Below are 57,671 nucleotides of genomic sequence, written 5' to 3'. Positions count from 1 at the left end.
TTTAGAAAATGGAGTATTTAAAGAGGATATCGTAGCAAAAGAAAAACGTGCTTTAAAACAGCGTATTCAAGCTGTTTTTGATGATAAAATGCGCTATGCTAATCTGCGCCTTGTAGAAGAAATGTGCAAAAATGAACCATATCATCTTCATGTAAACGGCCGACTTGAAGATATTGAGGGAATTACGGCTCAAAGTCTTTACGACTACTATAAAAACATGCTAACTGAAAATAGTGCTGATCTTTATGTGATTGGAGATATTCAGGAAGACGAAGTTGTTCAGTATACAAAAGATATTTTTTCGTTTGAAAAAAGAGGCGCGCGTAAAATCTCACCTCCAGCTCAAATGTCTGTAGAGAAAGAAAATGTTGTAGAAGAGAAGCAGCCTGTTAAACAAGGGAAATTAAACATGGGGTATCGAACAAATATCGTTTATGGAGACGATGACTATTTTGCGCTGCAAGTATACAACGGTATTTACGGTGGCTTTTCTCATTCCAAACTTTTTGCAAACGTAAGGGAAAAAGAAAGTCTTGCTTATTATGCAGCGTCTCGTGTTGAAAGTCATAAAGGACTTTTAATGGTCATGTCAGGAATTGATATGAAAAACTATGACAAAGCGGTTTCCATTATTAAAGAGCAAAGTGACGCAATGAAAAATGGCGACTTTGATGAAAACACATTAAGTCAAACAAAAGCTGTAATACGCAACCAACTCTTAGAAACAGTTGACACAGCAAGAGGCCTTGTTGAAGTTATGTATCATAATGAGCTGACGGAAAATAAGGTTAGTATTGATGAATATTTAAAAAGAATTGAAGCTGTCACTAAAGAGGAAGTTGTTGCTGTTGCCCAAAAAGTTCAGCTTGATACAATTTATTTCTTAAAAGGAGAGGGTGGTGAATAAAATGAAGGAAATTACATTCGAAAATTTAAATGAAAAACTTTACTACGAAAAAATGGATAGTGGATTAGATGTGTATGTTCTCCCAAAAGAAGGGTTCAATAAAACATTTGCAACGTTTACAACAAAATACGGCTCAGTTGATAATACGTTTGTACCGCTAGGAGAGCGCGAAAAAATTACGGTGCCGGACGGAATTGCTCATTTTCTAGAGCACAAACTTTTTGAAAAAGAAGATGGCGACGTTTTCCAAAACTTTAGTAAACAAGGAGCTTCAGCGAATGCATTTACATCATTCACAAGAACAGCTTATTTGTTTTCAAGCACAAATAATTTCGAAGAAAATTTTGAAACATTAATTGATTTTGTGCAAGAACCATACTTTACGGAAAAAACGGTTGAGAAAGAAAAAGGAATCATTGGACAAGAAATTACAATGTATGACGACAATCCAGACTGGCGTGCATATTTCGGTGTTATCCAAAACATGTATCATAACCATCCTGTGAAAATTGATATCGCAGGAACAATTGAATCGATTAGCCACATAACAAAGGATGACCTTTATACGTGCTACAATACGTTCTATCACCCAAGCAACATGCTTCTTTTTGTTGTAGGTCCACAAAATCCGGAGAAAGTGATGGAGTTTGTTCGGGAAAATCAAGCAAAAAAAGATTATCAAGATCAAGATGAAATCAAACGTTATTTTGACAATGAGCCAGAAGAGGTAGCAGAGAAGAAACAAGTGTTAAAAATGTCTGTTCAGTCTTCTAAATGTCTCGTTGGAATCAAAGCGAAAAATCCGCATAGAAGTGGAGAAGAGCTTTTAAAATATGAACTAAGCGTAAATGTGCTTCTTGATTATCTTTTTGGAAAGAGCTCTTCACACTATGAGAAAATGTATGATGAAGGTCTTATCGATGAAACTTTCTCATATGACTACACAGAAGAGGGCGGATTTGGGTTTGCGATTATTGGCGGAGATACAGAAGATCCTGATCGCTTGACTGAAGAAATCCAAAGTGTTTTGCTTTCCTTTAAAGATGAAGAAATAGAGAAAAAACAGTTTGAGCGCATTTGTAAGAAAAAGATTGGTGGATTTCTTCAAGCACTCAATTCACCTGAATTTATTGCAAATCAGTTCACACGCTATGCTTTTAACGATATGGATTTATTCCGTGTTGTGGAGACGCTTGAAGCATTAACAACAGAAGATATGACAAAGGTAGCGGAAGATTTAATTGATGAAAAGTGCTTTACCGTTTGTCAAGTTGTTCCGTCATAAAAACGGCCCCCATTGATACTCAATGGGGGCTTTCATAGGTCAAACAGAAAGGAAGAGGAGAAAAGTGAAAACAGTACTTATCACAGGAGCAAGTGGAGGAATAGGGAAAGAAATAGCGCGTACGCTCTCTAATCATTATCGGCTTGTTCTTCACTATCATCGTAATGAAGAAAGCGTACGAGCCTTAGCTTTAGAACTTGAAGATCAAACAGAAGTGTTCGTTGTAAGTGGAGACTTAAGTAAAGAAGATGGCGTAACAGAGATTTTACAACAAATTGTTGTTCCAATCGATGCGCTTGTCTACAACTGCGGGAAAAGTCAGTATGGTTTGTTAACAGACGTTAGTAATGAAGAACTAAGCGATATGCTTATGCTTCACGTTCAATCTCCCCTTCGTCTTGTGCGAGAGCTTCTACCTTCTATGGTTCGTAAGCGTGAAGGATCCATTGTGCTTGTTTCATCGATTTGGGGATTAACAGGTGCTTCATGTGAAACCGTTTATTCAACTGTAAAAGGAGCTCAAAATGCATTTGTAAAGGCGCTGGCAAAAGAAGTAGGACTAAGCGGCATTCGCGTTAATGCGATCGCTCCTGGTGTGATCGATACACCAATGGTTGCTGACTTTAACGAAGAAGAAAAAAGAATGATGGAAGAAGAAATTCCTCTTGGCAGAATGGGCCGTCCAGATGAAGTGGCAAATGTTGCTGAGTTTTTATTGTCAGAGAAAGCGTCCTATATTACAGGACAAATTATTTCGGCAAATGGTGGATGGTATACATAAAAGCCAAGAAAACAGACAAACTAAGGAACGAAACTACAAACAAGGAGGGTTCCTCATGTCTGTTTTAGAAAACTGGGATACGTGGAAAAACTTTTTAGGAGATCGTCTTCACCATGCTCAAAATCAAGGTATGGATAATGAAGTTGTCTCAGAATTTGCTTATAAAATTGGCGATTACTTAGCAAACCAAGTAGAAGCAAAAACAGAGCAAGAAAAGATTTTAGCAGATCTTTGGAGCGTTGCTTCTAAAGATGAGCAACACGCAATTGCTAACATGATGGTAAAACTTGTACAAAATAACGGGTCACAAAAATAAGAGAGGAGTAATCCTCTCTTTTTTTGTGTATTTTTGAAAATATTGTTCATAAATTCATACTCATGGTTTATTATTTCCACAAAATCATTTATATTAGAATACATAAACGTAGAAAAGAAACAGGCAGGAATGGAAAGAATTAATGGAGATAGGAGCACGGACAATGGAAAAGATTGAATGGTATTTAGAATATCAGATCCAAAAGAACCGTCCTGGTTTACTCGGAGACATTTCCTCTCTTTTAGGGATGTTAGCGATAAATATCGTGACGATAAACGGAGTAGACGATCAGCGCCGTGGTCTTTTGCTTCGCTGTGATTCTAACGACCAAATTAAAAGACTTGAATCTATTTTAAAGACGATGGATAATATAGTGGTAACAAAGCTTCGTGAGCCAAAACTTCGCGATAGACTTGCTGTCCGTCATGGTCGCTATATTCAGCGCGATGCGGACGATAAGAAAACGTTTCGGTTTGTGCGTGATGAGCTTGGTTTGCTTGTTGATTTTATGGCAGAGCTTTTTAAAAAAGAAGGTCATAAGCTTATTGGGATTAGAGGCATGCCTAGGGTAGGGAAAACAGAATCTATTGTAGCTGCAAGTGTTTGTGCGAACAAGAGATGGCTTTTTGTTTCCTCGACGCTTTTAAAACAAACGATTCGAAGTCAGCTTATTGAAGATGAATATAGTCCAAATAACTTGTTTATTCTAGACGGTATTGTTTCAACAAAACGGGCAAGTGAAAAACATTGGCAGCTTGTGCGAGAAGTGATGAGACTTGATGCGACAAAAATTATCGAACATCCAGATATTTTTGTGCAAAATAGTGAGTATACACTCGATGATTTTTCCTATATTATTGAATTACGCAACTCTCCAGAAGAGGAAATTACATACGAACCCGTTGAAGGTCCATCCCTCATTGATGGGAATGGTTTTTCTATGTTTGATTTTTAGCATAATTGGTAGGTGTTAGCATTGACAGAGTTAGGAAAAAGGTTAAAAGAAGCACGTATTGAAAAAGGCTTATCGCTTGAAGATTTACAAAAGGAAACAAAAATCCAAAAGCGTTACTTGGCAGGAATTGAAGAAGGAAATTATGATTTAATGCCGGGGAAATTTTACGTGCGCGCGTTTATTAAGCAGTATTGTGAAGCTGTTGGGTTAAACGTTGAACAGACGTTTGAACAGTATCAGGCTGACATACCGTCCGCACAGCACCAAGTCGCTCCAGAAGAGCTTTCTCGTGTAAAAACAAGAACAAAGGAAGTAGCTCCTAAAAATTCAAAAGTGCTTGATGCCTTGCCAAAAGCCATCATTGCGGCTGTTGTAGTTGGTGTCCTTGTCTTAGGATGGGTGATTGCTCTTTACATCAACAAAGACGATAAAGAGCAGGCAAACAGCACTGATTCGCAAGTCGAATCACAGTCAGAGCAGTCATCAGATGCACAAAAAGAAGATAGTAACGATGACAGTGAGCAAACATCAACAAAAACGGATGATAATAAGGAAGCAGAAAAGAAAGAAGATGCTAAAAAAGAAGAGGAAAAAGAGTCGGATAAAGATGAATCTAAATCCAAGCTTACAGCTGTAGAAGGTGCAGCAAATGCAGGCACATACAAGCTTGAAGGAGCAGACGAGTTTAAGCTTGAATTAACGGCTACGGCTACAACTCCTTCATGGGTAGGCGTAACAAATGGCAAAGGCAACTCTTTCTTTAGCAGTATGCTTCAAAAGGGCAAAACAGAAACCATTGATTTAACGAATGAGCAAGAGGTGAAAATCCGAGTTGGTTTTGCTCCTGGCGTTGAAGTGAAAGTAAATGGTGAAGTTGTTCAATATCCAAGCGATCCGAAGCAAAACGTAACGCAGAACGTTTTCATTCAATATGATGGATCTGAAGCGAATAGCGAATCATAATCGTTTCTATACGAGCTTGGTATGTACCGAATAACTGGAGGAATCAACTGTGAATTTACCAAATAAGATTACTGTAGCACGAATATTTTTAATCCCTATTTTTCTTATTATTATGTTAGTGGGCTTTGATTGGGGCACGCTACATGTTGGGGAGACAAGCTTACCTGTTGTAGATCTTGTTGGAGCCATTATTTTTATCATTGCTTCAACAACGGATTGGATTGACGGCTACTATGCCCGTAAGCTTAACATGGTCACAAACTTAGGGAAATTTCTAGATCCGTTAGCAGATAAACTCCTCGTTTCAGCAGCTCTTATTGTTCTTGTAGATATTGAGCTTGCTCCAGCGTGGATGGTTATTGTTATCATTAGCCGAGAATTTGCTGTAACAGGTCTTCGTCTTTTACTAGCAGGTGAAGGAGAAGTATCTGCTGCTGGACAGCTTGGCAAAATTAAAACATGGGCTCAAATTGTAGCAATTGCTGCGCTCCTTCTACACAATGTACCGTTTTCTCTTCTTTCTATTCCGTTTGGAGAGATTGCCCTTTGGATAGCGGTTATTTTCACCGTTATTTCAGGGTGGGACTACTTTGTAAAAGGAAAGCACGTGTTTATTAACTCGAAATAAGAGGAAAAGGGATTTTAGACAATTTGTTTAAAATCCCTTTTACGTATATTTAAAGGAGACGATTTTGATGAATGCAGAAATTATTGGTGTAGGGTCTGAGCTTTTGCTTGGACAAATCGCAAACACAAACGCCCAATTTTTATCAAAACAGCTTGCATCACTAGGTGTAAATGTGTATTATCACACAGTTGTAGGAGATAATCCGAAACGTCTAGAAACCGCGATTGAAGCAGCTAAGGAACGCGCAGATCTTCTTATTTTCACAGGAGGATTAGGGCCTACAAAAGACGACTTAACAAAAGAAACCGTTGCAAAATCACTAGGAAGATCGCTTGTATCACACGAGGAGTCACTTGCCTCTATCAAAGACTATTTTGTAAAAACAAAGCGAGTGATGACACCGAATAATGAAAAGCAGGCACTTGTTGTAGAAGGCTCAGATGTGTTATTAAATGATCACGGCATGGCGCCTGGAATGTACATTGAAGCTGACGGTAAAACGTACATTATGCTTCCAGGACCACCAAAAGAAATGAAGCCAATGTTTGAAAATTATGCAAAACCTCACATCTTAGACCGCCTTGGTGTAAAAGATCAAATTATTTCTCGCGTGCTGCGCTTTTTTGCGATTGGCGAATCACAGCTCGAGACGGAAATTGAAGATCTTTTAGAAGCTCAAAGCAATCCAACAATTGCACCGCTTGCAGGAGATGGGGAAGTTACGCTTCGCTTAACAGCTAAGCATGAGACAGAAGAAGGGGCATTAGCTTTACTAAAAGAAATTGAAGGTAAAATTCAAGAGCGCGTTGGCGAATACTTCTATGGATATGACCAAACAACATTGTTTTCTGAAGCGCTCAAAAAGCTTGGTGAAAAGAACTGGACATTAGCAAGTGCTGAAAGCTTAACAGGTGGCTTGTTTAGTGAAAGAATGACAAGTATCTCAGGTTCTGGTGAGCATATGAGAGGTAGCATTGTCACATATCATGATAATATTAAAGAACATGTTTTAGGAGTGGACACTGACGTTCTTCAAAAACATGGCGCAATTAGTGAACAATGTGCGCGCCAAATGGCTGAGAAAATAAAAGAAAAGTTTAATACATCAGTAGGAATTAGTTTCACAGGAGTTGCGGGTCCAAACACAGCGGAAGGGCATCCTGTTGGACATGTTTTTGTTGGACTTGCCATCGAAGGGAAAGAAACGGTTGTTCACGAACTGAACCTTCAAGGAACAAGAGAAGGGATTCGCAAAAGAACCGTCAACTATGGAGCATATTACTTATTAAAAGAAGGCAGTGAGCTATAAAAGCTCGCTGTTTTTTATAGAGAAAAAATCGAATGAATGTTCGACTTTTTCCTTGGCAAATGACTTAAAAAGATGTATAGTAGTAATAGAAGCTCCCACTGAAAAATAACGTGTGGGAGAGGAGATACTCGCTTTTAAAACAGACTATTATACTAGCAATAGTTTTAATACATTGTGCTTTCAAAGCGCTAAAGGAGGAAATCAATTGAGCGATCGTCAAGCTGCATTAGATATGGCTTTAAAGCAAATTGAGAAACAGTTTGGTAAAGGTTCTATTATGAAATTAGGAGAAGACACTGAACGTAAGATTTCCAGCGTTCCAAGTGGTTCACTTGCACTGGATGTGGCACTTGGAATAGGTGGATACCCACGTGGACGTATTGTAGAAGTATACGGCCCAGAAAGCTCTGGTAAAACAACGTTTGCTCTACATGCAATTGCAGAAGTGCAAGCGGAAGGTGGACAAGCTGCTTTTATCGATGCAGAGCATGCTCTTGATCCAGTTTATGCAAGAAACTTAGGTGTAAAAGTAGATGAACTTCTTTTATCACAGCCAGATACAGGTGAGCAAGCGTTAGAAATCGCAGAAGCTCTTGTACGAAGTGGTGCTGTTGATATTGTTGTTGTCGACTCTGTTGCAGCTCTTGTACCAAAAGCAGAGATTGAAGGGGAAATGGGTGACTCACATGTTGGTTTACAAGCTCGTCTTATGTCACAAGCTCTTCGTAAGCTTTCAGGTGCAATCAACAAGTCTAACACAATTGCTTTGTTCATCAACCAAATTCGTGAAAAAGTGGGCGTAATGTTCGGTAACCCAGAAACAACTCCTGGTGGACGCGCGCTTAAATTCTATTCTTCTGTTCGTCTTGAAATTCGTCGTGCAGAACAGCTTAAACAAGGTAACGACGTTGTCGGAAACAAAACAAGAGTTAAAGTTGTAAAAAATAAAGTAGCGCCACCATTCCGTACAGCTGAAGTAGATATCATGTATGGAGAAGGTGTGTCAAGAGAAGGTGAACTTTTAGATATCGGTTCTGAACTTGATATCGTTCAAAAAAGCGGTGCTTGGTACTCTTACAACGAAGAACGTCTTGGACAAGGTCGCGAGAATGCGAAACAGTTCTTGAAAGAAAATAAAGAGATTGCTGCTGAGATTCGTAACCAAATTCGTCTTCATCATGGTTTAGATGAAGAGATGGTCCAACAGGCAGAAGAGCAAGAAAGAGTAGAAGTTCCAGAATAAAAGGCTGATTTTTTCAGCCTTTTTTTTATAATAAAATATTGATATACATAGAGTAGAAAAGCTTTTAAGCATAAAAAGAGAGAGTAATGGAGAAAATGGAACTAGGTGGAAAATCACTCTCATCCCTTCAAAGAAAAGAATTTGAACAAATTGGAAGGCTTGACAATAAATTTTGCCACCTTTACAATTAATATGTATATCTTATATTAATGTAATGAATCAGTTGCTATGTAAAAAAGCGAATTGATGTTACAATGGAATAGGAGAACGGACACGTGCTCAATGAGCATGTGTTAACATGAGTCAAAAGCTTTGCTTACCGTTCGGCTCGCTTTGATATAAGACTCAAAAATCGGGTCGCTTTTTTTATAGCGACGGCTTTTTTTTACAAGCCTTTGTATGTATATGGAAACATGAAAAATGTACATGCCGACAAGACAATTTACTTATAGCAAGAGGAGGTGAAAAGGATGGAAACTATTACAATCATCTCCGCTTTGCTTACCTTAATCGTCGGTATTGTTGTTGGGTATTTTATTCGCAGATCTATTGCAGAGGCGAAGATCGCAGGCGCGAAAAGTGCTGCGGAACAGATTGTGGACGAAGGAAAACGCGAAGCAGAATCCTTGAAAAAAGAAGCATTGCTAGAAGCGAAAGACGAAATTCACAAGCTTCGTACAGAAGCTGAGCAAGAAATTCGAACTCGCCGAACAGAGCTTCAAAAACAAGATAATCGCTTAATGCAAAAAGAAGAGAACCTTGACCGAAAAGACGAGACGCTAGACAAGCGTGAAACGGCACTTGAAGGGAAAGAACATTCTCTTACACAGAGACAACAACAAATAGAAGAAATGGAAAGCAAAGCGGAAGAAATGCTAGCCGCTCACCAAACAGAGCTTGAACGAATTTCAGGCTTAACGCGTGAAGAAGCGAAGCAAATTATTCTTGACCGCGTAGAGAATGAACTCTCACATGATGCGGCCGTGATGATTAAAGAAAGTGAACATCGAGCAAAAGAAGAAGCGGACAAGAAAGCAAAAGAAATCCTGTCGCTTGCTCTCCAAAGATGTGCAGCAGACCACGTTGCTGAAACAACAGTATCAGTTGTTAACTTGCCAAACGACGAAATGAAAGGACGAATTATCGGACGTGAAGGCCGAAACATTCGAACACTAGAAACATTAACAGGTATTGATCTTATTATTGATGATACACCAGAAGCAGTCATTTTATCAGGTTTTGATCCTATTCGTCGTGAAACAGCAAGAATTGCACTTGATAAACTTGTTCAAGATGGACGTATCCATCCAGCTCGTATTGAGGAAATGGTCGAAAAATCTCGTCGTGAGGTTGATGAGTACATTCGAGAAGTTGGAGAACAAACAACATTTGAAGTTGGTGTTCACGGGCTCCATCCAGATTTAATTAAAATTTTAGGACGCTTGAAGTTCCGTACAAGCTATGGTCAAAACGTCTTAAAACACTCCATGGAAGTGGCTTTCCTAGCAGGCCTTATGGCAGCAGAGCTTGGGGAAGATGCCGTTCTTGCACGCCGTGCAGGGTTGCTTCATGATATTGGAAAAGCGATTGATCATGAAGTAGAAGGAAGCCACGTTGAGATTGGGGTTGAGCTCGCAACAAAATATAAAGAGCACCCTGTTGTCATTAATGCCATCGCTTCTCACCACGGTGACGCTGAACCAACATCAATTATCGCTGTGCTTGTAGCAGCTGCTGATGCGCTTTCGGCTGCACGCCCTGGAGCAAGAAGTGAAACGCTTGAAAACTATATTCGTCGCTTAGAAAGACTTGAAGAGATTTCAGAAGGTTACGAAGGCGTCGAAAAATCATTTGCAATTCAAGCAGGTCGTGAAGTTCGAATCATGGTGAAACCAGATACGATTGATGACCTACAGGCGCATCGTTTAGCTCGAGATATTCGCAAGCGAATTGAAGAGGAGCTCGATTACCCTGGCCACATTAAAGTCACGGTTATTCGTGAAACAAGAGCCGTTGAATATGCAAAATAAATAACGCCAGATAGTCTCGGAAACATCGTTTCCGAGACTATCTTATTTCTATCAGCTTAAAATGAGAATTTGAACGTAGAAGGGATTTAATTATGAAGATTTTATTTGTCGGAGATGTTGTAGGCTCTCCAGGAAGAGAAATGATAGAAGACTATTTGCCACGCCTAAAGCAAAAGTTTTCTCCAAATATGATTATTGTAAACGGAGAAAATGCCGCACATGGTAAAGGAATTACAGAGAAAATTTACCGAGGATTTCTAAATAGTGGAGCACACGTTGTTACACTAGGAAACCATGCATGGGATAAGCGCGAGATTTTTGATTTCATTGACAATGCAAAACAGCTTGTTCGTCCTGCAAACTTTCCAGAAGGAACGCCAGGAAAAGGGCTTGTTTTCTATCCATATCGAAATACAGAAGTCGCGGTTATTAACTTGCAAGGTCGCGCGTTCTTGCCTCCAATTGATTGTCCATTTAAAAAAATCGATGAACTTATCGAAGAAGCTCGCAAGCGTACGTCCCTTATTTTTGTTGATTTTCATGGAGAAGCAACAAGTGAAAAGCAAGCGCTTGGTTGGTACGTAGATGGCCGTGTTTCAGCTGTTGTTGGTACACATACACACGTTCAAACAGCAGATAACCGTGTTCTTCCAAAAGGAACGGCTTATATTTCAGATGTTGGAATGACAGGTCCATATGACGGAATTTTAGGAATGAGCCGTGAAGCTGTTCTACGCCGTTTTCAAACAGCTTTACCAGTTCGCTTTGAAGTAGAGGAAGGTCGCAAACAGCTTAGTGCCGTTCTAATTGATCTTGAAGATAAAACAGGTAAAGCAAAAAAGATTGAGCGCATTTTAATTAACGACGATCATCCGTTTTTCGTATAAAAGAAGAGTCGCAGAATTTCTGTGACTTTTTCACATTAAATGTTTTCGGAATTTTTAGAAAAGATAAAGAAACAGGCAGGAATATGTATGCGCTACCGTGAATATAGTATCAATGAAATTAAAGTTTTTCTACTAAACCTTCAATATACACTGTAAAAGATGAGGAGGATTCAAAGATGGAAATCTTAAAAGTATCAGCAAAATCAAATCCAAACTCAGTGGCAGGAGCACTTGCTGGCGTTTTGCGTGAACGAGGCGGAGCCGAGATTCAAGCAATTGGTGCAGGAGCGCTCAATCAAGCTGTAAAAGCCGTGGCGATTGCGAGAGGATTTGTAGCACCAAGTGGCGTTGATCTCATCTGTATTCCGGCATTCACTGACATTCAAATCGATGGCGAAGAACGGACAGCCATTAAGCTTATTGTGGAACCTCGCTAAAACAATGGATTTTTTTCATAAACGTTCATTCCATAACATAGATAGTGGAATATAAAATAACCTGTTGAATATTCAACAGGTTATTCTAGTTGAAAAAGGAAGTGATCAAATGCTCGTTTTTGACGCACATTGCGACGCTTTATTAAAACTATGGAGCGACGAAAAAATTTCTTTTTTCCAAGATGAAAAAAGTCTGCACGTTACAGTAAAAGATCTGTGGCAAGGTGGAGTAAAAGTGCAACTTTTTGCAATTTACATTCCTGAACGGGTCGCGCCGTCTGCTCGCTTCACAGTAGCCCTTAAGATGGTCGAAATCTTTCATGAGCGAGTTTTGGCTCAGGAAAAGATGAAGCATGTGCGAAACAAGAGGGATATTGAAGCTTTAAAAGAAGGTGAAATAGGAGCAATGCTAACGCTTGAAGGATGTGATTCAATTGGAGTAGAAGAAACACATCTAAAAACATTGTTGCGGCTCGGCGTTTCTTCTGTTGGCTTAACGTGGAACCATTCAAATGCCGTTGCAGACGGCGTTCTAGAAGATCGTGGCGCAGGTTTGTCATCATTTGGTCGCCGTATTGTGAATCTTCTTGACGAAAATAAAGTATGGACAGACGTATCACATCTTTCTAAAAAAGGATTTTGGGACGTGATGGAGTTTTCTTCATATCCAATTGCTTCTCATTCTAATGCTTATTCGCTTTGTAGACATCCGCGAAATTTAGATGATAGTCAAATTAGAGCGCTTATTTCAAAAAACAGCATGATTGGCATCACTTTTGTTCCCGATTTTTTGCGCCAGGGAGGAAGGGCAACAGTAAGCGATGTGCTCCGTCATCTTGATTATGTGTGCAGTTTAGGAGGAGAACGAAATGTGGGATTTGGTTCTGACTTTGACGGTATTGATGAAACGGTAGAAGGTCTCGACAGAGCAGGAAAGTATGATCATCTCGCAAACACGCTTTTGCGTTATTATAAAGAAGAACATGTTCATCGCTTTTTGTATCAAAATTTCTTCGATCATCTTCCGTATTAAGAGAACGGAAATTGCCTTTTCTAAGAAAGAAATTTTGTAAACACCTATGAAATATGGTATCTTTTTTAATAGCATGTTAGGAATTTAACCACTTTTTCATGTTTCTTAAAAGAGAGGGAAGCCTCTCTTTTTCGCGTGTCTATAAGGGATGCGTGCTTTATCTTGAAAGGAGAATACTTATGAACGAACAACTTGAAGGAAAACAAGCGACGCCAGCGGACAAAAAATCCGTAAAGGAAAAAACGTCGGCAGACTTTGCAAAATACTTTGAATCTGTTTATGCTCCGCCATCTTTAAAAGATGCAAAAAAACGCGGAAAAGAAGAAATTAAATATGAGAACGATTTTAAAATTGAAGAAGAATTTAGAGGCATGGGTGAGGGACGTAAATTTTACATCCGCACGTACGGCTGTCAAATGAACGAACATGATACAGAAGTGATGGCTGGGATTTTCATGGCTTTAGGTTATGAGCCGACAGAAGAACAAGGAGATGCAGACGTTATTTTACTGAACACCTGTGCAATTCGTGAAAACGCAGAAAACAAAGTGTTCGGTGAAATCGGTCATTTGAAGCATCTGAAGCGCCAAAATCCAGATCTTATTCTTGGAGTTTGTGGCTGTATGTCACAAGAAGAATCTGTTGTAAATAAAATTCTAAAAACGTTCCCACATATGGACCTTATTTTCGGAACGCACAACATTCACCGCCTTCCACAGCTTTTAAAAGAAGCATATATGTCAAAAGCAATGGTTGTTGAAGTATGGTCAAAAGAAGGAGATGTAATTGAAAACCTTCCACGCGTACGTAAAGGCCAAATTAAAGGTTGGGTAAACATCATGTACGGCTGTGATAAGTTCTGTACGTACTGTATTGTGCCATATACACGAGGAAAAGAGCGCAGTCGTCGTCCAGAAGAAATTATTGCAGAAGTACGTCAGTTAGCAGCTCAAGGATATAAAGAAATTACGCTTCTTGGTCAAAATGTAAATGCGTATGGAAAAGACTTTGAAGATATGGAATATGGCTTAGGACACTTAATGGATGAGCTTCGCAAAATTGATATTCCACGTATTCGTTTTACAACAAGTCATCCTCGTGACTTTGATGATTATTTAATTGAAGTACTTGCCAAAGGTGGTAACCTTCTAGATCATATTCACCTTCCTGTACAGTCTGGAAGCAGTGCCGTATTGAAACTAATGGCACGTAAATACGACCGAGAGCGCTATTTGGAGCTTGTTCGCAAAATTAAAGAAGCAATGCCAAACGCATCGCTTACAACAGACATTATCGTTGGCTTCCCAAATGAAACAGACGAGCAGTTTGAAGAAACAATGTCTCTTTATCGTGAAGTAGGCTTTGATAGTGCTTATACATTTATCTACTCACCACGTGAAGGTACGCCAGCAGCGAAAATGAAAGATAACGTACCAATGCGTGTGAAAAAGGAGCGTTTACAACGTCTAAATGCGCTTGTAAATGAAACTTCTGCAGCGAAAATGAAGGAATATGAAGGCAAGGTTGTCGAAGTATTAGTAGAAGGGGAAAGTAAAAATAACCCTGAAATTCTGGCTGGTTACACAGAGAAAAGTAAGCTTGTTAACTTTAAAGGACCAAAGTCAACGATTGGCAGCATTGTAAAAGTAGAAATTACAAAAGCGAAAACTTGGTCTCTTGACGGTGTGATGGCAGAGGAGATTGTTGAGGTGAAATAAGATGAAAAAGTATTCAAAAGAAGACATTCTTTTGCGTGCGCGCGAGCTTGCTGGAATGATTTCCGAAACGGAAGAAGTAGATTTTTTCAAGCGGGCGGAAGCGAAACTCAATGAAAATGAGAAAGTTCGTCTTACCATTAACGAAATTAAGCAGCTTCAAAAGCAGGCTGTCAATTTCCAACACTACGGAAAAACAGAAGCATTGCGCAAAACAGAAGCTAAAATTGATGCACTTCAAGAAGAACTTGATAACTTGCCGATCATTCAGCAGTTTAAAGATTCTCAAGGAGATGTAAACGATCTTCTTCAACTTGTTGCGACGACAATTTCTAAAAAGGTAACAGACGAAATCATTATTTCTACAGACGGCAATTTACTTAGCGGTGAAACAGGTTCACAAGTGAAATCTTCAAAAGGAACGTGTCATTAAAATAGAAGGACTCAAGCCTTTATAGGTCTTGAGTCCTTTGTTTTTGTCAAAAAGAATCAAAAAATGTGTAAGAGTATCTTGCAAAAATAGAGAAATAGATGTAAAAAAGAGATAATCTTAAAAAGTATTTTTCAGAAAATTATAGACTTTTCCCAAAAAATATTTTAAAATCTACTCAGACCTATCCATTGGGATAGGTGAAATAAAAGGAGTCAGAATTTACAGAAAATATAGAATAATTAGAATTCATCATTTGTAGAGAACAGAAGGGGGAAAAAAGATGAGCGATGGTTTAGCAAGAAAAAAGAATATAGAAGATATGATTGCTGCATCGAGTAATGGAAAAGGATTAAAGCGTGAGCTTGGCGCATTTGACCTTACGATGCTTGGAATCGGAGCTATTATTGGAACAGGAATTTTTGTTTTAACAGGAACAGGAGCTCTTACAGCAGGACCAGGACTTATGCTTTCGTTCGTTATTGCGGGACTTGCATGTTTGTTTGCTGCTTTAGCATATGCAGAATTTGCATCAACAGTGCCTGTATCAGGGTCTGTATACACATACACTTATGCAACACTAGGCGAATTTTTAGCCTTTATTATCGGTTGGGATTTAATTTTGGAATATTTGCTTGCGGTTAGTGCCGTTTCTGTTGGTTGGTCAGGCTACTTTCAATCGTTTTTAAGTGGAATTGGGATTAATTTACCGACTGCTTTAACAGCAGCACCTGGCTCTGTTGAAGGAGCAACAACATTTTTTAATCTTCCTGCTTTTATTATCATTATGGCCATTACTTTGTTAATTTCACTTGGTGTAAAAGAATCAAAACGTGTTAACAACATTATGGTAATTCTGAAAGTGTTAGTTGTTGTCTTATTTATTGCAGTTGCTTGCTTCTATGTAAGGCCATCAAACTGGGCGCCATTTGCGCCATTTGGTTTTAGCGGTATTTTCCAAGCAGCAGCACTTGTTTTCTTCGCCTTTATTGGATTTGATGCCGTAGCATCTGCAGCAGAAGAAACAAAGAACCCAAAGAAAAACTTACCACGAGGCATTATGGCTTCACTTTTCGTTTGTACAATCCTTTACGTTATCGTAACCGCGATTATGACAGGCGTTGTACCGTTTATGAGATTTGAAGGTGCAATTGATCATCCTATCTCACTTGTACTACAAATATCAGGACAAAACTGGGTAGCAGGGATTATCGACGTTGGAGCTGTTCTTGGAATGACAACGGTTATGCTTGTTATGCTTTATGGTCAAACACGCGTTATGTTTTCAATGTCAAGAGATGGCCTTATGCCAGCCAAATTATCTAAAGTTCATCCGAAATATAAAACACCATTTTTCGGAACTTGGTTCTTCGGAACAGTTGCTGCTTTAGTTGGTGCTCTTATTCCACTTGATGAGCTTGCAAAACTTGTAAATATCGGAACGTTAGCAGCCTTTATCCTAATTTCTATCGCTGTTCTTGTATTACGCAAAACACGTTCAGATATGCCAAGAGGATTCCGTTGCCCTGCAGTTCCTTTAGTACCAATTTTAGCTATCTTATTCTGTGGATTTTTAATCTCTCAGCTTGGATCTCAAACGTTCATTCGTTTCTTAATCTGGCTTGCAATCGGCGTTGTCATTTACTTTTCATATTCACGCCGTAACTCAAAATTAAATGAAAAATAAGACACAAAAAAGAAGAGGAGAGCATTTCCTCTTCTTTTTTTATTCATAAAAAAAGGAATAAAAAACATATTAAGAAAGAACGAAAGAATAAGAATGGCTAATTAAGAGAAAAAAGTTTAAAAAAGTTGAAATATCCCGAATTTAGTATGGCGAAATGAGTCGATATTAGTTACTATTAGAAGGTATGTGAAATATGGCGCGTCTCAGCGTTAGGAAATAGGTAGGAGTGAAAAACATGTATGTTCTTATTAATATCATTGGGATTCTAGTTGTACTTGCACTTGCTTACATTAGTTCCCTTGATCGTAAAAAGATTAAACTATGGCCAATTGCCGTTATGGTTGTACTACAGTTCATCGTAACATGGCTTATGCTTACAACAACAATTGGAGGAACAATCATTAAAGGAGTTGCAGCTTTCTTTGTTTTCCTTATTGACTCCGCATTAGAAGGCGTAGCTTTCATCGTCCCTGATCTTGTGCCACAAGATGGTTCAGGAACAATGTTCTTTATTGGTGTATTGCTTCCTATTATCTTTATTGTTGCATTTTTCGATATTCTAACGTATTTCGGAATTATGCCGCTTCTTATTAATGTTATTGGTTGGATTCTATCTAAGCTAACAGGAACGCCTCGTTTTGAAAGCTTTTTCGCTGCACAAGTTATGTTCTTGGGCAACAATGAAGCGCTTGCTGTTACACGTGACCAAATTAGCAAAATGAGTGACAAGCGTCTCCTATCTATGTGTATGATGGGAATGTCTTGTGTTAGTGCAAGTGTTCTTGGAGCGTACATGACGCTTCTTGATCCAAAATATGTATTAACTGCAATCCCGCTTAACGCGCTTGGTGCTCTTATCATGTCATCCTTAATTGTACCATATACGGTTTCAAAAGAAGAAGACGTTGTGTACAAGCCTTCAAAAGCAGAACGCAAAAACTTCTTTGATGTGATCTCAACTAGTATGCTAACAGGTGGAAAGATGGCATTAATCATTGCAGCAATGCTCGTTGGTTTTACAGCTCTTATTGCCTGCATCAACGGAATTTTAGGTATTTTCAATGATAGTCTTACACTTGAATATTTATTCTCACTTATCTTTGCTCCACTTGCTTTCTTAATGGGAGTAGAATGGACAGAAGCGTTGAAAATCGCTCGCTTTATGGGAGAGAAACTAGCAACAAACGAATTTGTAGCAATGACAAACTTAAAAGAAGTATTAGGTACATTAAAACCGCATTCACAAGCCGTTATTTCAACGTTCCTTGTGTCATTCTGTAACTTCTCAACAATCGGAATCATTCTAGGAAGCGTACAAGCTTTATTTGGTTCTGAAAAATCAGCATATGTTGCGAAATATACATGGCGTTTACTTTTAGCAGGTATTCTTGTTTCTTGTCTTACAGCAATGGTTGTTGGTTTATTTGTACATTAAAAACCAGAGAAATTGACAGTAATAGAGTACGATAAAAAGCAGTGGCGTGAATTTACGCCACTGCTTTGTTTTTTATGTACTTTTAGTTCGAACTGCTAGATTTTTTCGTTCACCCATTTTTTTCAATGCAATACGATGTATGTGAAGGAGTGATGACAATGCCATGGCAACAAAAAATTAGGTATTTAATTGGGCAGCCTGTTGGGATTTCATTAACAAATGGGCAAGGGACTTCAGGTGTTTTGTGCGGTACATCTGGAAGAAATCTTCTTGTAATTGAATATTTGTATCAAGCACAATTTGCCTTAAAGCAATACGATTTTTATATGATTCAGGATGTAAATGGATTTCCACCTTGTCAGAACCAACACCCATTATATTAAAGACAAGTCCCTCTATAGAGGAACTTGTCTTTGGTTTACGTCGTATTATGTGCCTACTATGTTTTTTATTTCTATTTGTATTATACTTCGCCATTTAGATTAGTGATAAAAATTTAGAAGTCTTTAAGAAATTTAAAGGAACATTACTAACACAATTAGTAATTGAATTAAGACTGGTTTTGAACACATTACAATATTTAGTGTGACTCCGTTAAATCCTCTGCGATTTGATCTTCTAACTTTATTTATTGTTTACTCTCTTTCAACAGAACTTGTTAGCATTATATAGGCTGATTTTTTTTGATAAGTTTATGATCTTCAGAATAACTTACAAGAAAATCAATGAGCTTTCGATTAGCAAACGAAATGTAGCTGTTCTTTTTTACAGCAAAACCAAGTTCCCATAGTGGAGTGGGGTTAACAAGTGGAACCATCGTGATTTTGTCATGATTCATCTTACTGTAAATAGACTGCGGAAGAATGGCAATTCCAAACTCTTCTGCTACAAGTTCGCTAATTAAATCCCACTGTGAGCTTTCATATGGAACACTTGGTGTAAAACCTGCATTCACACATTCCCATATGATGCGGTCATGAAGCGTAAACTGTTTGCTGAACAAAATAAATTTTTCTTCTGATAGCTCCTTTAAAGAGAGGGATGTTCTATTGGCGAATTTGTGCGTTTTAGCACAAAAGAAAGCAAACTCTTCTTGGATAAAAGGATGAATTTCAAATTTTGGGTTGTTTACAGGCAGTACAATGATGGCAATATCCACTTTCTCTTCTTCTACAAATTCGACAAGTTTTTTTGCCCCAAATTCGACAAGTTCAAGTGAAATCTTCGGATATTGGTTATGAAAGCTCCTTGCGATTGATGGAAAGAAAAGAGTGCCAATCAAAGGAGGAATACCGATGCGGATTGTGCCTGTTGGGGAATTCATGAGGTTATCAAGACGAAGCGTTAAATCTGTGAGGGAAGCTGTTAGTTTGAGCGCTTCTTGATAGACAATTTCTCCTGCATCTGTAAGTTTAAGCTTGCGGGTCGAGCGATCAAAAAGCTCGACTTTGAGCTCTTCTTCAAGGTTTTTAACAATTTTACTTAAAGCAGGCTGTGAAAGGTGTACGTTTGCAGCAGCTTTTGTGAAACTTTCCTGCTCAGCAACCGCTACAAAATACTCCAGCTGGCGGATATCCACGGCCATCATCCTTTCTATTCTTTATTTTCATACTATTCATTCCATTTATTTATTTTACTTATTAATCGGAAAATTGTAAACTCTTACATAAGGAAAGGTAGAATTGCCTATATTGGACAAAGAAGAAGTTGAGAGTTCTCTTCCATAAAAAATAAATATGTATGCGCTACCAAAATGCTGAATATGAAAAGATTATAGAAAGGAACGATGGCGATGAAAACGATTTACTCATCCTTTATAGAAGCCGTTTCTGACATCAAAGATGGAGATACTCTGATGGTGGGCGGATTTGGATTATGTGGTATTCCCGAAAATCTAATATTAGCTCTTGCTGAAACAGGAGCAAAAGATTTGACAGTGATTTCAAATAACTGTGGTGTTGATGACTATGGTCTTGGAGTTCTTTTAAAAAATAAACAAATTAAAAAGATGATTAGTTCATATGTTGGAGAAAACAAAGAATTTGAGCGCCAAGTTCTTCAAGGAGAGCTTGAAGTAGAGTTAACGCCGCAAGGAACGCTTGCTGAAAAGATTCGGGCAGGTGGGGCAGGTATTCCAGCTTTCTTCACACCAGCTGGCGTTGGTACCCCAATTGCAGAAGGAAAAGAAATACGTGAGTTTAACGGCAAAAAGTACGTGCTTGAAGAAGCGCTCACAGCAGATTTTACTTTAGTCAGAGCAGAGCAAGGCGACAAGTGGGGAAATCTTGTGTATAACAAAACAGCTCAAAACTTTAGTCCAATAATGGCAGCAGCAGGAAAAGTTACTATTGCTGAAGTTGAGAAATTAAGCGAAGTGGGCTCTTTAAATCCAAACTTTATTCATACACCGAGCATTTATGTTCAAGGACTTATTCAAGGTAAGCAAGAAAAACGAATTGAACGCTTAACAAAACGAGAAGCGGGGGTGAACTAAATGAGCAAAGGAATTCAAGATAAAAAAGCAGTCCGTGAGAAGATTGCGAGACGCGCTGAAAAAGAAATTGCAGATGGTTCTTACGTAAACCTTGGAATTGGTATGCCAACGCTCGTAGCAAATTATATTAGCAATAACAAACAAGTTGTGCTTCAGTCTGAAAACGGCCTTTTAGGTATTGGACCATATCCTTTAGAAGAAGAAGTTGATGCAGATTTGATTAATGCTGGTAAAGAAACAGTTACAGCTATACCAGGTTCTTCTTATTTTAACAGCGCTGAATCGTTTGCTATGATTCGCGGTGGTCATATTGACGTAGCGATCCTGGGAGGTATGGAAGTATCTGAAAAAGGAGATCTTGCCAACTGGATGATTCCAGGGAAAATGATTAAAGGCATGGGAGGCGCGATGGATCTTGTGCACGGTGCCCGTAAAACAATTGTCATTATGGATCACGTCAATAAAGCCGGCGAATCAAAACTTTTGTCTCAATGTGAGCTACCGCTAACGGGGGAAGGCGTTGTAGATCGCATTATCACAGAAAGAGCCGTTATTGATGTTGTAGACTCTGGGCTTTTACTTGTTGAAGTAGCAAAAGGCTACACAGTTGAAGAGGTTGTGAATTCCACAGAAGGCCGCTTAACAGTTAGTGATGAAGTAAAACTTGATGCTTATTAAAACAAGAGAATTTTAAAGGGAAGTTCTTTTGTTGATATATAAGGGGGATGAAAGCATGAGTTATTCAAAGGGGTTAGAAGGCGTAGTAGCAGCTGAAACGTATGTTGGTCATGTTGATGGAGAAAATGGCAAACTGATCTACAGAGGCTATATGGCTAAGGATTTAGCTGTAAACTACTCGTTTGAAGAGGTTGCTTACCTTGTTTGGAATGACGCACTTCCAAATGAAAAAGAGTTGAACGAATTTAAAAAAGCGTTAAAAGAGAATCGAAGTATTCCAGATTACGTTTTAAATATTTTACGAGTATTGCCAAAAGAAACAGAGATTATGAGCGTGCTAAGAACGTGTATTTCAGCGCTCGGCACAAAAGACTATGCGTGGCCTCCAAAAATTGATCAGGCAATGAAGCTAACGGCCATTACGCCAACAATTATTGCGTACTGGTATCGCAAGCAAAATAACTTATCAATCATCAATCCAAACAACGAACTTGATCATGTAGCGAACTACCTTTATATGATTAAAGGAGAAAAGCCGCGTGAGGATCTTGTTAAAGCATTGAGCGCTTACTTTATCCTCACAATTGAGCATGGGATGAATGCCTCAACGTTCTCAAGTCGGGTTGTTACCTCAACAGAGTCTGATATGGTGTCAGCTCTTTGCGCCGCTATTGGTGCAATGAAAGGACCGCTTCACGGCGGAGCTCCTTCTGGCGTTATTTCAATGCTTGACGAAATTTCAAGCAAAGAAGAAATTGAACCATGGGTGAGAGCACGCTTAGATAAAGGTGAAAAAATTATGGGATTTGGTCACCGTGTCTACAGAACAAGAGATCCTCGTTCTGAAGCTCTGAAAACAGTTCTTCAAAGCGTTGCAAGTAAAAATAATTGGTTTGATCTTGTGCTTGAAGTTGAAAAAACAACGATTGCTCTTTTAGAGGAATATAAGCCAGGACGCGGCATTTATACAAATGTTGAATACTTTGCAGCAGCTGTTATGAAGTCCATTGACCTACATTCTTCTCTTTTTACTCCAACGTTCACAGCAAGCCGATTTGTGGGATGGACAGCACATATTCTCGAACAGTCGGCATCAAATAGAATTTATCGACCACAGTCTGTTTATAAAGGACCTGTTCCAGTTTAAAAGGATGAAAAGAGCCGGCAGAGACGTTCTCTGCCGGCTCTCATATAATAGATTCTAAAGTATTGGAGGGAAAGAGATGGATGTCGTTATCATTCTATTTTCACTCGGGTTGCTCATGTTTATGGCTTATAGGGGGTACAGTGTTATTTTATTTGCTCCTATTGCTGCTCTTTTAGCAGTAGCCTTAACAAACCCAACTTACGTGCTCCCGTTTTTTAGTGAAGTATTTATGGTCAAGATGGTGGACTTTATTAAGCAGTATTTTCCTGTATTCTTACTTGGAGCCGTATTTGGAAAAGTAGTTGAAATGTCAGGGCTTGCGCGCATTATCGCTCAAACCATTATAAGTCTTGTTGGAGCAAAGCGAGCCATTTTAGCGACAGTTCTTCTTGGAGCTATTCTTACTTACAGCGGCGTTAGCTTATTTGTAGTTGTGTTTGCTGTTTATCCATTTGCAAACAACATGTTCAGAGAAGCGAATATTCCGAAGCGCCTTCTGCCAGCGGCAATTGCGCTTGGAGCCGTTACATTTACAATGGACGCGCTCCCTGGAACACCGCAAATTCAAAACGTTATTCCAACAACCTTTTTCAAAACAGATATTTATGCTGCTCCTATTTTAGGGTTTATTGGAACCGCTTTCGTTTTATTCACAACTTTATTTTATCTTGAATGGCGCCGCAAGCAGGCTGCAAAGCGTGGAGAGGGCTATTCAGGGTCTTTGACAGAAGAGCAGCTTGCAGCATCCTCTGAGCTTGCAAAAGAAGAAAGTAAAGTAAGCGTTGAGTCTGTTACAACGGCAAGGAAGATTTTGGCTTTTGTACCACTTGTCCTTGTTGGAGTATCGAACAAGTTTTTTACGGAAATGATTCCTAAATGGTATAGCGGTGGTTTTGACTTCTCAAAAATTGGACTTCCTACTTATAACGAAGTTGATTTATCAAAAGTAACCGGTATTTGGTCAGTAGAAATTGCGTTAGCGCTTGGAATTATTGCAACAATTGCGCTAAACTGGACGCCTGTTGTCCAAAATATGAAAAAAGGTCTTACAGAAGGAATTAGCGGCTCGCTTTTAGCTGTAATGAACACAGCTTCTGAATATGGATTTGGGGCCGTTATTGCTGCTCTTCCTGGCTTTTTAGTTATCCGTGACGGTATTTCACAAGCATTCACAAATCCGCTTGTAAACAGTGCTGTAACAACAAACGTTTTAGCAGGGGTTACAGGATCTGCCTCAGGTGGGATGAGTATTGTTCTTGGCGTTATGGGGGAGAAATATTATCAAGTTGCTCAAGCTGCTAATATTGATTTAGAAGTTATGCACAGAGTTATCTCAATGGCTTCAGGTGGGATGGATACTCTTCCACACAACGGAGCAATTATTACGCTTTTAGCTGTAACAGGAATGACCCACAAACAGTCATATGGAGACATTTTTGTGATCACAGTTGTTAAAACACTTGCTGCGTTCTTAATTATTGCGGTTTATATGCTAACAGGTCTAGTTTAAATGAAAAAGGGAAATTTAGTGTGAGTAAAAACAGGACTTTTCTCACGCTGAAATTTCCTTTTTTTACGTTTAGCTCTCTCTTAAAAAAGCAATATATATACTAAGTCTTGAATTAAAGGAGGTTTTTTGATAGATGAGTCTAAACGAGATTTTTAATAAGCTAGAGCACGTGAAAACTCAGGCACCAGACAAAATCCTCACGCTGTATATTAACACAGATCGGCGCAATCAAGATCAGCAAGGCGGCGAATATAAAATAGCGCTTAAAACAGGATTTAAAAGACTAGAAGAGTACATGAAAAGAAGTGATGAAGAAGAGCAAAAAAGAGTGTGTGCTCTCCATGAGAAAGTAGAAGGATATATAAGAGATCAGGAACGGAAGATGCCACGCAGTTTTGTGATTTTTGCATCATGCGACAGCGGAATTTGGGAGGTTCTGTCTCTTCAGATTCCTGTTGAAACAAACTTTTATTGGGAAGAACACCCTGTCTTAGAGCCGCTTCAGCGTCTTTATGAAACATACCCAAATACAGGAATTGTGCTGCTTCAGCAAACAGAAGTAAAAATTATTGATACAAAGCTTTCTAAAGTTCAAGGAGTTAAGCATTATCAGTACGATCTTGATATAGATGATTGGCGCCTACATGAAGGACCTTCAAAAGCGGATATAAACATGGGTGGAGGAGCTAATGTAGCAAGTCGGAAAGACGAGTTTCAAGAGCGTGTTAACGCCAATCAGAAGCGCTTTTGGAAGAGCATGGGAAGCAAACTCGACAAAATTGCCGCAGACAATAAATGGTCTTCAATTCTTCTTGTAGGAGATAAGGAGATTGCAAAAACAATTGAAGGAAATATGAATAAGAGAATAGATGAGATGATTGAGAAAAACTTACTGAATGAAGAAGAAAATAAAGTTGTTCAAGAGCTTTTAAAAACGTCTTAAAAAGGAGGAGGGATTTTCCCTCCTTTTTTTATTTATGCCTTAAAAAGTTTCACTTTGATGGAACGGTGGAATAGATAACCATAGCACTTGTCTAACTAGATTTTTAAAAGAAATAAAACGACGAAAAGATAAAGGAGGAGGCGCCATGAGTGGATCAGCACTTATTTTTTTAATTTCAGGAATTGTTAGCGGGATTATTTTGATTGTTGTTTCATATATTCTAGCACGACTAAACCCATTTAAAATGTTCTTTTCACGCTTGCTTTTACCAGGGGTTTGCTTGATAGGCTCCGCTATTATTACGATTCGCTTTTATTCAAACAATGAGACATTAAGTCAAGGAGGAGGAACCTATTTATACTTTGTGATTCCTCTAGGTGTTGCAGCCCTTATTGCTTTCATTATCTGCTTAATTATTAAGCCAACAGGACATAGTGAAACTGGTCAGCGTAAGCTTCATGACAAATCTTCATAATGAGAAACATTGCTTCTGAAAGGGTAGGGTAGTGAAGTTTCAAAATACAGTGAAAAAGAGTTCGTGCACTAAAGTGCACGAACTCTTTTTTTATATCTAAATTCATATTATGGTTAATTTTCAATACTCTTGTTGCCTCACCAACTTTCAATCAAATCTCTTCCATTCTTAATTTAAAAAGCATATACAACTTTTTAGCAAGAAACTACGGTGTATAAGGCATATCTCGATGCAACCATTTTACAATGGTTCCGATTAGAGCTGAAGAACTGTACCAGATCGCAATATCTACAGGAATGTCTTTCGTAGCAAGGAAGCCTTTTCCGTTCGCTTTGTTATGATATCTGAAAGGGTATTTAACAAACGTTCTGTAAAAATGGGTGTTCGTCTAGAACCAAGAACGACTTTTTGCAAAGCGAACAAGACCCAGTTTAGGTAATTTGATTTTGTTGCCAATAATGGCGATATTTCCGTTGGTGTGCTTTGTTGTATAGGATTGTACTCTATTCTTTTTAGACTTGAATCGTGGTGCTTGATTCTGGTTCTTGAAGAATCGAGTATACGAATCAGCAAGGTTTTTGAGTGAGGATTGAATAGCAATGCTGTCGACTTCTTTTAACCATACTAATTCTTTCTTTAGCTGCGTTAATTGAGAAGAACAAGCGTTATAAGTCAATCCTTTGCCTGTTTCCTTGTAGGCATTATTCCATTGTGCCAAAAAGCGATTAAATACAAAACGAGAACAGCCGATAGTCTTTGCTATTAGGATTTCTTGTTCTTTGTTTGGATAGATGCGTAATTTGTATGCTTTGTTGACGATTATGACTTTCACCTCCTTATGTGATATGTTTTATATATTATTTTTAGAGGTGAAGACATGAAAAAACAATCAGTCATATTACGATTTTCTAAAACTCTTTTAGATCGAGTGGACACATACAAAGAGCAAAAGGGTTTTGGCACTCGTACACAAGTTATTTTTCATTTATTGCAAGTGGCACTTGAACAGTCGAACAATCGAGATGGCAAGTGAGCCATCCCTTGTCCGAAGGCGATTAATCTCCCGCCTACTCATTGGGCTACGCCCTTCTCATTCCTTGAAGTGGGAGTCTTCTCGCCTATTTAAGATAAACAGAAGAGTGGAACAGACATGAGGATTATAGAAGCAACTGAAGCTTGAATTTGCTTAGTAACGCGTTCTATCACATTAAGAACTAAAAAACCTTAGGTCATATTTCACAATTTCTAGACGCCTATAGAGTAAGAGCAAATAATTGCTGATGATAAAAATTCAAAAATCCATAAGGATGTAACTTCTATTAAGAGAGAAAATACTTGCATCCAAGCATATATAAAATATAGATAATAAATGCCCCTATTACCGCATATAAAGGCTTAATCCAATGTGTCAAGATAAAAATAACACTAATTAATATAACCGCACCAAAGGAGCCAAAGATGGCATTTTTTTGTGTGATTCTAAAATTCATGATATTCATATTTTTCATTTGTAAATGAATATTAACTAATGTCATGATAGGCAGTAATGTGATAATCCCTGACAAAAATAAATATTTAGATTTGCTTAAAAGGGAGGCACAGACCATAATTGTTCCACCTAAAAGAAATTGTAAAATATACCCCATCATATTCTCTCCTTACCATCCATACGTAAATTGAGTAATCTGTTATTTTTGAAATTATCTTCGTTTTTCATTTTATTTTCTTATAAGATATAAGTAAACTAAATATATGTGATAATAAATATAAGAAAAAATTATGATATGGAGAAGGAGTAATGAGTCTAAAAAAGTATATTGCTTATATTACAGTTGTTGAGACGGGAAGTTTAACAAAAGCAGCAGAGATATTGAATTATACACAACCTAACATTAGCCAAATGATTAATAGCTTAGAGGAAGAATACGGTTTTCCTTTACTGCTAAGGCAAAAAAATGGTGTTAAACCTACTAAAAATGGATTAGCTGTACTACATGGGATGCGAGAGATTCAAAGAGGTTATAAGAATTTATCAGAAACGGTGAACGGAATCAATGGATTAGAAACAGGGAAAATTCGTATAGGAGCCTATACAAGCATCACTACAAACTGGTTGCCTAACATATTGAAGGAATTTAAAAGGCAATATCCATTTATAGAGATTCAAGTTTATGAAGGTAATGCATCTGAACTAAATCGCTGGTTAGAAGAAGATCAAATCGATTTTGGAATTGGTACGGTTCATAATCATAAATGGGAGTTTCAAGCTTTATTTGAAGATCCTATTATGGTCATTATGAACGCACACCACGAATTAGCGAAAAGGAACTTCATTTCTCTAGAAGCAATAGAATCTGTAGAATTTATTCTTCCTTATTCAGATTCCCTTTTTGAAATACATAATATATTTAAAAAGGAACAAATCAATCCTAATGTTGCTTATCAAATTAGAGGAGATGAAACTATTATTTCAATGGTGCGTAGTAATTTAGGAATCAGTTTACTTCCAAAATTACTATTAAGAAGGTGTTCTACAGATATAGCCATTAAACCGTTAAAGAAGCAAGTTTTTAGACAAATTGGAGTTTTACTGAATACAAAGAGGGGGGCACAAACACCATCTGTAGATAAAATGGTTGATTTTATTCATAAATGGACGAGGAAAAATAACTAGCGAAAGACAAAGAGACTGTATGTAAATAATCTAAAACATCATTTGTTTAAGGAACTAAAAATTTCCTCTTAATAAAAAAAGAGCTCGCAATGTGCGGGCTCTTTTATTACCTTTTACTCTTCATCACCTAAGATGAAATCTGGATCTAAATCTTCAAACTCTTCATCATCAACATCTAAATCAAAGTCGTCATCTTCAAGGCCGTCCGGATTTACGGCAACAACGAGCTTTGTTTCTCCAACAACTTCAGCTAACAGCTCTCTTTCCACTTGGACAAGCACTTTATGGCCTTTTGGTGAGATTGTTGCTTCAAGGCAGTTTGGCTGCTGAAGTACGCGCACAATTACATCGCACTCTTCATCATTAATTTGTTCGGCATCTCGGTAGCGAAGACGAATTGTATCTTTATACGATGTTTCCTCTGTCACAACTTCTGTTTTTGTATTGTCATCATAAGAATACCATGTGTTAATATCATACGTTCCATCAACTTCTACAAGGTTTCCACGCTTTCTAGCTTTGTATTGATGGTTGATAACCCAGCAACCGAGAATACTCGTTGGTTTATTCGGTGGTGTTAACGTATGAGATGATTGCGTAAACTTGCGGCCTTTGCCTGTAACAGCTTTTGTAATAATCTCTCTGTAGTTTGCCATATTCAGCGAACCCTCCTCAACTATTTTCATTCTAGCTTATGCGCTGTATGAAGCGCTTTTGCTAACTTTTTTAGAAAAAGCAAAAAAGCACTACATGAGATTGTATGCAGGGACAAAGTAACGTTATGTCTCTTTCTATAGATTCTAGGGAGTTTATACCTTTTTAAAAAGTTCAGCTTTTTATGTTATAATACGGCTTGATAATAATAAATGAAGAGATGAAATGTGGGGATAACAATGGCAGGGTATACGCCAATGATACAGCAATATTTGAAAATCAAGGCAGAGCATGAAGATGCCTTTTTATTTTTTCGACTTGGAGATTTTTATGAAATGTTCTTCAATGACGCGCTCACTGCGTCTCGTGAACTTGAAATTACGTTAACAAGCCGCGATGGAGGCGGAAACGAACGCATTCCAATGTGTGGCATTCCATATCATTCTGCAAACGGCTATATTGAAAGACTTATTGAAAAAGGCTATAAAGTAGCTATTTGTGAACAAGTGGAAGATCCTAAAACAGCTAAAGGCGTTGTAAAACGAGAAGTTGTACAAGTGATTTCACCAGGAACGCTTATGAATGAGAGCGGATTGCGTGAGAAAGAAAACAATTATATTGGAAGCTTAACAGAATTTGATGATGGGACGTTTGGTCTTTCGTTTGCAGATTTATCAACAGGTGAAAGCTATGTCACTCTTTTATCAAAAGATGTTGATGCGGTTGTTGGTGAACTTTATACGAGAATGGTTCGTGAAATTGTCGTGTCTGAAAGCTTTTCAGGCAGTGTTTTAGCACGTCTGAAAGAAAGTATGACAATGACGATTTCCTACTCAGAAGAAACCGAATCAGACGAAGAAATCGAGAAACTAACATCACACCTTCAACAAGACAAGCTTGTAAAAACGAGCGCACGTCTTTTCCACTACTTGCGTAAAACACAAAATAGATCACTTGATCACTTACAGCGTCCACTCTTTTACCAAATTGATCAGTTTATGAAAATTGACTTTTACTCTAAGCGCAACTTAGAGCTAACAGAGACGATTCGTTCTAAAGGTAAGAAAGGTTCACTTCTATGGCTTTTAGATGAAACAGTAACAGCAATGGGAGGGCGCTTATTAAAACAGTGGATTGACAGACCGCTTCTAAAAAAAGCAGACATTGAGCGCCGTCATACAATGGTTGCAACGCTTATGGAACAGTTTTTCGAAAAAGAAGAACTTCGTGATTTGCTAAAAGACGTTTACGATCTTGAGCGTTTAGCAGGACGAGTTGCCTTTGGAAACGTTAATGCTCGGGATCTCGTGCAACTAAAAAAATCGTTAAACAACGTTCCAGCAATTGAAGAGGTGATAAAACGCCTTGATCAGCCATATGCAGAAGAGCTCTTAAACGGCTTAGATCGCTGTGAAGATTTAGCTTCTCTGCTCGAAGAAAGCATTGTCGAGCAACCGCCTCTTTCCATTAAAGACGGAGATATTATTTCTGACGGTTACAACGCTGATCTTGATCAATACCGAGATGCAAGCAAAAATGGAAAGTCATGGATTGCAGCGCTTGAACGAAGAGAGCGTGAAAAAACAGGCATCAAGTCGCTAAAAATCGGCTATAACCGCGTTTTTGGTTATTATATTGAAGTAACGCGTGCAAATCTGCATCTTTTAAAAGAAGGGCAGTACGAGCGCAAACAAACATTAACAAATGCAGAGCGCTTTATTACACCTGAACTAAAAGAAAAAGAAACATTAATTCTAGAAGCGCAGGAGAAGAGCGTTGAACTGGAATATACGCTGTTTCTTGAGATTCGTGAGCGTGTAAAAGAATATATTCCACGCTTGCAAAAGCTTGCGAAAGCGCTGAGTGAACTTGATGTGTTACAAGCTTTTGCGAAGGTGAGTGAAGAACGTCATTATGTACAGCCATCATTTTCTGATTCGCAATCATTAGAGCTTGAAAATGGTCGTCACCCTGTTGTCGAAAAAGTGATGAACTCTCAAGAATATGTACCAAACAGCTGCAATATGTCTGATGACCGCTCTATTTTACTTATTACAGGACCAAACATGTCTGGTAAAAGTACGTATATGCGTCAAATCGCGTTGACATCTATTTTGGCTCAAATTGGCTGCTTTGTACCAGCGGATAAAGCAGTATTACCAATCTTTGACCAAGTGTTCACAAGAATTGGAGCAGCAGATGACTTAATTTCAGGTCAAAGTACATTTATGGTAGAGATGCTTGAAGCTCGCAATGCGCTCGTAAATGCAACGCAAAACAGCTTGATTTTGCTTGATGAAATTGGGCGCGGAACGTCTACATATGACGGAATGGCGCTCGCTCAAGCGATTGTTGAATATATTCACGAATATATTGGCGCAACAACGCTGTTTTCAACACACTACCACGAGCTTACAGTTCTAGAAGACGAGCTGAAAAAGCTTTATAATGTACATGTAAGCGCAATTGAAAAGGATGGAAAAGTTGTTTTCCTTCATAAAATTAAAGACGGAGCTGCTGATCAAAGCTATGGTATCCATGTTGCAGAGCTTGCTGAACTTCCAGCACCATTGTTAGACAGAGCTCGAGTTATTTTAAAAGATCTTGAAGAAGGTAGCTTTGAAGTTCCAAAAGCACCTGTAAAAAGCATAGAAGATACACAACCTGCACATAAAGAAGTGAGTGCAGCAAGGGAAGAAGTAGAAGAAGTTCAAGAAAAAGTAAAAGAAGAAGCGTCACAGCTTTCATTTTTCCAAGAAGACAAAGCAAGTGTACCAGAAGAAAAACTTTCGAAAAAAGAGCAAGATATTTTGAGAAAGCTTAAAGACCTTGATATTCTAGAAATGACGCCACTTCAGGCGCTAAATACGGTATATAGTCTGCAAAAGCAGCTGAAGAAAAAATAAGAGAGGGCTTTTCCTCTCTTTTTCTATATTAGGAGGGAGAAAGATGGCACGAATTGTGCAGCTCTCTGATGAGCTATCAAATAAAATTGCCGCAGGAGAAGTTGTCGAACGGCCAGCGTCGGTTGTAAAAGAGCTTGTGGAAAATGCGATTGATGCTAACAGCACTGTCATTGAAGTGGAGCTTGTTGAAGCGGGATTAACGAAAATTCGGATTGTCGATAACGGGGATGGTATTGAAAATGAAGACTGTTTAACCGCTTTTCGTCGTCATGCAACAAGTAAAATTAAAAATGAAGGAGATCTTTTTCGCATTAGAACGCTAGGTTTCCGCGGTGAAGCATTACCAAGTATCGCTTCTGTTTCAGAAGTGGATTTAAAAACAAGCTGTGGAGATGAAGCTGGTACTCACCTTTACTTAAGAGGTGGGGAAGTTGTGACACATGAGCTCTACTCAAGTCGCAAAGGAACAGATATTACAATTACAAATCTCTTTTTTAATACGCCAGCACGTTTAAAATATATGAAAACCATCAACACAGAGCTTGGCAATATTACGGATATTATGAACCGTCTTGCTCTTGCGAATCCACATATTTCATTTAAGCTTATGCATCATGATCGTAAATTGCTTCATACAAATGGAAATGGAGATGTACGTCAAGTGCTTGCTTCGATTTACGGAATCCGAATTGCCAAAAACATGATTCCCATTAAAGCTTCTTCACTTGATTATGAAGTTGACGGCTATATTGCACTTCCTGAAGTGACAAGAGCTTCAAGAGCATATATGTCGACGGTTATTAACGGCCGACATATTAAAAACTTTGGTTTGTTAAAAGCCATAACGGCTGGATATCATACGCTTTTGCCAATTGGTCGCTATCCCATCGTATTTTTAAATATTAAAATGGACCCGCTTTTAGTCGATGTTAACGTACACCCAACAAAGCTTGAAGTTCGGTTAAGTAAAGAAGACGAGCTATTTTCTCTTGTTGAGGGGAGCATTAAAAAAGCGTTTAAAAAAGAGCAGCTTATCCCAGAAGTGGCCACAAAAGCGCCTGTTACAAAAGCAAAACCGCAAAGTGAGCAAAGCGTTATGTCATTTGACTACAGCGAGTCGCCTTCTGTAAAAGAAGAGAGCGTAGTAACGTACGAAAAAGCACCAGAGCCGCCTTCAACCGAAGAGCCTGTAAAAGAAGATTTAGCATGGCTAAATGAGCTTGAACAGGAGGAAGAAAGAACGTTTAATGAAGCACTCAAGCCACAGCAAGAGAATCTTGTTGAGGAAAAAGAGCGTGTAGAGGAAGAAAGCGCAGAGGAAGAAGAATCCTCTTCTCGTGTTCCAACGCTTTATCCCATTGGTCAAATGCATGGAACGTACATTTTAGCCCAAAATGAGAACGGTCTTTATATTATTGACCAGCATGCGGCACAAGAGCGAATCAAATACGAATACTTTCGTGACAAGCTTGGTGAAGTAGAGCCAGAAGTACAGGAAATGCTTGTTCCGATTACGCTTGAGTATTCAGCAAATGAAGCAATTGTAATTGAGGAGCACCGGGAAGCGCTAGCTAGCGTTGGCGTTTTTATTGAGTCGTTTGGTCACAACAGCTTTATCGTTCGCTCACATCCGCAGTGGTTTCCGAAGGGTGAAGAAAAAGAAACCATTGAAGAAATGATTGAACAAGTGCTTTCAATGCGAAAGGTGGATATCATCAAGCTCCGTGAAGAAGCAGCTATTATGATGAGCTGTAAAGGATCTATTAAAGCAAACCATCATCTTCGTCATGATGAAATTTTTGCGCTTTTACAGTCTTTAAGAGCATCAAGTGATCCATTCACATGTCCGCATGGTCGCCCGATTATTGTTCATTATTCAACATATGAGATGGAGAAAATGTTTAAGCGTGTGATGTAGCAAGGTTTGTGGATGGGGGGGGGCTTTATTTGCCCACTTAGTTTAAATAACTGTCTAGTTTGTCCACATTTCTATCATCATATTTTTCTGTAATATGAATATACACGTCAGCTGTCATGTTTACTGTAGCATGACCTAGGCGTGTACTTACATACTTAATATCAACTCCACTTTCTAATACCATAATAGCATGTGTATGTCTTAGCCCATGTGGAGTGATATGGTGTAGGTTCGTTTTGGCTAAAATAGTGTCGATGGTTCTGGTGCAAAAACTTCAATTCATTTGCAAGGAATCTCTAAAACTTGGACATACTGATAGTATGACTCTATAAAAGGTGTGTGATCAGTATGGAAAAGCAACTTCTATTTAAGTGGAAACATTATCAACCGGATCTTATTTTATTAACCGTCAGATGGTACCTACGGTACAGCCTAAGTTTCCGTGAGTTGGTAGAAATGATGGAAGAACGAGGCTTATCCATTGCTCACACAACGATTATGCGCTGGGTGCATCAATATGGACCTGAATTAGATGAACGCGTACGACGTCACCTTAAGCCAACGGACGATTCTTGGCGAGTCGATGAGACGTATGTAAAAGTGAAAGGTCAATGGATGTATTTGTATCGTGCCGTTGATTCCGAAGGAAATACGATTGATTTTTATTTGAATAAAGTAAGAAATAAACAAGCAGCCAAGCGCTTTTTTAAGAAAGCCTTGGCTTTTTCGCACGTTTCTACACCTCGTGTGATCACAGTAGATAAGAATCCTGCCTATCCCATCGCTATCCAGGAGTTAAAGGAAGAAAATCAGGTGCCTGAAAGTCATCCAACTAAGGCAAGTGAAATATCTCAACAATATTGTAGAGCAGGATCATCGATTTATTAAAAAACGTATTCGTTCGATGCTTGGACTCAAGTCCTTACGGACTGCTAAATGGATGATTGCAGGGATAGAAGCCATGCACATGATTAAAAAAGGACAGACTCTCAAGGGAAAAGTCTGTTCAAAAACAAGTGAAGTTCATTCATCAACTGTTTGGATTAACTGCATAAGAACAAATTCCACTAGTAATCTATATACTTGTTTTAGCCAAATGCAATGTTTGCACCAGAACCCTTTATCCAGTGAACCAGAATATCTGGCTTGCTATGGAGGAGGCTCCATCGAATTTAAAGAGGATATGTATAAATACTTAAAAGAATTTGCGGATTCCGTGGATGCAAAAGTCCTTTGGATTCCAGAACAATATGCCGTTGATATGAACGTGAAAGGATTAGATATTTTAAATCGCAACATGCTATTTACAGAAGAATACAAAGAAACTGTGGTGATGTAAAGGTATGATGAATGAAAAAAAGAGAAAGACCCAGTACAACTGGAAGTTTAAAAGCAATGAGACCGATGAGTTTTATGAATGGTTTGAAAATCAAGATAACATTGCGCTGTCTTTACGTAAGATTGTGTACCATATGATTGAGCTGTATGGAACAGAGAGCGTCTTAAATCATCATGTCGATAAAGAAATAAGTCGAGATATGTTCATCTTAGAGGCCCTTAGAGGAAAAGATGCTTTAACGGTCAAAGAGAGTATACTCTCAGGAGGATCTCCAGAAAAGGATTTATCTATCCTTGAAAAACCGTCTTCCTTTGTACAAGATGAACATCGTGTAAGTGAAGAACTAGATAAACCAGAATCCAAAAGTAAAATCAATTATCAAGAGGTTAATCCGAAATCGATTTTTTAATAACTTTTAGGGAATAGAGTATAGCCCTCACATCATGTGAGGGCTAGTTTTTGTAGGGAGATAAAATGAAAAAGTTGAATAAATAAAATGGAGAGGCGTTCTCTTTTAAAGTCTGAAAAAATCCATTTAAGGATAGTCTTACAGATTAAAATTTTATCTCAGGGACGTGGGAAGGGTGAAACAATTATCTTTAGATTAGGAAGTTTTAACGCTTGATTTGTCTCGAAAATCGATGGCAGCAGAAAGGGTAGATGGCGAGGGAAGTGAAGCAAAAATAGAGGAGGAAGAACGAGAAGGTGAACTTGTTCAGGCAACCTCTTCTGGTTAAACAAAAACACCTCCGAGTCCCCAAAGGTCATTTAAGAATAGGTAAGCTTACGGATTGTTAGTGGTCGATATTTAGCAAAAAGAAGTGAAAAAGAAAATGAAGTCCTACGAAAAAACAATTGGAGTTGAAGTGGAAAATCAGAGAGCTTTACGAAAAGAAATTGGGGAACTAAAGCCAATATGGAATATCAAATTGATACAGAGAAAGCTGAAACGGAAGCTCAAATTCATTAAAAGAAGATGAGATTCGGATGAAAGAAGAGAGCATTAGTCTCTATAAAGATGAGAAGAAAATGTTAAAAGAAAAGCTCAAAAAGTTGAAAGAAAAAGAGCAAGATCTTCACTAAAGTTGAAAAAAGTCAGGTCGACCGTATATTAACACTACCTCAACAATAGGTCAGCACTATATCAACAGTATATCGACAGTAGGTCAACACTTCGGACATTTCTTTGTACCCACAGTTTTGTTAGGCTTTGCCTAACCCCACACGGTCCATGGGGGCAAAAACCCCTTATGCTCTTCTCTCTTTTTGGGTGTAGAGCACAGAACTTCGAGAGAGGATGAATGTAATGGATATTATCATACGAAATATTGATCCAACGGCTGTAAAAAAGGTTTAATGAATTGGTAAAAGAAAAAGGGATTTTACGACAAGAATTTCTGAAAGGTCAGCTTGAAACGCTGGCCTTTTTCCGTGAACAAACCAAACGTGAATTACAACTTGAAAACATGTTAGAGACATTTCTTCGAACGATGGGGAAATACTTAAACACAATGGAAAATATGAATGAGATTATGCATGAATTAATGGAAATAGATGAACCGTTATGATCATCGAGAATTATGGCAAAGCACCTTTATTAGCTCAAGAAAAAAGTCAACAACGCGAGTCAGGACCTCTTGCTTCTGAAAACCTAGGAGAGAAGTTAAAAGCATCTTATATGAGTTATAAACAGTCTCTACAACAAGAACCCTCTCAAGATACCGACAATATATTAGAACGTTTAACAGTTGAAAAAACCTACTACACAACAAGGCAAAGTATCTTCAATAAGGAATGGTAGGAGGATAGTTAGTTTAATATAATATCTAATATCCTCGAAAAGAAAGGTAAAGAAATTAGAGGAAGAGAATAAGCAACTAAAAGAACAAGTAAAAATGACTTATGGAGAGGTATATAAAAAATTAGGAATTGAGAACGGTATTCTTCTGATTACCTATTCTTGCAACGAACTTTTTGTTGAAGAAAAAGCCGTTCCGTTTATACTAGAATCTAAATGGAATACTGATTATAAAATACTTTAAAAAATGAGGGTATACGATGATTGCAAAGACAGAAGAGGATTTTAATGGATTAAAAGAAATTGGTAAAATTTGCAGGTCGATTCGAGATGAATTAGTCCATTGTGCTAAACCTGGCGTGACTACAAAAGAACTTGATGAAATTGCAGAAGAGATGTTTGAAAAAGCAGGAGCTCAATCTGCACCAAAGGGAGAATACGATTTCCCTGGGTATACGTGTATTAGCATAAATGAAGAAGTAGCGCACGGGATTCCGAGGGAACGGACTATTCAAGAAGGGGACCTTGTTAATATTGATGTTTCAGGTTCAAAAAACGGTTATTTCGCAGATACCGGAATTTCCGTTGTAGTTGGGAAAGGAGAGATAATTCTACAGAAAATATGTGACGTTGCTAAAGAAGCATTCGACGCTGGACTTAAGAAGGCAAAACCAGGTTCGAAAAAAAGTGCGCTTGGAAAAGCTGCACACAATGTAGCAAAACAGCATGGCTTAACCGTCATAAAAAATCTTACTGGACACGGTATTGGGCGCTCCATTCATGAAGAACCAGAACATATTTTCAATTACTACTCTCACGAGGATGATGAGATCTTAAAAGATGGTATGGTAATTGCCTTTGAACCTTTTATCTCTACATTTGAAGAGGAGGTTTTCCAATCCGAAGATGGATGGACCTTACTAACCGATGAAAGCTTTGTGGCTCAATACGAACATACAATTATTCTTACGAAGGAAGGACCAATTATTACTACATTGTAAGAGCAAATAGGGTGCGATTGTAGAGCAATACAAGTAGAAAATAATTAAATTTTTTATAAAACAACAGTAAAAGGGTGATACATATTGTACATGTACAATATGTATCACCCTTTATTTTTTTATGACTTTTTACGATTTAAGTCTTGATAAATTTTAGCACTGATTTAATTATGAAAGGCCAACAAAAGATTGTGATTCAAGCCAAACATATGGGCTTGAAAATCGAGTAGGCATATCAGCTATTCAAGAGGTCTATGGGGCACAAGCTTATTATAAAGCCTATGAAGCCTGGGTGATGATAAATAGTTTCTTTACCAAGCAAGTGCCTTATCTCAAGCGTGTAATGTACAACTATTTGACCGTAAAGCCCTTCAAGAGTTGATTTTAGAAGTGAATCCTACCCACACAGCCAAAAAGGTGTATTAAGAGGTGGAACCAGAGCCACATAAATGTTCAACGTGTGGAAAGGCATTAGTGGTACGCCAAGGAAAGCCGAATCTCTTTTTTTGATGTTCCTCTCTCCCTCAATGTCGTCATACAGAAGCCATTAATAAATAACAGCCTAAAGAAAAACCGTAATCCCTTCTTTATAGAGATAGGAAATTCCAGTTCCTCTTTTTTTAAAACGGTGCGATTTTTTTATAAACAGTTCAACTTTATTTCAAAGCCACCTATTATCTTTAACTAAGTTGGACACTGAGGGTTTAACAAATTTATTGCAAAAGAGTTGCAATAAATAGAATGGCAAGTCCAGCGAACGACGAGCAGAAAACATTGGGGTTGTACAACTTACACTTTTAAAAATTTTTAGGTGAAGTGGTTTTCCTATGCCCTTCACCTACGTCATCTAAGTAATCGTTAGTATATTTCGCGGAATACATGATCTAGATCTTCAAATTCTTTAAGATCTTTTTCCAGTGGATTGTCTGATTCTACCGTCCACTTACTATCAATTGGAGCTAACCCGCCATCATTATTTTTTTGAAAAGGCAGATGAATATGATGGGTTTTGCCATCTTTTTGGGTTGTATATCCAAGATAGTAGCGATCGTCTTGTCCTTCTTCTTCAAAAATACCGATATTTTCAATTCCATACATATTTAAGTAGGGTTGAAAGGATTGCTGTAATTCATTCATAATTTGTTCGCGAGATAGATAATCCACTAAAATTCTCCCTTCCAAATGGTTCTTTCCCTTAATATGTCATACTTTCGTTCATTTAAACCCTGTTTTCTTCATAAAAATAAAAGCGTTTTGCACTAAGTGTAAAATGATAATAAAGTTATTTAATGTAGTGTAGTGCTTTCCAAGAGGAAAATAAAAAAATCCCTCTTGGAAATAGCACTATTTTTATACCGTAAACAGTTGTTTTTTATCTTTTAAAACACTTACAGGAAATTAGTTTTTTAAGCCTTAATCTACCTCTGTTGAATCCCCCGCAAGCTTTAATGCTTCTTGATAAAACTTCTCCGATTTGACATTTTTTGTTCTTTTGTCGTAAACAGAATCCCAAGGAATACCTGTTGCTTGTGCGTGTTTTACAGGGTCATATTTTTGCCCTGTTTTAAGCATCATATAAAGGATTTTGGCAATCTTGCCACACATATGCCCAATTGCTGTTTTTCCATTCATTTTACGCTCTACTAGACGATGATAATAGGAGCTGAATACGGACGGTTGGGATTTTGTCGCAATAATAATCATTGCCATTTGAAAGAGAACTCGACGTGCATCTCGAACACCACTAAAGGTCATTCTCGTACCCTTTACTGATGTCCCTGACTGTTTATTTTCCGCCGAAACACCAAGATATTTTTTGAACTCTTTATATGTATTAAATCGTTCAACATCACCAATGGCTCCGATAAGAGTACAAGCCCAATTATCGCTCATAAAAGGGAAAGAGTATAATAACTCTGTATAAGGATGAGGTTTAATACCTTTGCTTGAATTTCCGTGAAGTAGTTCTTGGATGTGATTGTCAATCCCTTTAATACTTTCTTCAATACGTAACGCTTCTTCGATTACCCAATGTTGTCTTCCAACTAAATGAGGGACATCAATTGTTATAGACTCTGCTGTAACTTTTGCTAGTGCCTCAGACGCCTTCGTAGCTATTCGCTTTGCCCCAGATTCAATCATTGTTTGTCGTAGTTCTTCCTGTGTGGCTAGCTTTAGATCTTTACCAGTAGGATACTTCAATACGAACTTCATCACAGAAGTGGTACCAAGCTTCTTAAATGCTACTTTGAGGTCTGGGTGCGTAACAGTTAAAAGTTGCTGCACCTGATTTTTACGCCGTGTTAACTGAGTATTTAATAACCATCGGTCACGGGTTAACGAACGAAAAATAGATTGAGTTACAGAAGCTGGTTTAAGTAAGCTAACTCCCTTCATATGAGGGTGTAAGATCTTGTGCCATCCCATATAGGACATTACCCTTGCGTCTACCGCATCTGATTTTTCAGTAATTCCTAAATGCTTTTCACGGAAGTCTTTTACTGCGGAATTTTCCACTAGGAATACATCAAAATTTTCGTTCAAAAGGACTTGTTGAAGCAGGTAAGAGTAGTGACCACCTGTTGGTTCTAGTAAAACTAGGAAATCCGATCTATGAATTCCTAATTGTTTTTCCATTTGTTCTAAGGCTTGTAAGAACTGTGTCATTCCCAGGCTGTCCGCATTAAACTTCATTGTCTTTGTCCGTTTCCATTCACGTCCCTTTGGGTCTAAAAAAGCTTGGAAGGAGATACAACTAGCAACGTGAAAAGAGGCACCAATGTCAATTCCCACAAATAACTGGTACATCTTCCTCTTAGTTTCTTTCTCTTTTTCTTTGGATTCCTCTATAAAACTAAATGGTAATACTGTGTTTTCACTCATACGTAAACCCTCCTAGCGATATATACATCTGACCGTCCAATTTTCCGTTAGAGCTTAATGCCCAATGTAGTATGTCAGGACTATAACACCAGATGGTAAATCTCACATTAAGTAAAGAGGTCTAGCCAAGAACCAGCCCCAAATAACCGAAGAGTTTCAATCGCTAATTTTATTAAATACTATATACATTTTTGAATTTCATTTGCATATAGTCTTTTAAATTTCTAAAAGAAAAATTCTTTATCTAGTATCCTATTTCCTGCTCAGTTCACAGAATTTTTTCTCTTTTTTGTTTAATTTGTTATAATGAGTGTGTGCAGTGACCTTTTAAGGTGTTTCCGACCATAACTGGATTGGGGCTAGCATTATTTATCCTAGACCTCTTATATGCAATTGGGGCACTCCACTACTTGTGGGCACAAGGCTCTGCACACCTTAGATAAATCTCTTATCTGTTTAACTAATTTACGGGGATAATGGGTTTACTGCCAATAAAAACCTTTGTCTATATTCATAGTAAACGAACTTATTTTCATATGATAAGCAAGAAACATAAAAAAAGACCCCTTTTTGTAGGAGTCTTTTTTCTATGTACACCAATGCCCCAAAATCAATGAAAGAGTTACTGCTCGAAAGCGTACCCACATTAGGATAAGAGATGCATTGTCATTATTATTATAACTCATTTTTTATTTTATTGCCTAGTTCTAGCTATTTGCACTATCATTGGGATAAAAGGCATAAAAAAAGACCCTCTTGCTGCGAAGTCTTTTTCTGTGTAAACCAATGCTCCAAAATTTTAAAAAGAGTTACTGCTCGAAAGCGTACCCACATTAAATAAAGAGATGCATTGGCATTATCATTATATTTCATATTATATTGTACCGTCTAATAGTTTTTTAGATAGCTGATTATTTTATTCAATTTATAATCCTTTGTTTAGTTGATTATTCTTATTTTTAAGGTCCTCGATGCTTCACATTTGCGGATACGCCTCCCGCTATGGGCTATGTCCTCCTCCAAAACCAATTAACCCCTTATAAAATCCCTCTGTTTTATACTCTTTCGCGTATAGTATGTAGTCTTTTATTTTTAACTAATTTATTCTGAAAAGACTACGGAAATTTTAAAAGCTCAAACAAGCATAACCCCGTTCTACTTTTAGGACGGGGTTGAAAATAAAGTTGTTTAATTTTTGATGTAAGATACTTCACTATAATGAAAAATATAACAATAAAGTTGTTTAAAAATCTAAGTTTTATTCAAAAAATTGGCCCAATCGTTGAATACAAGTTAAAAACCTTTCTTAAACTAAATTGCCTGTTAGTTAAACAAGGAAATCAGCATTATTCTTTAACAGAACATGTTGATAAAGAAGCTATAAGCAATGAAAAACAATCATTAAAACAGATTTGAATTTTGCATTTAGGAATCCCCACGAAACAAAAGATAAATGCAAAATTCGGGCCTGTTATCACATCTATACATACTCATTTATACCTGTCATTCATCATCTAGACGTAAACGTCGATTTGCCCTACCTCTTTAGAGAGAATCTCCATTCCTTCTCGACTTAATACTACTTTTCCGTTTGCTAATACCATATTGTTTTCTGATATTTTTCCCGTAATCATACAAGCTTTATGATACTGATATTTTCTTAAGATGATTTGATTCTCGTCTACAAAGATTTCTAAAAGATCATTCTTTTCAATAGCAAGATTCTCTCTTAGCTCCTTTGGTAAGACCACACGTCCCAATTGATCGACCTTCCTTACAATCCCTGTACTTTTCACTTATTCCACTCCTCTTTCCCTTTGATTTCTTTATTGTAACAAATATAGGAAATATTAATAATGTAGTAAATTCATAAAATCATGGGAAAATGTTTTTTTCTGTTGTTTTTTGGATTTCTCCTCTGTTCAATCTTATATAAGGGTATATATACTAGGAATATAGAAAGAGAAGGAGGGAGAACGATGGCTCACAAAATCAGTTTAACTGGCTGTCCGACTAGCTCAATTCAAGACTATGGGAAGTACTTGGCTTTTGATATGGAGGAAAAGGGAAGTCCCAATGCACCAAAAGGGATTCCGTTTAAAAGTAACCCGATTACCTATACTGTTGTGCTGAGTCTAAAACAATTTAACAAATTAAATATAAGCTAGGAGGAATTCTCCCAACGATGCTTCCTTGTGCAAGGGGAGCCTTGTTTGGATATTCCGTTTGAACAATGTACAGGTGAGATTGGCGTTATCTGTATGCAGATACAAGAAATTGAGGACAAAGGGAAAGAGAAGAAACAACCGAAACAAACACCCAAAAAGGGTTCAAGAGCTAAAAAACAAGAGGAAAGTAAATCCGCACAAGAAAGTAAACCACAGCAAGAGAAAAAGCCTCTTCTTGTTCCAAAGGGAACGAAGGATTGGATGTCCTTAGAAGAAATTAAGGTTCCGGAAACCTTTCTTCAATTTACACCGGGAATAGCGAAACAAAAAGCAGTAGAAGAAAGTATTGAGAAGAATGGAACCGTAGATAAACCGATTATTATTGATCCAGATACACATGAGCTTCTCGATAGTTATAGTCGTTATTTTGTAGCCAAGAAAAAGAATTTAGATCGTGTTCCTGTACATTATTAAAGATTCTATTTTTGTTCTTTATAAGAAGAATAGATCAAAACTCGATTGAATTCTACAATGTCTTGAGATGAAAAAGTAAGCCCATCGAAAATCGATGGGCTTACTTTTTTACTTCTACTCGTTCTCACCTTTACGATCAAACCAAAGGAGCTCTTGATTATCTACATCTCCATTATAGTTGATAAGAATCTCTTCTCCTGCTTGGATATCCGTATAAGCATAAAAATCAAAGGTATGATTGTCAAAATTAATTTTATAAGTAGCATTAGGTGTATACGAATGATTAAACAGCATACCATAGCCTAGAAGAATAGCTGTATGATTTACACCATATTCAAAAGCATAGTCCGCAAGTGCTGTCTTCTCAATGTGTTCATGCTCTTTATTAGGATAAGGGATAACAGGTGCTTCATGAAGAAGCGTCCCTTTCTTGATATCTTGCTTAGCGAATACACCTCTATTGAATTCTCCATCGCTTAGCGCAGACGTTTTTATTTCAATCATACTTGTCACCTATATATTCTTTCCTCGAAGATTTTGTTCTTCGTTAAGCTTGACAGTTTAGGGTGATAAAATCAACTATTTGATTCTGGTACAAAAACTTTAGAACAATTGCAAGTAATCTATGAATTTAGTGAGGGCATAAAACCTAGGATTTTTAAGCCCTCTTTTTATGTTGGAGAAGTGAGGAAAGCTTGCTAGTTCAACAATGTATAAAATCTTACATAACGAAAAAAAAAAGGAAAAATCCAGATCCTTTGTGATACAAAGGGTCTGGACTTTTCTGACTTCCCCTAAGGTACATTATGTAAATTGGAAATGTATAGGATATGCATGGTTCTTTCTACAACTAAAAGTGCAGGGTAGTTCAAATTTTGATGTATGTTTTTTACTTTCCTAATATTAAATCATGTCAAGGGTAGCATTGACTTGATATAATGTATCATGGAAACAGGAAGTAGGTAGAAAGAATACTTCTAGGGATGTAATACTGAAAATGCAGGGAGATGGAAAGATTTATGGAGAATGAAAAAGGAGAAATCAGTTCTGCTAAATTAATGTGGAAAATGACGCGACCTCATACATTAACAGCAACATTTGCTCCTGTCGTATTAGGGACAGTTGCAGCACTTTATGAAACCAAGATTAATTGGCTTTTATTTATTGCGATGATGCTGGCATGTTTAGCATTGCAAATCGCAACAAATTTATTTAATGAATATTATGATTTTAAACGTGGATTAGATACTGCTGATTCTGTTGGAATTGGTGGTGGAATCGTTCGTCATGGATTGAAGCCAAAAAATGTTTTAACCGTTGCTATTTTATTGTATATTTTGGCAGTATTTATCGGTTTGTATATTTGTATGAATAGTAGCTGGTGGTTAGTGGTCATCGGTTTATTCGGGATGGCAGTGGGCTATTTATATACAGGCGGTCCATTACCAATTGCGTATACGCCACTTGGAGAGTTACTTTCTGGATTGTCAATGGGGACAGGTTTTGTATTAATTGCTTTCTTTATTCAAACCAATATGTTAACAGTTGAAAGTATATTGATTTCCATTCCAATTGGAATTTTAGTAGGGGCAATCAACATGTCTAATAACATCCGAGATATTGATGAAGACATTAAAGGCGGAAGAAAAACGTTGGCTATCCTCCTTGGGAGAGAGAAAGCAGTGGCAACTCTAGCTATTTCCTTTTTAGTTTCCTATTTATGGATAGTGGTGATTGTATTGATGGGGTATGTAAGCCCTTGGTTATTAATTATGTTCTTGGGTTTGAAGACGCCAATTTCTGCAATTCAAGGTTTTCGAAAAGGAGCAAAAGAACCTCAATATATGCGTGTAGCAATGAAATCAACAGCGATAACAAATACGATTTTTGCCTTCCTGTTATCAACAGGATTATTAATCAGTTATCTGTTTTAAATAGAAAAGCATTTCCAAATGGTAGTGGGGATGCTTTTTTCATTTATTTGCCGATTCCCAGTCTCAAAGAGGTAAGAAAGTTAATAGATGAAGGGGAATACTCATTCTTATTCAATAAACGGGATTCTTTAATTGAGCAAGAAACAGAAAACTTTTAACTTACTATAACGAGAATTATGTTAGCTAAAGATGAATAGTTTACAACGGAGTAAAAACAGAAAACCTTACTGACCATGCCCAGTAAGGTTTTCTGTTACAAAATTATACACCATGGGGTAATGCTATATTACATCTTGAGTAGTTTACTCAAGCGATAAAAGTTTATTCATGATATGCAAATTATTTAAAAGAAAATTAATATATATAAATTATCGATTCATACAGAGCAAAGGAATTTTCGATAGTGATACCGATGAGTCAAGAAATCAAAATAGGGGGGGCAGACATGGCCGATACCCAGATAAATACAACAACCCGAGATACAGACGCTATTCTTTAGTGTCCATATTTCGGGTTGTCGTTCAATTGAGTGGGTACTTTTTAATTCGATTTATTTATCTGTTTGTTCTGTTTGCCACCATAATGAATCTTTTGGATTTTCAACAGCTTCTTTGTACTCAGCCTTAGAAGCAACTGTTGGGTAAGAACCTTTTAAAGATTTACCTGAAGTATCTTTAAATAAAGTTAATACAACTATTAAACCAATTAAACTAACGGCTAATAAATAGAAGCCTGGCGCCAAATTATTTCCTGTCACATGGACTAACCAAGCAGCAACTAAAGGTGTTGTTCCACCAAAAATAGAGACTGATATGTTGAATGTCCATGATAATGTACGATATCTAATGTTAGTATGGAACAACGTAGGTAAAGATCCTGGCATAGTACCTTCGTATACAGATAAAACAATACCTAACATTAAAAGTCCTATAAATAGGAAGGCCATACTTCCCATATTAAGAAATTGGAAAGAGAAAATTGAAAATACAATTCCCAATACTAATCCGATGGTTATAACTCTTTTATTTCCTAATTTATCTCCTAGTCTGCCAAAAGTTATAGCAAAAGGTACCATAATAATCAATACAATGGCTGTAATCGGTGTACTGATAGTATCACTTATCCCAATGTTTTCATCTAAATAAGAAGGCATATAACCTAACAACAGGTAATTAGTTATATTAAAAAATGCCACAAATACGATACATAAAAAGATATCTTTTTTATATGTTTTAATGATTTCTAATAAACCTGGTTGTTGTTCTTGGTTTTCAGAAATGTCATTTTCAAAGATTGGTGTTTCCTCTAAATGGCGTCTCAAATACAAACCAAATAATCCTATTGGAATACTCAAGAAGAAAGGAATTCTCCACCCCCAACTATACATTTGAGCATCAGATAAAGTCCAAAAAAGGACTGTAGCTAAAATAGAAGCTATGATATAACCAGATAATGTGCCAATTTCTAAACCACTACCTAATCTTATACGTTTATTATCTGGAGAAGATTCAGCGATATATACCATGGCACCAGCATACTCTCCACCCACGGAAAAACCTTGTAGGATACGAGCTAAGAGTAATAATATAGGAGCCCATATCCCAATCTGATCATATGTAGGAAGTAGACCTATTATTAAAGTAGATAAAGCCATCATTAAAATCGTAGTCGTTAATACTATTTTCCGACCAAATTTATCACCAATTTTACCGAAAATAATTCCCCCTACCGGTCTAAGTAAAAAGGCAATGGCAAATGTAGCAAAAGTAAATATTAACTTTAATTCATCGTTTTGAACGGGACTGAAAAAGTTTTTACTAATAATAACTGCTAAATAAGAATATAAAGCAAAGTCAAACCATTCCATAGCGTTTCCTATCCCTGTAGCAAACACGCTTTTCTTAACTTGTTGCATATTTACAACGTTAATTTTTTTCTTGTTAAATTTCATTTAATTATGTCAACTCCAACTGTGTGATTCCATAAATCTGGGTGTATTTTCCCTGAAATTTGCACCCACCCAATTTTCTCACGTCTTTTATGTTAACATACATTTTTGTGACACTCAGTGGATATGCTTTAAAGAAATTAAAAATATTAAACAATTTAATTTTTAATATCCCCAAAGTGTCTGTGAGATATCCGCCAGAAATGAATGATGGAAATCCTCCATTTCATGTGGATGCATCGCCTTTTTTGAATATCGATGCTGATCACTAAACCTATTTATGGGAAAGCCTGAAGGCTTTTTTATTTGTAAGTGAATAAGAAAAAGAGTGTCGTCAGACAGTCAGTCGTTTTTTTACTTCAAGCAAGCGAGGCGGGTATTTACATCGCAAATAAGGTGAGGTGCTTGTACCAGTAGAAATATAGGTAAATGAAAAGCATTGGACATGTTTAGATATAGAAAAAAGCCGTTGAGATTATTAATTCCAACGGCTTTTATTTCCAATAATAAAGATTATGGTAACTAAAAAAATCTATCTTATACTATAAGAAATCTAACGTTTTTATGATTATTTATATGTCTTTAGGATAAAGCAGTCATAACATTTATCCTCAATACCTGTACAAGTAGCAATTATTTCACTTTGTCCATTTGAATGAATATAAGAAATGTCATGATTGACAGAACGATTAACACGTGGGCAATAGATAATCCATCGCTGTAATTTTAAATTTTTCTTCATAGAAAACCTTCACTTTCTTTGATGAACTTTCAATAAGATCATTAAGATTGTTCTTGATTATAAATGAAAAATATTCTATTCGTCTTTACCCTTTATGGCTGTCATAATAAACCGAGAAATATAAATGGGAAGAGTTATCCTAAATTCAATAAAAGAGTCATCTCTATTATTTGGAACAAAAACAAAGTATCCTTAAAAGTATACTTAAGAGGAAAAAGTGCAACTCATGTTATACTAGAGGAAAAGAAACAATCATGGAGGATATAATGACAAAACGATTAGATTTACGTGTCGATTTTGCCTTTAAATCTCTTTTTGGAACGCATGGAAATGAATCCATCTTAGCTGCCTTTTTAAATGCAGCTCTACGTTTACCAGAGGAAAAGAAAATTACGACCGTTCACTTATTAGATCCACATTTTAATAAGGAATATCAAGAAGATAAACGATCCATCCTAGATGTTCATGCCCAATTAGAAGATGGAACCCGTATAAACATTGAAATTCAACTTAATAATAAACATGATATGGAAAAAAGAACGCTTTACTATTGGTCTAAGATGTATAGCAGTCAAATGAAGGAAGGAATGGATTATGGGGAGTTATGTCAAACGATTACCATTAATATTGTAAACTTCCGTTACTTATCCCATATTAACCACTATCATTCTGTCTTCCAATTATACGAAAGAGAAGAAAAGTTATTATTAACAGATATGTTAGAAATTCATTTTATGGAACTTCCTAAACTACTTATTAAGTGGCGTAGAAAAGAAGTCGATCCGAGAGAAGATCAATTAGTAAGATGGTTATTATTACTTGAAGCATCGGAAGATGAAGAAATCACTCAAGTACTGGAGGAGATTGCGATGCAAGAAGATCAAGTACTGAAAAAAGCAATAGACGAATGGGAACGTGTGAGTCAAGATCCAGAAGTTTTACTAGCTTATGAAGCAAGAAGAAAGGCTTTATTGGATGAAAAATCTGCATTAAAACGAGCCGAAAGCAGAGGGGAAGAAAAAGGAAGAAAGGAAACCATTAAAAATATGGCTCTAGGTATGATTCAAAAAGGCATAGACAATCAAACCATAAGTGATCTTACAGGCCTTACCCAAGAGGAGATTAATAACCTTCGCCATCAATAAATTTAATAAAAAAAGGATTACCTATCGGAGTATAAGGTAATCCTTTTTTTATTTATGTACTCTCACTTCTTAGAACGCATAATTAAACAGCCCATAATACAAAGGACCAAGCAAGATAAGAGTAGTGACTAACATAAAAATAAATCGAATGGATGTAGGTATCCCTTCAAGCTCTTCATTCTTTACGCCCTTAATAAGACTAAATACAATATCCCAAATGAGACCTCCAACAAATACAAGCTTCCATACAAATGGTGTAAACATGATTGTATGAGTGACATATCCAAAAAGTCCAAGCCAAGTGAAGATGGAGATAATGAAATCAACCATATAGAAGAGCGTTTTTTCTCCTTTAATTAAAAAACCAATTGCTGCAGTTCCTAATAAACCTAAATAAACGTACCAAAATATTTCTACCATAACTTATTTCCTTTTCTTTCAGATTTTCCTATTATAATTCTTTCCAAAGAAAAAAGGAATTTCTTTATTTTGTTAAGTTTTGAGTTTAAGAGTATTCCAAAAGTTATGTACTCCTTGTGAGACAAAGAGTCTATGGCTTTCTAACTTCCTCGAAGATGGATTATGTTGACTAAGATTGTATAGTTTATACATAGTGCTTTATAGTTTATATTTTGATAAAATGGAATTAAAAGGAATATATAAGGGCGAAAATGGGGCTGGTTTAAGGAGGGTTAGAAAATAGAATTTATTGTGATTTTATTTGTTTTTCTTATTTTTATTGTCATTAGTTCATTCTTAAATATAATTTTTAAACTGACAGCAAAAAGAGATTGGCTTATATCTTTATTATTAAGTATAGTTTTATCAATTGTAATAGTTGCAATTTTAGGATAACACGAAGGAAGAGAGAAACTAAAATTTCAACTTGCAGTCATACATATTCAAAAAGCCGTTGGAACTAAGGTTTCCAACGGTTTTTTTTCGATAAATTTCATTATGTTAACTAAAAATGTATGTCGTATACAGTCTAAAAATAGCAAAACCTACTGGATTCTAATGAACTGCACCCCGATTGTTAGACACAATCTAACAATCAGAGGTGCAGTTCTTTATGTCAAAACACACACTTAAAACAAAATTAACAGCTATAGATTTTTATATTCATAAACAGTATTCCTATAAGGAAGCAGCTGAGCTAGTGGGGGCGAATAGATCAGATGTGATTCAATGGGTAGCTTTATTTAAAAAACATGGAGAAGCAGGCTTAGAGTCAACCTATACAAAGTACTCTGTCGAGTTTAAAATGGAGGTATTAACCTATATTGAAAAAACGGGAGCATCTATTCGTGAAGCCTCTTCTGTATTTAATATTCCTTCCTACTCAACCGTTGTAAAATGGAGAAGGAATTTCCAAGAACAGGGTCTGGATGGTTTGTATCCTAAAAACAGGAGGACTCCAGAAGTGAAAAAGAATTTAAATCAGAAGAAGGATGCCAGGAAAACAAATGAGGAGTTAGTAAAGGAAATCGAACATTTGCGAATGGAAAATGCCTATCTAAAAAAGTTAAACGTCTTAGTTCAGACCTCAAGGGAATCAAAGAACGAGAAAAAGCTCAAGTAATCGTTGAATTAAGGCATAAGTATAAGGTCGCCGACCTTATCAAGGTAGCTGGAATCGCCCGTAGTACGTACTATTATTGGGTGAAAACCTTTAAACGTCCTGATAAATATAAAGAAATAAAAAAATGATTAAGCATATCTTTCATGAACACAAAGGTAGATATGGTTATCGTCGTGTTACAATCGAGTTACGCCGTCTAGGCTACCTGATTAACCACAAGACCGTCTATCGGTTAATGCAAGAATTAGGTTTGAAATGCCTCGTAAGATTGATAAACGACCCGCCTTCTCACTCGTGACGATGATGTTAAATGAAGCATTTGAACGCTTGAATGAAGGAGATCACCCTATTCTGCATTCTGATCAAGGTTGGCATTATCAAATGACACGATATCAGCATTTATTAAAGGAGCATAACATTACCCAAAGTATGTCCCGTAAGGGTAATTGTTTAGATAACGCGGTTATAGAAAATTTCTTCGGTTTATTAAAATCAGAGTTATTTTATCTTCAAGAGTTTAACAGTATAGAGCACTTTAAACAAGAGTTAGAGTCCTATATTTTCTATTACAATCACAAAAGAATTAAAACCAAATTAAAAGGATTGACTCCTGTAGAATACAGAAATCAATCCTCATTAACTGCTTAAATAAATGTCTAACTTTTTGGGTTCACTTCACTAAACAGTAGGTTTTTTCCGTTCCATATCAGCTTTTAAAAGCGATACTTTACGTATCTTGAATAGTTTGCTCATAGTATGGAATGTTATTCATTTGAACTTTTGGGATTTTGTTCAACTAACGAAGCAGTTTAGCGAAAGAAGACCTTGAAAAAAACATTTCCTGTAAGGTGCGGCTATATGCTTTTTAATGGGGTTGGTGGTATATAAAAAAGGATGGTTCTTATCTGCACCTTCCTTCTCTGATGGATTGTATCCGATTGTTGCTTATTATAATTTTTCCTGTTCCAGGGGATATTATTCCTGATGGATGGAGTAGGAGGTTGCTAAATGAAATTTATGAAGTATTCGAAGGCATTGTTATTGCTAATGATAATCCTTCCTTGGTTTTCAGTTTCTTTGTTGGGGAAGGATGCTTTCAAGCGATTTTTGCCAGCTGGATTATTTATTTCTCTGGTTGTCCATATTGTCAATTTCATCGCAAAAAAGCGCCGATGGTGGTGGTGGTTTGAAGCCATTTCTCCGAAAGTAACTTGGGTAATACCGTTTACGTGGGGACCGTTCTTAGTTGGTTCTATGTGGATTTTAAAGTGGACCTACGGCAAATTTTTTCACTATATACTGTTGAACTTGATTATCGATGGAGCGTTTACTTATGGTTTGGTGTATTATTTTCAAAAATTCGGTATGTTCTCTTTGGTACGAATGAAAAAAATTCAATTAATGTATGTATTTATGGTTGATGCCTTGCTCTTATATTGTTTTCAATTTTTTAAAGAAAAATTATTAGTGAAGAAAGAGTATTAAGTAGCATACCTTGTTGAACTAAAGGGTGCCAATGTTTAACAAGCATCATCATAAAAAGATATTCAATCGAAGATCTTTTTTCATTGCCGATAAACATCATTATGTTAACTAAAAATGTATATGGTATACAGTATAAAAAAACAGAAAAACCTACTGACCCATGTACAGTGGGTTTTTCTGTTATAAAATTAGCTATCATGAGGTGATACTATATCGCATTTTGAGTAGTTTGCTTATAGATATAACATTTTATTTGTTATGTAGTAAGTTCTTCTTTATCACTTTTATGTGAACCGGAAGAATAAGACTGAATACAATCAAATAGGCAATGATGGAAAAAACGAAAAATCCCCAGTTTTTCATGTTTAAATACCCTATTTGTACCATTATCCATTCAATTAAAGTTGATAATAAGGTAAAGAGAAGAACAAGAATCCACTTGTTAGTTTTCTTAGCGTAGTTTAGATAGATAACGGAAAGTGATGAAGGAATAAAACTATAACTTGCAAATTCACCAAGTCCCGTAATTTTAGGATCACCTAGATCCACCAAATCTAACATTCTTCCCACTACTGTATCGGAAATCCAAGCTACATAACCTACAATACCGAAAGTAATATAAAACTCCAACCAGTTAATCCTTCTTTTAGGCATGAAAAGGGAAAAAAATAATAATAGAAGCCCTACAGAGATAGGAAACCAAGTTCCTCTTGCAGATAAATCTAAATTTTGAGTGATTGAGTGCATGTTTAGACACCTCTTTTTTGAAGGTGTATTTATTTTCTCCTATTTATAGGAACTTATTAATTTAATCCTCAAACAAAGAATTAGGTTATAACATGTTGTTTTCTGACGATTGCGCATTATGTTAATTTCAGGCTTATCTATATCTCTTTCCTTAGTGCGATCAGTTGAGGTGCCTTTTTTAAAGATAAAAAATAAATATAGTTAATCCATAATTACCGATAAAGTCCACTATGTTAACTAAGAATGTATAAGATACTCATCATTTGTTATTCAATCAAGGGTTATTTAATAAAAAGCGTTGTATATTAATTTACCGGGCGTCTAATGATAAAACTAATGAAATATATACCATTTAAAAACTGATATCTATAAAGGTGATGAAAAATGATTATGTCCCCCTGGTTTCTTACGCCGAATGATGCATTGATAAGATTGTATCGCCTGGTTGTTGAGCAAGAACTTAATAATGAACTTAGTCAAATCATTTATAACGAAATTAAAAGAAGAAACTTAAGAATGGATAAACCCACTTATCTTAAAAGAATTAAGTAATGACAAATGTTATGTCATGTTAAATCAACTAGTGTTAGTGACTTCTGTTTTCTTATGATTCGTTGTATTACGACTTAAAAAAGAGAGAGCTTTGGAGGTATCTCTCTCTTCAAAACGACTCAATCTCGGTGTTTGATGGAATTTCTTTTTATTATATGCTTCGTGCCCAGAATTGCCATCATTTCTATTTATAAACTATATTATGGTGACTAAATTCATATAGAATATTCATTCGATCTTTTGGGATTTTGTTGATATACAGTTGAGAAGAATACATACAAATACATAAGAAGCCAGAGGAACATTCTTTTCCTTTGGCTTCTATCATAATATACAGTGTTTAAACAAAGAATATATCCATGCTGTGAAAAATATTCTTTGGAGGTTAATTAACTATGACTGAATATCACACAAAATTAACGTCATCTGAAATGGCTTCAATATGGACTAGCTATATGAACGATAGTATGTCCAAATGTGTTTTAGGTTATTTCTTAAAACATGTAGAGGATGAAGACATTAAGTCTATTGTTCAATTTTCTTATGACCTTTCCTCTACTCATTTGGAGAAATTAACCACGATTTTTCAAGAGGAACAAATTCCACTGCCGACAGGATTTACGGATGATGACGATGTTAATTTGAATGCCCCGGCGCTCTATACAGATCCCTTTATGCTAACATATATCAATCATATGGCCAGAATTGGGTTACTTGGGTACGGTGGGTTTATTTCAATGAGTGCTAGGGAGGATATGAGAGCGTATTATAGAGAAGGTTTAAACGAAACATCAGAACTATACGAGCGCAGTTCAAAAGTGGCTCTTTTAAAAGGATTATTTGTTAGAGCACCTTATATTCCTTACCCCACTGAAACTGATTATGTAGATAACCAAAAATATCTAGATGGAATGTCTATTTTTAGTAAAAAGAGACCTCTAAATGCAATTGAAATATCACACTTATTCATGAACATTCAAACTAACATTATAGGAGCAAAGTTAGCCATCAGTTTTGCTCAAACATCAGCAAGAGAAAAAATTCAAAAGTGGATGTTAAGAGGCCGAGATATTTCAAAAAAGCATGTGGAGATCTTTACAAAAGTTTTTCTTGAAAACGATATACAACCGCCTGTCTCATCAGATATTGCCATTACGAATTCAACTACACCACCATTTTCGGATAAATTAACCATGTTTCACATGAGTTTTATGAGCGCCGCAGGATCAGGAAACTACGCTACGGCAGCAGCTGCCAGTCAAAGAAACGACCTTATTTTAAATTATGAAAGATTAGCAATGGAGATTGCTCTATATGCTAAAGATGGGGCCGACCTAATGATTGATCATGCATGGATGGAGCAACCACCTCCAACCATAGATAAAGACCAATTAACCAATAAAAAAGATACGATGAAATAATTGGGCTAAAAGAACCTTCGATTGAAGGTTCTTTTTCAATACCAATCATAACGATTAGGTGAACGAAGAATGAATAACTTTGTTCCCTATTGAAACAATAAGGATGAATGATGATTAAGAAGTATGGGAGAGTTTAATTTTATGACTGCAAGAATCATTCTGTTTATTGTCTTCTTTCTTCCTTGGCTTACTTTATTTTTTGCCAGTTCAAAAACCATAAAGAGGTTTATGCCTGTCACTATTTTCACCTGTTTATTGATGACCATTATTTTTCAAATAGCCTATACCTATAAATGGTGGGTCATTCACAAATATATTGTCCCTTGGGGCTATATGATTGATGTAAGTTTCGCATATGGAATTTTTGCAGTTGGAACATTTTGGATTTTTAGACTAACATCCCATAATTTTTTATTATATACCGTTGTAAATGTGATTATGGATATTCTGATGAGTTTTATCGCTCTACCATTATTACATGTATTAGGTATTGCAGAATATAGAAGTATTGGACCTTGGCAATATTTCTTAGTGATTTATGGACTTTCATTTGTGATTTACTTTTATCACAAATGGCAGAAGAAAATTTTTTCCACAGATTAATCCTTTATATCTACTGAAGAAGAGAAGAAATGTAGATATTATTTCGATTCCGGTTACTCCCCACTATTTCTTCCTGCTCTATTCTCTTTTTTGTAACTAATCTTTAAATTTTAAATAAAAAAGGTCCCTTCTCCTTTACCAGTAGGAGAAGGGCTATGTAGTGTAAATAGATGAACAAGGGGATTACCTTCTCATCTTGAATAATAAAATTATTTTTACTACTTGTAAAACTTAAACTCCCTCCCTGTTCTTATCTCTCCCCTAAATTTTATATCACACTTTTTCCTATTCATTTCATCTTTAAAAAGATGGGAACTATAGCTTGACTGTCTCAGAAACCATGGTTTTTGAGAGGGTACTACATTTATCTATTTTTAAAAATTTTAATATAAATTAATAATTTACAGCATAAATAAAGTTGTAATTTACTTCAGTTAACATACACACTGTTGATAGCGCTTACAATAATCCTTATACTGTGATAGAATACTAGAATAGACTCAAACTACAAGGGAGGGGAATATAAAATGAAACATATTGTATCCTATAACATTCACCTTCCAACATCTACATTGAGGAAAACCTTAGAGTTTTATCAACTATGTCAAACGATTAAAAGTAAAATCTACTTAGTGGCGAATGGACGGATCTGCGAGGTGAATCATTTGCCAAAATTTATCTCCTTTATTTTAACCCTGAGTTGTCGGATCATTCTTGTAGTAGCAGGGGGGAATGAGACCACATCTGATAGGGAAAAGATGAATCATTTCTTTAAACAGCAAGAAAAGACATGGTCCTTCTTAGTGTAGGAAGGCTCGGCGTTTTTGTGGTCCAGATATTAGGTAGATAAAAATGATGGTAGGGGTAAAAATATTCCCAATCAAACTTTACTTCAAAGTTACAACTTGTCGGAGTTATTAAGGGTTCCCACTATTATAAAGAATACCCTTAGAGTGGAATGGAAAGGTGAAGATACATAAAGATAATGAATACATTTGTTATCCACGTACTGGGGTGGATGTTACTTATTTTTTCTCTCCTTTTATATGTTGTTACACAATCGCAATTCGTTACAGGGTTGGTTGCTCTTACAGGTTTATTCTCCATTTCATATGGTCTCTTATATCAAAGTAGCGCTAATAGATGAGGTAGTTAAATATCCTCTTTTATGTAGGGTGGGGATTACTTAACTACTTTTTTAGTTACCATAACACGAATTATCGCCGATCTTCGTAGAATTGATTTTAAGGTACTTATCCATATGACTGATTAATAATATAACAATCGCTCACTTAACTGTGCCATAGAGTTAATCCCAACATACATCTTACAAAAAAAGAGTTTCGCTTTCGTTTATCTAATTTTATTAAGAGACAGATATCTCAAATCTGTGTTATAGTAATCTTTCTACATATGGTCCCAAAATAAAAGGATGAGGTGTTTGATATGAACAAGAGTGAATTAGTGAATGCTGTTGCAGCTCAATCAGAACTAACAAAGCAGGATGCTGCAAAGGCTGTAGATGCATTATTTAAAACCATTTCTGACACTCTTTCAAAAGAAGAGAAAATTCAATTGATTGGATTTGGGGCATTTGAAGTGCGTGAGCGTGCGGCGCGAACAGGACGTAACCCTCAAACCGGTGAAGAAATGCAGATTGCTGCTTCAAAAGTTCCTGCTTTTAAACCAGGAAAAGAATTAAAAGAAGCTGTAAAATAAACTCCTTGTATGCTTTAACCTTGAGATCCTAAGGTTAAATAACGACTTATAAAAACTTAACAGCTTCAGAGTCTCATATTCATGACGTTGACATGACGAAAGAAATGATGGAGCAAATAAAGAACTCTACCCTTGCGTAAGCATCTCAAGCAATGCTTACGCAAGCAAACCAACAGCCACAAAACGTACTTCAAATGCTTCTATAAAACAAAAAAGGATCGTTTAATAAAGATCCTTTCAGCTTGTAGATAAACTTATTGATGACGAAGATTATCAATTTCTTCTTGTGTAAGACCTGTCAGTTTACTTATTGTTTTATTATCCATACCTTCTTGAATCATACCTAAAGCAACTTTTAAGATTCCTATCTTTTCTCCCTCTATTTTTCCAAGGTTTTCAGCTCGTTTTAATGCCGATTTTTCATCCAATAAAGCCTTTCTTCTTGCTTCATAAGCCAGTAAGACCTCTGGGTCTTGACTCACACGTTCCCATTCATCTATGGCTTTTTTCAATACTTGATCTTCTTGCACCGCAATCTCCTCCAGTACTTGAGTGATTTCTTCATCTTCCGATGCTTCAAGTAATAACAACCATCTTACTAATTGATCTTCTCGTGGGTCAACTTCTTTTCTACGCCACTTAATTAAAAGTTTAGGAAGTTCCATAAAGTGAATTTCTAACATGTCCGTT

General features: G+C 36.8%; 53 protein-coding genes and 5 pseudogenes (1 of these 58 running past the window's edge). 45 read left to right on the top strand and 13 right to left on the bottom strand.

From position 1 onward, the window contains the following. The 18 genes from yfmF to MOC86_RS07340 form a co-directional block, all read left to right on the top strand. A protein-coding gene (yfmF, locus tag MOC86_RS07425; RefSeq protein WP_419146612.1) for an EF-P 5-aminopentanol modification-associated protein YfmF crosses the window boundary here: on the top strand, nt 1-907 show its 3' portion. 365 nt of this gene lie to the left of the window's left edge; only the last 907 of its 1,272 coding nucleotides appear in the window; its start codon lies beyond the left edge, outside the window; its stop codon occupies nt 905-907. Nucleotide 908: 1 nt separating this feature from the next. Then, nucleotides 909-2,192, top strand: coding sequence for an EF-P 5-aminopentanol modification-associated protein YfmH (gene yfmH / locus MOC86_RS07420; protein WP_268583549.1), 1,284 nt, complete (start codon nt 909-911; stop codon nt 2,190-2,192). A gap of 64 nt (nt 2,193-2,256) precedes the next feature. Continuing rightward, nucleotides 2,257-2,973, top strand: a complete 717-nt coding sequence (gene ymfI / locus MOC86_RS07415; RefSeq protein ID WP_326847711.1) for an elongation factor P 5-aminopentanone reductase — start codon at nt 2,257-2,259, stop codon at nt 2,971-2,973. A gap of 55 nt (nt 2,974-3,028) precedes the next feature. Next, a complete protein-coding gene (locus MOC86_RS07410; RefSeq protein WP_243518301.1) occupies nt 3,029-3,289 on the top strand; it encodes a DUF3243 domain-containing protein in 261 nt (86 codons plus the stop codon). Between the two features lie 163 nt (nt 3,290-3,452). After that, nucleotides 3,453-4,244 carry a YmfK family protein gene (locus MOC86_RS07405; protein WP_019391878.1) on the top strand — a complete coding sequence of 264 codons (792 nt, stop codon included), beginning with the start codon at nt 3,453-3,455 and terminating at the stop codon, nt 4,242-4,244. Between the two features lie 12 nt (nt 4,245-4,256). Further along, nucleotides 4,257-5,207 carry a helix-turn-helix domain-containing protein gene (locus tag MOC86_RS07400; protein ID WP_243518304.1) on the top strand — a complete coding sequence of 317 codons (951 nt, stop codon included), beginning with the start codon at nt 4,257-4,259 and terminating at the stop codon, nt 5,205-5,207. A 49-nt stretch (nt 5,208-5,256) separates the two neighbouring features. Next, on the top strand, nt 5,257-5,835 hold the full coding sequence (gene pgsA, locus MOC86_RS07395) for a CDP-diacylglycerol--glycerol-3-phosphate 3-phosphatidyltransferase (RefSeq protein WP_268583546.1): 579 nt from the start codon (nt 5,257-5,259) through the stop codon (nt 5,833-5,835). Nucleotides 5,836-5,902: 67 nt separating this feature from the next. Next, nucleotides 5,903-7,144, top strand: coding sequence for a competence/damage-inducible protein A (locus MOC86_RS07390; RefSeq protein WP_268583544.1), 1,242 nt, complete (start codon nt 5,903-5,905; stop codon nt 7,142-7,144). 205 nt (nt 7,145-7,349) lie between these two features. Next, nucleotides 7,350-8,387, top strand: a complete 1,038-nt coding sequence (gene recA / locus MOC86_RS07385) for a recombinase RecA (protein WP_268583542.1) — start codon at nt 7,350-7,352, stop codon at nt 8,385-8,387. A gap of 470 nt (nt 8,388-8,857) precedes the next feature. After that, complete coding sequence (gene rny / locus MOC86_RS07380) at nt 8,858-10,417, top strand: ribonuclease Y (RefSeq protein WP_061801667.1); 1,560 nt, start codon at nt 8,858-8,860, stop codon at nt 10,415-10,417. 92 nt (nt 10,418-10,509) lie between these two features. After that, on the top strand, nt 10,510-11,304 hold the full coding sequence (locus MOC86_RS07375) for a TIGR00282 family metallophosphoesterase (RefSeq protein WP_268583541.1): 795 nt from the start codon (nt 10,510-10,512) through the stop codon (nt 11,302-11,304). A gap of 176 nt (nt 11,305-11,480) precedes the next feature. Further along, on the top strand, nt 11,481-11,741 hold the full coding sequence (gene spoVS / locus MOC86_RS07370; protein WP_019391885.1) for a stage V sporulation protein SpoVS: 261 nt from the start codon (nt 11,481-11,483) through the stop codon (nt 11,739-11,741). Nucleotides 11,742-11,850: 109 nt separating this feature from the next. Continuing rightward, the gene (locus tag MOC86_RS07365) at nt 11,851-12,774 is read left to right on the top strand and encodes a dipeptidase (protein WP_268583539.1); all 924 of its coding nucleotides are present in this window, start codon (nt 11,851-11,853) and stop codon (nt 12,772-12,774) included. A 179-nt stretch (nt 12,775-12,953) separates the two neighbouring features. Further along, on the top strand, nt 12,954-14,492 hold the full coding sequence (gene miaB, locus MOC86_RS07360) for a tRNA (N6-isopentenyl adenosine(37)-C2)-methylthiotransferase MiaB (protein ID WP_268583538.1): 1,539 nt from the start codon (nt 12,954-12,956) through the stop codon (nt 14,490-14,492). 1 nt (nt 14,493) lies between these two features. Next, complete coding sequence (locus MOC86_RS07355) at nt 14,494-14,922, top strand: RicAFT regulatory complex protein RicA family protein (protein WP_040056629.1); 429 nt, start codon at nt 14,494-14,496, stop codon at nt 14,920-14,922. A gap of 280 nt (nt 14,923-15,202) precedes the next feature. Further along, the gene (locus MOC86_RS07350) at nt 15,203-16,606 is read left to right on the top strand and encodes an amino acid permease (protein WP_268583535.1); all 1,404 of its coding nucleotides are present in this window, start codon (nt 15,203-15,205) and stop codon (nt 16,604-16,606) included. Nucleotides 16,607-16,841: 235 nt separating this feature from the next. After that, nucleotides 16,842-18,041: a NupC/NupG family nucleoside CNT transporter gene (locus MOC86_RS07345; protein WP_243518319.1), complete on the top strand. Its 1,200-nt coding sequence runs from the start codon at nt 16,842-16,844 to the stop codon at nt 18,039-18,041. A 158-nt stretch (nt 18,042-18,199) separates the two neighbouring features. Continuing rightward, nucleotides 18,200-18,424 (top strand): hypothetical protein, encoded by a 225-nt coding sequence (locus tag MOC86_RS07340; protein WP_268583533.1) that lies wholly within the window; start codon nt 18,200-18,202, stop codon nt 18,422-18,424. Between the two features lie 281 nt (nt 18,425-18,705). On the opposite strand, the gene MOC86_RS07335 is transcribed toward MOC86_RS07340, so the two are convergent. Next, the gene (locus MOC86_RS07335; protein ID WP_328122520.1) at nt 18,706-19,620 is read right to left on the bottom strand and encodes a LysR family transcriptional regulator; all 915 of its coding nucleotides are present in this window, start codon (nt 19,618-19,620) and stop codon (nt 18,706-18,708) included. A 213-nt stretch (nt 19,621-19,833) separates the two neighbouring features. Between MOC86_RS07335 and MOC86_RS07330 the strand changes: the two genes are divergently transcribed. From MOC86_RS07330 to MOC86_RS07305, 6 genes are all read left to right on the top strand, one after another. Next, a complete protein-coding gene (locus tag MOC86_RS07330) occupies nt 19,834-20,535 on the top strand; it encodes a CoA transferase subunit A (RefSeq protein ID WP_061801660.1) in 702 nt (233 codons plus the stop codon). Continuing rightward, a complete protein-coding gene (locus tag MOC86_RS07325; protein WP_268583530.1) occupies nt 20,536-21,213 on the top strand; it encodes a 3-oxoacid CoA-transferase subunit B in 678 nt (225 codons plus the stop codon). A 55-nt stretch (nt 21,214-21,268) separates the two neighbouring features. Next, nucleotides 21,269-22,360 carry a citrate synthase/methylcitrate synthase gene (locus MOC86_RS07320; RefSeq protein ID WP_268583528.1) on the top strand — a complete coding sequence of 364 codons (1,092 nt, stop codon included), beginning with the start codon at nt 21,269-21,271 and terminating at the stop codon, nt 22,358-22,360. 76 nt (nt 22,361-22,436) lie between these two features. Then, the gene (locus tag MOC86_RS07315) at nt 22,437-23,870 is read left to right on the top strand and encodes a GntP family permease (protein ID WP_268583527.1); all 1,434 of its coding nucleotides are present in this window, start codon (nt 22,437-22,439) and stop codon (nt 23,868-23,870) included. Nucleotides 23,871-24,003: 133 nt separating this feature from the next. After that, nucleotides 24,004-24,813 (top strand): VLRF1 family aeRF1-type release factor, encoded by an 810-nt coding sequence (locus MOC86_RS07310; protein WP_268583526.1) that lies wholly within the window; start codon nt 24,004-24,006, stop codon nt 24,811-24,813. 145 nt (nt 24,814-24,958) lie between these two features. After that, the gene (locus tag MOC86_RS07305; protein ID WP_268583525.1) at nt 24,959-25,288 is read left to right on the top strand and encodes a hypothetical protein; all 330 of its coding nucleotides are present in this window, start codon (nt 24,959-24,961) and stop codon (nt 25,286-25,288) included. Nucleotides 25,289-25,688: 400 nt separating this feature from the next. Here the strand turns inward: MOC86_RS07305 and MOC86_RS07300 are convergent. Then, a pseudogene (locus tag MOC86_RS07300) lies at nt 25,689-26,111 on the bottom strand (RNA-guided endonuclease TnpB family protein); the annotation flags it as partial. A 54-nt stretch (nt 26,112-26,165) separates the two neighbouring features. Between MOC86_RS07300 and MOC86_RS07295 the strand changes: the two are divergent. Further along, nucleotides 26,166-26,321: a hypothetical protein gene (locus tag MOC86_RS07295; RefSeq protein ID WP_268583523.1), complete on the top strand. Its 156-nt coding sequence runs from the start codon at nt 26,166-26,168 to the stop codon at nt 26,319-26,321. 286 nt (nt 26,322-26,607) lie between these two features. Here MOC86_RS07295 and MOC86_RS07290 read toward each other — a convergent pair whose 3' ends face one another. Beyond that, on the bottom strand, nt 26,608-26,934 hold the full coding sequence (locus MOC86_RS07290; protein ID WP_268583522.1) for a GlpM family protein: 327 nt from the start codon (nt 26,932-26,934) through the stop codon (nt 26,608-26,610). Nucleotides 26,935-27,086: 152 nt separating this feature from the next. Here MOC86_RS07290 and MOC86_RS07285 point away from each other — a divergent pair, with 152 nt between their 5' ends. Continuing rightward, nucleotides 27,087-27,962: a LysR family transcriptional regulator gene (locus tag MOC86_RS07285; protein ID WP_268583521.1), complete on the top strand. Its 876-nt coding sequence runs from the start codon at nt 27,087-27,089 to the stop codon at nt 27,960-27,962. A 113-nt stretch (nt 27,963-28,075) separates the two neighbouring features. Here the strand turns inward: MOC86_RS07285 and cotE are convergent, their stop codons facing one another. Continuing rightward, the gene (gene cotE / locus MOC86_RS07280; protein WP_019391904.1) at nt 28,076-28,618 is read right to left on the bottom strand and encodes an outer spore coat protein CotE; all 543 of its coding nucleotides are present in this window, start codon (nt 28,616-28,618) and stop codon (nt 28,076-28,078) included. A gap of 237 nt (nt 28,619-28,855) precedes the next feature. Between cotE and mutS the strand changes: the two genes are divergently transcribed. Both mutS and mutL read left to right on the top strand, forming a co-directional pair. Further along, nucleotides 28,856-31,522, top strand: coding sequence for a DNA mismatch repair protein MutS (gene mutS / locus MOC86_RS07275; RefSeq protein WP_268583643.1), 2,667 nt, complete (start codon nt 28,856-28,858; stop codon nt 31,520-31,522). Between the two features lie 43 nt (nt 31,523-31,565). Further along, nucleotides 31,566-33,440: a DNA mismatch repair endonuclease MutL gene (mutL, locus tag MOC86_RS07270; RefSeq protein ID WP_268583520.1), complete on the top strand. Its 1,875-nt coding sequence runs from the start codon at nt 31,566-31,568 to the stop codon at nt 33,438-33,440. Nucleotides 33,441-33,477: 37 nt separating this feature from the next. Here mutL and MOC86_RS07265 read toward each other — a convergent pair whose 3' ends face one another. After that, nucleotides 33,478-33,687 (bottom strand): tyrosine-type recombinase/integrase, encoded by a 210-nt coding sequence (locus MOC86_RS07265; RefSeq protein WP_419146611.1) that lies wholly within the window; start codon nt 33,685-33,687, stop codon nt 33,478-33,480. 101 nt (nt 33,688-33,788) lie between these two features. Between MOC86_RS07265 and MOC86_RS07260 the strand changes: the two are divergent. From MOC86_RS07260 to map, 7 genes and pseudogenes are all read left to right on the top strand, one after another. Further along, a pseudogene (locus MOC86_RS07260) lies at nt 33,789-34,495 on the top strand (IS6 family transposase). Nucleotides 34,496-34,623: 128 nt separating this feature from the next. Continuing rightward, nucleotides 34,624-34,779: a hypothetical protein gene (locus MOC86_RS07255; protein WP_225985416.1), complete on the top strand. Its 156-nt coding sequence runs from the start codon at nt 34,624-34,626 to the stop codon at nt 34,777-34,779. A 4-nt stretch (nt 34,780-34,783) separates the two neighbouring features. Beyond that, the gene (locus MOC86_RS07250) at nt 34,784-35,188 is read left to right on the top strand and encodes a hypothetical protein (RefSeq protein ID WP_268583517.1); all 405 of its coding nucleotides are present in this window, start codon (nt 34,784-34,786) and stop codon (nt 35,186-35,188) included. Between the two features lie 952 nt (nt 35,189-36,140). Then, the gene (locus MOC86_RS07245) at nt 36,141-36,347 is read left to right on the top strand and encodes a hypothetical protein (protein WP_268583516.1); all 207 of its coding nucleotides are present in this window, start codon (nt 36,141-36,143) and stop codon (nt 36,345-36,347) included. Then, nucleotides 36,344-36,580: a hypothetical protein gene (locus MOC86_RS07240; RefSeq protein WP_268583515.1), complete on the top strand. Its 237-nt coding sequence runs from the start codon at nt 36,344-36,346 to the stop codon at nt 36,578-36,580. Before MOC86_RS07245 ends, MOC86_RS07240 begins: the two co-directional genes overlap by 4 nt. A gap of 25 nt (nt 36,581-36,605) precedes the next feature. Beyond that, nucleotides 36,606-36,704, top strand: a pseudogene (locus tag MOC86_RS07235) (DUF6262 family protein); the annotation flags it as partial. A gap of 133 nt (nt 36,705-36,837) precedes the next feature. Continuing rightward, complete coding sequence (map, locus tag MOC86_RS07230) at nt 36,838-37,578, top strand: type I methionyl aminopeptidase (RefSeq protein ID WP_268583513.1); 741 nt, start codon at nt 36,838-36,840, stop codon at nt 37,576-37,578. A gap of 858 nt (nt 37,579-38,436) precedes the next feature. Here the strand turns inward: map and MOC86_RS07225 are convergent. From MOC86_RS07225 to MOC86_RS07215, 3 genes are all read right to left on the bottom strand, one after another. Further along, nucleotides 38,437-38,742, bottom strand: a complete 306-nt coding sequence (locus MOC86_RS07225) for a DUF5634 family protein (protein WP_268583512.1) — start codon at nt 38,740-38,742, stop codon at nt 38,437-38,439. Between the two features lie 249 nt (nt 38,743-38,991). Continuing rightward, nucleotides 38,992-40,461, bottom strand: coding sequence for an IS110 family transposase (locus tag MOC86_RS07220; RefSeq protein WP_268583511.1), 1,470 nt, complete (start codon nt 40,459-40,461; stop codon nt 38,992-38,994). A 1,514-nt stretch (nt 40,462-41,975) separates the two neighbouring features. Continuing rightward, nucleotides 41,976-42,257 carry an AbrB/MazE/SpoVT family DNA-binding domain-containing protein gene (locus MOC86_RS07215; RefSeq protein WP_268583510.1) on the bottom strand — a complete coding sequence of 94 codons (282 nt, stop codon included), beginning with the start codon at nt 42,255-42,257 and terminating at the stop codon, nt 41,976-41,978. Nucleotides 42,258-42,440: 183 nt separating this feature from the next. Between MOC86_RS07215 and MOC86_RS07210 the strand changes: the two genes are divergently transcribed. Then, a complete protein-coding gene (locus tag MOC86_RS07210; RefSeq protein ID WP_268583509.1) occupies nt 42,441-42,629 on the top strand; it encodes a hypothetical protein in 189 nt (62 codons plus the stop codon). 45 nt (nt 42,630-42,674) lie between these two features. Then, the gene (locus tag MOC86_RS07205) at nt 42,675-43,103 is read left to right on the top strand and encodes a TraV family lipoprotein (protein ID WP_268583508.1); all 429 of its coding nucleotides are present in this window, start codon (nt 42,675-42,677) and stop codon (nt 43,101-43,103) included. A 114-nt stretch (nt 43,104-43,217) separates the two neighbouring features. Here the strand turns inward: MOC86_RS07205 and MOC86_RS07200 are convergent, their stop codons facing one another. Beyond that, complete coding sequence (locus MOC86_RS07200) at nt 43,218-43,607, bottom strand: SET domain-containing protein (protein ID WP_268583507.1); 390 nt, start codon at nt 43,605-43,607, stop codon at nt 43,218-43,220. 515 nt (nt 43,608-44,122) lie between these two features. On the opposite strand from MOC86_RS07200, the gene MOC86_RS07195 reads away from it, so the two are divergent. Next, on the top strand, nt 44,123-45,037 hold the full coding sequence (locus MOC86_RS07195; protein ID WP_268583506.1) for a 1,4-dihydroxy-2-naphthoate polyprenyltransferase: 915 nt from the start codon (nt 44,123-44,125) through the stop codon (nt 45,035-45,037). Between the two features lie 550 nt (nt 45,038-45,587). Here the strand turns inward: MOC86_RS07195 and MOC86_RS07190 are convergent. After that, nucleotides 45,588-46,988, bottom strand: coding sequence for an MFS transporter (locus tag MOC86_RS07190; RefSeq protein ID WP_268583505.1), 1,401 nt, complete (start codon nt 46,986-46,988; stop codon nt 45,588-45,590). A gap of 1,005 nt (nt 46,989-47,993) precedes the next feature. Between MOC86_RS07190 and MOC86_RS07185 the strand changes: the two genes are divergently transcribed. Further along, entirely contained in the window at nt 47,994-48,872 is an 879-nt protein-coding gene (locus tag MOC86_RS07185; protein ID WP_082864802.1) for an Rpn family recombination-promoting nuclease/putative transposase, read from the top strand. Nucleotides 48,873-48,941: 69 nt separating this feature from the next. Here MOC86_RS07185 and MOC86_RS07180 read toward each other — a convergent pair whose 3' ends face one another. Continuing rightward, on the bottom strand, nt 48,942-49,292 hold the full coding sequence (locus MOC86_RS07180) for a hypothetical protein (protein WP_268583503.1): 351 nt from the start codon (nt 49,290-49,292) through the stop codon (nt 48,942-48,944). A 652-nt stretch (nt 49,293-49,944) separates the two neighbouring features. Here MOC86_RS07180 and MOC86_RS07175 point away from each other — a divergent pair. After that, nucleotides 49,945-51,102: pseudogene (locus tag MOC86_RS07175) on the top strand (IS3 family transposase). A gap of 360 nt (nt 51,103-51,462) precedes the next feature. After that, nucleotides 51,463-51,939, top strand: a complete 477-nt coding sequence (locus MOC86_RS07170) for a hypothetical protein (RefSeq protein WP_268583502.1) — start codon at nt 51,463-51,465, stop codon at nt 51,937-51,939. A gap of 249 nt (nt 51,940-52,188) precedes the next feature. On the opposite strand, the gene MOC86_RS07165 is transcribed toward MOC86_RS07170, so the two are convergent. Next, entirely contained in the window at nt 52,189-52,686 is a 498-nt protein-coding gene (locus MOC86_RS07165) for a hypothetical protein (protein WP_268583501.1), read from the bottom strand. Nucleotides 52,687-53,633: 947 nt separating this feature from the next. On the opposite strand from MOC86_RS07165, the gene MOC86_RS07160 reads away from it, so the two are divergent. The 4 genes and pseudogenes from MOC86_RS07160 to MOC86_RS07145 form a co-directional block, all read left to right on the top strand. Continuing rightward, complete coding sequence (locus MOC86_RS07160) at nt 53,634-54,659, top strand: DUF3231 family protein (RefSeq protein WP_268583500.1); 1,026 nt, start codon at nt 53,634-53,636, stop codon at nt 54,657-54,659. Between the two features lie 141 nt (nt 54,660-54,800). Then, nucleotides 54,801-55,262, top strand: a complete 462-nt coding sequence (locus tag MOC86_RS07155) for a hypothetical protein (protein ID WP_268583499.1) — start codon at nt 54,801-54,803, stop codon at nt 55,260-55,262. 1,446 nt (nt 55,263-56,708) lie between these two features. After that, nucleotides 56,709-56,981 carry an HU family DNA-binding protein gene (locus tag MOC86_RS07150; RefSeq protein WP_268583498.1) on the top strand — a complete coding sequence of 91 codons (273 nt, stop codon included), beginning with the start codon at nt 56,709-56,711 and terminating at the stop codon, nt 56,979-56,981. 50 nt (nt 56,982-57,031) lie between these two features. Further along, a pseudogene (locus MOC86_RS07145) lies at nt 57,032-57,187 on the top strand (flagellin); the annotation flags it as partial. Between the two features lie 48 nt (nt 57,188-57,235). On the opposite strand, the gene MOC86_RS07140 reads toward MOC86_RS07145, so the two are convergent. Next, a partial coding sequence (locus MOC86_RS07140) for an Rpn family recombination-promoting nuclease/putative transposase (RefSeq protein WP_268583497.1) occupies nt 57,236-57,671 on the bottom strand: 436 nt, incomplete at its 5' end.

Source organism: Priestia endophytica, from assembly GCF_026790145.1.
In the GTDB taxonomy this organism is placed as follows: domain Bacteria; phylum Bacillota; class Bacilli; order Bacillales; family Bacillaceae_H; genus Bacillus_I; species Bacillus_I endophytica_A.
Note: the sequence above shows the minus strand (reverse complement) of the source record. Positions and strands in the feature narration are given on the sequence as shown.

Bases quoted from the DNA above. Each gene is read 5' to 3' on its own strand.
- yfmH (WP_268583549.1), top strand. From the start codon at position 909: ATGAAGGAAATTACATTCGAAAATTTAAATGAAAAACTTTACTACGAA.
- MOC86_RS07410 (WP_243518301.1), top strand. From the start codon at position 3,029: ATGTCTGTTTTAGAAAACTGGGATACGTGGAAAAACTTTTTAGGAGAT.
- MOC86_RS07405 (WP_019391878.1), top strand. From the start codon at position 3,453: ATGGAAAAGATTGAATGGTATTTAGAATATCAGATCCAAAAGAACCGT.
- MOC86_RS07390 (WP_268583544.1), top strand. From the start codon at position 5,903: ATGAATGCAGAAATTATTGGTGTAGGGTCTGAGCTTTTGCTTGGACAA.
- rny (WP_061801667.1), top strand. From the start codon at position 8,858: ATGGAAACTATTACAATCATCTCCGCTTTGCTTACCTTAATCGTCGGT.
- MOC86_RS07375 (WP_268583541.1), top strand. From the start codon at position 10,510: ATGAAGATTTTATTTGTCGGAGATGTTGTAGGCTCTCCAGGAAGAGAA.
- spoVS (WP_019391885.1), top strand. From the start codon at position 11,481: ATGGAAATCTTAAAAGTATCAGCAAAATCAAATCCAAACTCAGTGGCA.
- MOC86_RS07365 (WP_268583539.1), top strand. From the start codon at position 11,851: ATGCTCGTTTTTGACGCACATTGCGACGCTTTATTAAAACTATGGAGC.
- miaB (WP_268583538.1), top strand. From the start codon at position 12,954: ATGAACGAACAACTTGAAGGAAAACAAGCGACGCCAGCGGACAAAAAA.
- MOC86_RS07355 (WP_040056629.1), top strand. From the start codon at position 14,494: ATGAAAAAGTATTCAAAAGAAGACATTCTTTTGCGTGCGCGCGAGCTT.
- MOC86_RS07350 (WP_268583535.1), top strand. From the start codon at position 15,203: ATGAGCGATGGTTTAGCAAGAAAAAAGAATATAGAAGATATGATTGCT.
- MOC86_RS07345 (WP_243518319.1), top strand. From the start codon at position 16,842: ATGTATGTTCTTATTAATATCATTGGGATTCTAGTTGTACTTGCACTT.
- MOC86_RS07340 (WP_268583533.1), top strand. From the start codon at position 18,200: ATGCCATGGCAACAAAAAATTAGGTATTTAATTGGGCAGCCTGTTGGG.
- MOC86_RS07330 (WP_061801660.1), top strand. From the start codon at position 19,834: ATGAAAACGATTTACTCATCCTTTATAGAAGCCGTTTCTGACATCAAA.
- MOC86_RS07325 (WP_268583530.1), top strand. From the start codon at position 20,536: ATGAGCAAAGGAATTCAAGATAAAAAAGCAGTCCGTGAGAAGATTGCG.
- MOC86_RS07320 (WP_268583528.1), top strand. From the start codon at position 21,269: ATGAGTTATTCAAAGGGGTTAGAAGGCGTAGTAGCAGCTGAAACGTAT.
- MOC86_RS07315 (WP_268583527.1), top strand. From the start codon at position 22,437: ATGGATGTCGTTATCATTCTATTTTCACTCGGGTTGCTCATGTTTATG.
- MOC86_RS07310 (WP_268583526.1), top strand. From the start codon at position 24,004: ATGAGTCTAAACGAGATTTTTAATAAGCTAGAGCACGTGAAAACTCAG.
- MOC86_RS07305 (WP_268583525.1), top strand. From the start codon at position 24,959: ATGAGTGGATCAGCACTTATTTTTTTAATTTCAGGAATTGTTAGCGGG.
- MOC86_RS07295 (WP_268583523.1), top strand. From the start codon at position 26,166: ATGAAAAAACAATCAGTCATATTACGATTTTCTAAAACTCTTTTAGAT.
- MOC86_RS07290 (WP_268583522.1), bottom strand. From the start codon at position 26,934: ATGGGGTATATTTTACAATTTCTTTTAGGTGGAACAATTATGGTCTGT.
- MOC86_RS07285 (WP_268583521.1), top strand. From the start codon at position 27,087: ATGAGTCTAAAAAAGTATATTGCTTATATTACAGTTGTTGAGACGGGA.
- cotE (WP_019391904.1), bottom strand. From the start codon at position 28,618: ATGGCAAACTACAGAGAGATTATTACAAAAGCTGTTACAGGCAAAGGC.
- mutS (WP_268583643.1), top strand. From the start codon at position 28,856: ATGGCAGGGTATACGCCAATGATACAGCAATATTTGAAAATCAAGGCA.
- mutL (WP_268583520.1), top strand. From the start codon at position 31,566: ATGGCACGAATTGTGCAGCTCTCTGATGAGCTATCAAATAAAATTGCC.
- MOC86_RS07255 (WP_225985416.1), top strand. From the start codon at position 34,624: ATGTATAAATACTTAAAAGAATTTGCGGATTCCGTGGATGCAAAAGTC.
- MOC86_RS07250 (WP_268583517.1), top strand. From the start codon at position 34,784: ATGATGAATGAAAAAAAGAGAAAGACCCAGTACAACTGGAAGTTTAAA.
- MOC86_RS07240 (WP_268583515.1), top strand. From the start codon at position 36,344: ATGATCATCGAGAATTATGGCAAAGCACCTTTATTAGCTCAAGAAAAA.
- map (WP_268583513.1), top strand. From the start codon at position 36,838: ATGATTGCAAAGACAGAAGAGGATTTTAATGGATTAAAAGAAATTGGT.
- MOC86_RS07220 (WP_268583511.1), bottom strand. From the start codon at position 40,461: ATGAGTGAAAACACAGTATTACCATTTAGTTTTATAGAGGAATCCAAA.
- MOC86_RS07210 (WP_268583509.1), top strand. From the start codon at position 42,441: ATGGCTCACAAAATCAGTTTAACTGGCTGTCCGACTAGCTCAATTCAA.
- MOC86_RS07200 (WP_268583507.1), bottom strand. From the start codon at position 43,607: ATGATTGAAATAAAAACGTCTGCGCTAAGCGATGGAGAATTCAATAGA.
- MOC86_RS07195 (WP_268583506.1), top strand. From the start codon at position 44,123: ATGGAGAATGAAAAAGGAGAAATCAGTTCTGCTAAATTAATGTGGAAA.
- MOC86_RS07190 (WP_268583505.1), bottom strand. From the start codon at position 46,988: ATGAAATTTAACAAGAAAAAAATTAACGTTGTAAATATGCAACAAGTT.
- MOC86_RS07185 (WP_082864802.1), top strand. From the start codon at position 47,994: ATGACAAAACGATTAGATTTACGTGTCGATTTTGCCTTTAAATCTCTT.
- MOC86_RS07180 (WP_268583503.1), bottom strand. From the start codon at position 49,292: ATGGTAGAAATATTTTGGTACGTTTATTTAGGTTTATTAGGAACTGCA.
- MOC86_RS07170 (WP_268583502.1), top strand. From the start codon at position 51,463: ATGAAATTTATGAAGTATTCGAAGGCATTGTTATTGCTAATGATAATC.
- MOC86_RS07165 (WP_268583501.1), bottom strand. From the start codon at position 52,686: ATGCACTCAATCACTCAAAATTTAGATTTATCTGCAAGAGGAACTTGG.
- MOC86_RS07160 (WP_268583500.1), top strand. From the start codon at position 53,634: ATGACTGAATATCACACAAAATTAACGTCATCTGAAATGGCTTCAATA.
- MOC86_RS07155 (WP_268583499.1), top strand. From the start codon at position 54,801: ATGACTGCAAGAATCATTCTGTTTATTGTCTTCTTTCTTCCTTGGCTT.
- MOC86_RS07150 (WP_268583498.1), top strand. From the start codon at position 56,709: ATGAACAAGAGTGAATTAGTGAATGCTGTTGCAGCTCAATCAGAACTA.